Below are 56,465 nucleotides of genomic sequence, written 5' to 3'. Positions count from 1 at the left end.
CGGCTGCCCGGTGCGGTTCGGGGCGGAGCGCACCGGTGCGGGGTTCGACGCGCGGTGGCTGGCGGCGCCCGTGGTGCGGGACGAGACCGCGGTGGCGGAGCTGCTGCGCCGGGCCCCCGCCGAGCTGCTCAGCCGCCGCGAGTACGGCACGACCGTCGCCGAGCAGGTGCGGCGCTCGTTCGTCCGGGCGCTGCGCGAGGGGCGGCCGGCCCGGCTGCCGGAGGTGGCACAGATCGCGGAGCGGCTGGCGGTGAGCCCGGCGACGCTGCGGCGGCGGCTGCAGGCGGAGGGCACCTCGTACCGGCGGCTGGTGGACCAGGTGCGCCGCGAGGCGGCCATCGCCGGGCTCGCGGAGGGGCGGGAGCCGATCGCGCAGCTCGCAGTGCGGCTCGGCTTCTCCGAGGACACCGCCTTCCACCGGGCGTTCCGCCGCTGGACGGGCACCACGCCCGGCGCGTACCGCGGGTACCGGGGTCAGCAAAACTGAGCGTTCCGACCAGCATCGATCCCGCCGTTCGAACATTACGGTCGCCCCAACTCACACCGCGCCACTGGCCAGTTGGGAGAGCCGCATGCCCCTGCACCGCTTGCGCACCACCCTCGCCACCGTCGCCGCACTGGCCGTGTCACTGGCCGTGCCCGCGGCCCTGCCGACGAGAGCAGCCGCCGCCGGCACCGACGGCACGCCCGGCGGCATCGTCACCTCCGCACCCACCTCCTTCCACCCGCTGCCCGGCCAGCCGACCAACACCCGGGCCTGGCACATCACCTACCGCTCGACCACGGCCAAGGGCGCGCCGAACGTCGTGTCGGGCACGGTGATCGTCCCCCAGGACGGCCGCACGGGCCCCCGCCCGCTGGTCACGTACGCCGTCGGCACGGTCGGCATGGCCGACTCCTGCGCACCCTCGGCGGGCTTCCCGTACGGGACGACGGTCGAGGCCAACCTGATCCAGCAACTCACCTGGCGCGGCTGGGCCGTTGCCGTCACCGACTACGAGGGCCTGGGCACCCCCGGCGACCACACCTACACGGTCGGCCCGTCCGAGGGCCACGCCGTCCTGGACGCGGCCCGGGCGGCGCTGCGACTGCCCGGAACCGGGCTCGGTCCGGACACGCCCGTCGGCATCATGGGCTACTCGCAGGGCGGCCAGGCCGGCAGCTGGGCCGCCGAGCTGCACGACTCGTACGCCCCCGAACTGAACGTCAAGGGCACGGCCACCGGCGGCGTCCCGGCCGACCTGCTGAAGACCGCGGACTTCAACAACGGCAACATCGGCGCGGGCCTGATCCTCATGGCCGCCGTGGGCCAGAACGCGGCCTACCCCGAACTCCACCTGGAGCGGTACCTCAACGACCGCGGCCGCTCCTCCGTGGACTTCCTGAAGCACCACTGCGTGGTGATCAACGGGGTGGCGGGGCTCTTCAAGCGCATCTCGGACGTGACGGTCAAGAACCCGCTGTACGAACCGGATTGGCAGCGGGTGCTGCGCCTGTCGCAGCTGGGGACGCACGCGCCGGACCGGCCGGTGTACCTGTACCACGGTGCGATCGACGAACTGATCCCGTACGCGGTGGGCAAGCAGCTGCGCGCCGACTGGTGCGCCAAGGGCGCGACGGTGCGCTGGACGTCCCTGCCGCTGGCCGAACACGTGGTGGGCGCGATCGCGGGGGCGGTGCCGTCTGCCGACTGGCTTGCAGCCCGCTTTGCCGGGGAGCCGGCGGAGGGCAACTGCTGACTGCGGGCTCGTCGTGGCTGGTCGCGCAGTTCCCCGCGCCCCTTCGGGGCACGGGGCAACTCCTCGCGCCCCGAAGGGGCGCGGGGAACTGCGCGACCAGCCACAGCCAGCCGTCAGTTGACGTACAGTGCCTCGATCTCCTCCGCGAAGTCCCTTGCTATAGCGGAGCGTTTCAGCTTCAGCGAGGGCGTGAGGTGCCCCGCCTCCTCCGTGAAATCAACCGGCAGCACGGCAAACCGCCGTATCGATTCGGCACGCGACACGAGCCGGTTGGCCTCATCGACAGCCTCCTGCAAGGAACCCCTCAGGCCGGCATCGCAGACGAGCTCCTCCACCGGCACCCCCTCCATCCCCCGCATCTTCTGCCAGTGCGCCAGCCCGTCCGGCTCCAGCGTCAACAGCGCGGCCACGTAGGGCCGGTCGTCACCGACGACGATCGCCTGGCCCACCAGCGGGTGGGCCCGCAGCCGGTCCTCCAGGGGCGCCGGGGCCACGTTCTTGCCGCCGCTCGTGACGAGCAGCTCCTTCTTCCGGCCCGTGATCGTCAGGTACCCCTCGGCGTCGAGGGCTCCCAGGTCGCCCGTGGCGAACCACTCCCCCGCAGCGGGCGGCACCGCCGCCCCGCGTTCCGCGTCCCAGTAGCCCGGAAAGACGTGGCTCCCGGAGAGCAGCACCTCGCCGTCGTCGGCGATGCGCACCCGGCACCCGGGCAGCGGCCATCCCACCGTGCCCAGTTTGGGCCGCAGCGGCGGGGTGATCGTCGCGGCGGCCGTGGTCTCCGTCAGGCCGTAGCCCTCGAAGACCTCCATGCCCGCGCCCGTGTAGAACGCGCCGAGCCGCCGGCCGAGCGGCGAGCCGCCGGTCAGGACGTAGCGCACGCGCCCGCCCAGGGCGGCGCGCAGCTTCCGGTAGACCAGGGGGTCGTAGAACGCCCGCTCCGCGCGCAGCCGCAGTCCGGGCCCGGGTCCGGTGCCGTGGCGGCCGGCCTCCACGGCCTCGCCGTACTCCCGTGCGACGGCGGCCGCCCGGTCGTACACGGCGGCGCGGCCGAGCCGTTCGGCGGTGGCTCTGCCGTTGTTGTAGATCTTCTCCAGGACGTAGGGGATGGCGGGCAGGAACGTCGGCCTGAACCCCTCCAGATCCGCGCGCAGTTCCTCGGTCCGCAGGGACGGCGCATGGCCCAGCCGGGCGCGGGCACGCAGGCAGCCCACGGCCACCATCCGCCCGAAGACGTGCGAGAGCGGCAGGAAGAGCAGGGTGGCGGCGGGCTCCCTGCTCACGGACTTGAAGATCGGGTGCAGCAGTTCGGTCGTGTTGTCGACCTCGGCGAAGAAGTTGGCGTGGGTGAGGACGCAGCCCTTGGGGCGCCCGGTGGTGCCGGAGGTGTAGATGAGGGTGGCGACGTCCTCGGGGCGCCGGCCGGCGCGCCGCTCGGTGACGGCGGCGTCCGGCAACGGGCGCCCGGCGTCCATGAGTTGCGGGATGCATCCGTCGTCGAACTGCCACACGTGGGCGAGCCGGGGCAGCTGCGCGCGCTCGCCCTCGACGACTGCGGCCTGCTCGGCACCCTCGACGGCGATGGCGGACGCGCCGGAGTCCTGGAGGATCCAGCGCACCTGCAGGCCGGAGGAGGTCGGGTAGACGGGGACGGTGACCAGGCCCGCGGCCCAGCCCGCGCAGTCCAGCAGGGTCCACTCGTACCGGGTGCGGGCCATGATCGCGAGCCGGTCGCCGGGCTGCAGCCCGCCGGCGATCAGGCCCTTGGCCACGCCGGCGACCTCGGCGGCGAAGGCGGCGGCGGTCACGTCGCGCCAGGTGCCGTCGTCCTGCTTGCGGCCGAGGACGACGTCCAGCGGTGCCACGGCGGCGTTGAGGAAGGGCAGGTCGCCGAGCGAACCCTGCCGGACGGGCGGTGCGAGAGGGGGGACGTGCGCCTCGCGGACGGTGCCGTCGACGGCCGTCGTCCGCGGCGGGACGAGCGCGGGCGGTGCGGCGGAGGCGGGGACGGAGGTGATGGCGCTGTGCGGTGCGGACACGTGCGGCTCCTGTTCCAGAGACCCATGTTCCAGAGACCCACATAGAGACCCACAACTTGCCTTACTCAGCGGTAATTTCCCGGTGAATGTACGCCTGAAGGCCCACCTCCTCCACCCCGCCTCTAGTCCTTACGGCCAGCACACGCCTGCCCTTTTTGCCGATCCGTGCGGCATTGCGCCCGAAATAGCGTTGTCCGCGTCACACCCCCCACTCCGTGAGGAGACGCAGAGCCCTATGCACACCAACCTGCGCACCGCCCTCCGCACCGCCATAGCCGCAACCGTCCTCACCGGCGCCGTTGCCGCCCCCACCGCCGCGTTCGCCGCCGGCACGGACTCGTCCCCGAGCAGCTCCGCCACCGCGTCGAAACCGCGCACGGTCGACATCGGCGGCGGCTTGGAGGCCGAGATCAAGGACGGCAAGGCGTATGTGAAGGAGACCGGCAGCGGCAAGGTCGTCGCCGTACTGGAGAAGGGCCAGAGCTACACCGACGGCATCTACGTCCACTTCGACGGCCAGAACGTCACCGCCAAGACCCAGGGCGACGACAAGAGCAAGAAGGACGACAAGAAGGACGACAAGAAGAAGGACGAGGGCAAGACCTCCTCCCGCACCGTCCAGCTCAAGGATGGCAAGTACGCCGTGATCACCAAGCTCGCCGACGGCTCGTACAAGGCCGTCGTCACGGGCCCGGACGGCTTCGTCTTCGGCACCCTCACCGCCTCGTCCCCCTCCCTCGCCCTCGACGGCGGCCTGAAGGTCACCCTGGACCAGAAGACCGGCAAGATCACCCAGTCCACGGCGGGCGGCAAGGACTCCGGCAAGGACTCCGGCAAGAAGGACAACGGCGCCAAGGCGCACGACGCCACCGCCGACAAGAAGCTCCCGAAGGGCGGCGTGGCCGCGGGCGAGGCGCCTGGTCAGGGCTCGGCGGACACCGACCCCGCCCTCATCGGCGGAGCCCTCGCCGCGGCCGGCGTCCTGGGCGGCACCGGCGTCCTGCTGGCCCGCCGCCGCCCCGGCACGGAGCGCTGAGCGGCCCCGGGAGGATCACGGCCGAACGGGCGCCCAGCGCTGCCCGTTCAACAGGTTCTCCAGCCCCGCCCACGTCACGTTCATCAGGGTCGCCGCCGTCTCCTTCGCGGGAGGGGCGGCGTCCGCACGGGTGTTGGCCCATCCGGCCAGCGACTCGGCCGCACCGACGAGGGCGTGCGCGAGGCCGGAGACCTCCTGGGCGTCCAGGGGCGCTCCGGCCCGCTCCTGGTCCCGGCCGGCGGCCGCGATCAGCCGGGCCACGAAGTCGACGATCTCCTGGCGCAGTTCGGCCAGGGCGAGGGCGAACGGCTCGCCGTGGATGCGCGCCTGGCAGCTGAGCATCGCCCAGGCCGAGGGATGCGCGGCGGTGTGCGCGAAGAAGGCCCGCAGTCCGCACCACAGCCGCCGGTCGGCGGAGTCCTCGGGGTCCGCGGCGGACTGCACGGCATCGAGCAGCGCCCGCGACTCGCGCCGGATGCAGGCGCCGTACAGCTCTTCCTTGGAGTTCAGATAGAGGTACACCAAGGGCTTGGAGGCCCCGGCCAGTTCGGCGATCTCGTCCATCGAGGCCGCGCTGTAGCCGCGCCGGGCGAAGACCTCCACGGCGGCGTCGAGCATCTGGCGCTCGCGTACGGCCCGGGGCATGCGCTTGGCCTTGCCCGTGGTCACAGGCCTGGCCTTCTGTGCAGTAGTCACGACAAAACGTCCCTCCGCCCCCGCTACATTACCGACAGGTAATGTCACGGAGCGGAGGGACGTCAAGGGTGGAGATCAAGCCGTAGCGGAACGGCTACGCGGCGACCGGGGCGGGCTCCGCCTCCAGGTTGGCGCCGTCGGCTGCTCCGTACGGCCGTCATCAGCGCCCTGTACGCGACCGAGCCCCATCGCGCCGGACGCGCACCGGCTGCTCCTCGTCAACCCTCAACCGAGGGCCCTCGCTCAAGACCATGACGACATCCACCCGGCCGTCGGAGCGCCGCACCTTGTGGACGTCCTTCACTTCCCGTGCCCCGTGGTCGAGCAGCACGTCCCCACACTCGACCATGTATGCGACCAGTCGCATTACATCCACCCTTCCCCACGAACCGTCAGGACCGCCCAGACCGACTTACCGACCCCGCGCCGGTGGCTCACACCACAGCGGTCTGCCAGACCACGCACCAGGATCAGCCCACGTCCGCCCTCGCCGTGCTGGTCACGTAGTTCTGGCCAGCGTTCGGAGTCCGCATCGTCAACCGCGATCCGTACGCCGTTCCCCTCGCGGCGGAAGCTGGTTTCGATCTCGCGCCCCGGTGACACGTGGGCGTGCCTGACTGCGTTCGTCAGCAGTTCGGAGAGCACGAGGAGAGCGGGGTCTTCCAGGGAGCGCAGCCCCCAGTCGGCCAGCACAGTGCGCAGCTCCGCCCGCGCCAGGCCCACGCAACGGGGGTGTCGCGCCCAACGCCGGGTCAACGCCTGCCTGTTCGCCTCTCCCGGCGGTGTCTCCATGCCGACCAGCATCGAGGGAAGCGGTTCGCGGAACGACACCAGCGTGATTACCCACCGTGGGTAACATCGCTGGATACGCCGCACCATGGCCCAAACGCGTATCCGTCCTTCCCCGGAGCGTTGTTCATGCCCAAGTACGAGCCCCCGGCGGGCTTCCCTGTGCGTCTGCTCGCCAGCGCCGAGATGATCGAGGCGTGCCGGGACCACGACTTCTCCGCGATCTTCCAGTTGGCGAAACGCGCAGGGATGTACCCGGCCCTGATCGGCCGGCGCATTGGCGTGACGCCCAGCGCCGCGACCGAGATCCTCAAAGGCCGCCGTACGGTCAGGGAGTTCCAGCTCGTCCAGCGCATCGCCGATGGCCTGCGCATCCCCGGTCACATGCTGGGGCTGTCACGCCGCGACTGGGAACCGGATACGGGCGAAGACGCGGGCCAGGCCGCATGCCCAGTGCCAAGCCCGGTATGGGCGCCGGACGACGCGGCCGCCGAAGGGCTCTCGCCGACATGGCCGGAGGCCGAGCCGGACGACCCCGAGTTCGCCGCCGAGCTCATCGAGTGCCAGCTCCCGCAGCACTACAAAGACGCAAACTACTTCGGCTCCCGCCACGCCATCCCGGCCGTCACCCAGTACGCGCAGACCGTCACACGCCTGTTGGAGACTGCTTCCGGTACGCCTCGCCAGGCCCTGTTGCGCACTGGCGGCAAGGTCGCCGAGTTCATCGGCTGGCTCCACCAGGATCGCGGCGACTTCAAGTCTGCTGCGTACTGGTCGGATCGCGCGATGGAATGGGCGCAGGAGGCCGCCGCTGAGCACATGCAGGCGTACATCCTGTTCCGCAAGAGCAACCAGGCAACAGCACGCGCCAGCGGTGACCGGGCCATCGGTCTCGCCAAGGCTGCGCAGCGGCTGCCAGGGCTCACTCCCCGGCTCTCTGCCCTGGCTGCGCAGCAGGAAGCCCAGGGCTACGCGCTCATGCGCAACTCGAAGGCAGCCCTGTCCAGATTCGACGAGGCGTACGCGCTCGCCTCCCAGGCCACTGCTGCCGAGCAGCCGACGACCGTCGATGCCTCCTACTGCACTCCGACCTACATCGAGATCCAGCGCGCCACTTGCTGGATCGATCTCGGGCAACCTCAACGAGCCGTCCAGCTCTTCCAAGACCAACTGGCCGCCCTAGACCCGGTGTACCGCAACGACCGGAGCGTCTACCTCGCCCGGCTGGCCCGTGCGCACGTCACTGCCGGGGACCTGGAGCAGGGCGCCGAGGCCGCGACGAAGTCACTCGGCATCGTCACGCATACCGGCTCGGCGCGGACGTTCGCCGAGCTCTCTTCGGTCGCCCGAGCTGTTGACACAAAGCGGACCGTACCCGCCGTGGCAACGTTTTTTGAGCGATTCGAGATCGTCCGAGATCGGTTTGTGGCATGACGGGAGCGGAACTCATGCGTAAAGGTGTGGTCATGGACGATCTGATCACGCATGCCACCTCCGGCGACGAGCGCGAACGCGGCCCAGCCGTCGCCGTCCTGCCTGTCGGCAGCTTCGAGCAGCACGGCGACCACCTGCCACTGATCACCGACACCGCCATCGCCTGCCTGATCGCCCGCCGCATCGCCGACGACCACAACCTGTTCCTGCTGCCACCGATCACCATCACCTGCTCGCACGAGCACGCCCCGATGGCCGGCACGGTCAGCATCAGCGCCGGAACCCTCTACGCGATGATCCACGACATATGGCGATCCCTCGAAGCCTCCGGCGTTCCCGGCCTGCTCATCGTCAACGGCCACGGCGGCAACTACGTCCTCCAGAACGTCGTCCAGGAGATCAACGTCAGCGGCCCCCGCGTCGCCCTCTTCCCGGTCAGCGAGGATCGCGCCCGGGCGCGATCCGACGCGGAGTTGGACAGCAGCAGCGCCGAGGACATGCACGGCGGAGAGTTCGAAGTCTCGCTGCTTCTGCACGGCGCGCCGCATCTCGTCGGCGAGGGAATCGACGGGGACGACCATTCGGCCCCGAGCCGACCACACCTGCTCACCCTGGGCATGGCCGGCTACACCCGCAACGGTGTTATTGGGCGGCCGTCCCTGGCCACGCCCGCCAAGGGCAAGGCAATCCTGGACAGCCTCTCCCGGGCTGCGCGCAAGCACCTGGACGTGATCAAGATCGGGTGACAAGGCCCGTCAACGCAGATGTCCCCGCCTCAAGAAGCCACTTGCGCGAGTTCCTGCAGCGTCTCGCGCCGCACCGGAGGGAGCCCGCAGCCGTGACGTTCGAGACACAACTGCGGGCCACCCTCGGGTGACCGGTCAGCGGATCGATTCGTCCATCAGCACGTACAGCAGACCGACGAGCGACCCACTGCTGACGACCTCGCGCCGGTCGATCATGCCGCGCACCCGGTCCAACGGGATCCACTCGATCCGGTCGGACTCGTTCTTCTCCGTCGGCGGCCCGATGTACGTGGCGTCATCGGCCCGGAAGACGTAGTGCTGCGAGTCCGTGATGCCGTTCGCCGGCTCCGCGTAGATCAACGGCTTCATCGGGCCGGGGCGCCAGCCCGTCTCCTCCTCGACCTCACGAGCGGCGGCCTGTTCGGGAGACTCGCCCTCCTCGATCAGGCCCATGGGCAGTTCCCACGCCCACTTGTCCGTGATGAAGCGGTGCCGCCACATCATCAGCACCTCGCGCCGGTCGTTCACCACGGCCGCCACGGCCAAGTGCCGCAGCCGCACGACGTGATGCTCCCAGCGCCGCCCGTCAGGCTGCTCGACATCCACAAGGCACAGGTTCACCCAGGGATTTGTGTATATCTGCCGCTCGCCGTGGGTCTTCCACTGCATGTGGGTTGCCCCTCTCGCCGTCGGCCTCCAGCATCCCAGAGGGCAGGGGGACGTGGAGGTATGCGATCGACTGCGCTTGCAACGCACCCGGCACGGCAATGACGCGCGACACTCGGTGATCATTTCGAAGGCCTCGGAGCGGGGGCAGCAGCGTCCCGTTGTCAGCTCTCCGGAAGTGCTGGCTGTCGAATCGTTGAGCCAACTGATGGATCAGGCTGCCGACTCGCCGCGGACCTCATATCTGTCGATATCGGCCACTTACCGTGAGTCGGGATGAACCAGGTCAGGTTTCGAGAGCACAGCTGGATGCGGAGCGTACGAGATGCCGAACGCCTCACTCGGGAGCCAGCACCGCCGCCAACACTCGCCTTCATCGGGGTGGCCGTGGCGACTGGAGTCAGCGGCGCTCTCGTGGTGACGTTGGTGTCCATCTACGGAGCTCACACAGCCACGTCACAATTCGCATTCGGCGCCGCCAGCTCGTCATTGATTATCGCGACCGGCTTTTTGGTCAGTGGATACAACCAGCGCCGGCAACGCGTGTTTCTCATGTACTCGGCAGGCCTGAGCCTGATCACTGTTCTTCGGGCGCTGAACGAGCCGCAGGCGCATAAAAGTCTAGAGCGAATTATCGAGACTCAAGACACGCTACATAGCCTTCAGCACAAGCTGGCTGAAGCTGGCGCCTACCGTGAGGCCATGAAGCTCCGCGACGCTTGCACGGAGACGCGGCATGCCTAGCTGGTTGCCGACGAGATGGGGCCGACGACCTCCTCCCGGCTGCTGGACGAAACTTCTCATCGGGGGTTTCTTTACGTTGAGTGCCGCGGGCCTCGGTATTCTTGGGTCCGCCGCGCAAGGCCATGAGCCGCCAACGCCCCCTGACTGCCTTACTCGGCAAACTCAGACAGTAGCTCTCATTGACGCTCACCCAGAACTAAGGAACTTCTTCAAGGGCAATCCAGAGGTCGAACGCGGCTGTCATCTCAGTGACGTCATTAATAACTTGCGGCCTCGCTCCAAGTAGCTGTCGGCGCTTCGCCCCAGCCGACGAACTCCTGACTCACGATCTCGTCGACCGTGTTCCGCTTCACCGGAAGTCTGCTCTGATGCCAGCATCCCTGACAACGCCAACGCCCCCAGCCCAATGACGGGGCCAGGGGCGTTGCTGTTGGGACGGAGCTACGCAGCGGCCAGGACCGGCTGAGGCTCGTCCTCGGTCTCGAGCTTCGAGCCGTCGGCCGTCTTGAACTTCTCGCGGTCCAGGATGTCCTCCCGCGCCGCGACGATGATCGGGATCACCGACTGCCCCGCCACATTGGTGGCCGTGCGCATCATGTCCACGATCGGGTCGATCGCCAGCAGCAGACCCACACCCGCCATCGGCAGGCCCAGCGTCGACAGGGTCAGCGTCAGCATCACCGTGGCACCGGTCAGGCCGGCCGTGGCGGCCGAGCCGATGACCGAGACGAAGGCGATCAGCAGGTAGTCGCGCAGCTGCAGCGGGACGCCGAAGACCTGCGCCACGAAGATCGCGGCGATGGCCGGGTAGATGGAGGCGCAGCCGTCCATCTTGGTCGTTGCGCCGAACGGCACCGCGAAGGAGGTGTACTCCTTCGGCACCCCGAGGCGCTCCGTCACCTTCTGCGTCAGCGGCATGGTGCCCACGGAGGAGCGGGAGACGAAGGCGAGCTGGATGGCGGGCCAGGCACCCTTGAAGAACTGCAGCGGGTTGACCTTGGCGACCGTGGCGAGCAGCAGCGGGTAGACACCGAAGAGCACGATGGCGCAGCCGACGTAGATGTCGGCGGTGAAGGTCGCGTACCTGCCGATCAGGTCCCAGCCGTACTTGTAGACCGCCCGGCCGACCAGGCCCAGGCTGCCCAGCGGGGCGAGCCGGATGACCCACCACAGGACCTTCTGCAGCAGCTCCAGCACGGACTCGGAGAAGGTCAGCAGCGGCTGCGCCTTCTCGCCGATCTGCAGGACGGCGACGCCGGCGACGGCGGCCATGAAGACGATCTGCAGCACGTTCAGCTGCGTGAACGGCGTGATGACGTCGGTGGGGACGATGCCGGTGAGGAAGTCCAGCCAGGAGCCGTGCTTCTTGGGCTCGGCGCCGTCGGCGGCGGTCAGGCCGGTGCCGGAGCCGGGGTGGGTGAGCAGGCCGATCGCCAGGCCGATACTGACCGCGATCAGCGACGTGATCATGAACCACATCAGGGTGCGGGTGGCCAGCCGGGCGGCGTTGGCGACGTTCCGCAGATTGGTGATCGACACCAGGATGGCGAAGAAGACCAGCGGGGCGACCACGACCATCAGCAGCTGGACGAAGAGGCTGCCGATCTTGTCGAGGGTCACCTGGAGCCAGTGGACGTCACCGCTCTTAGCGACCCAGCCGAGCAAGGCGCCCAGCACCAGGGCGAGCAGGATCTGGGCCCAGAACGGGACCTTGGGTATGCGGCCGCGCAGGGCGGACGAGGGCGTCGAGGACAACGGAGAACTCCGGATGCAGACGGGAAGTCAGGGGAAGAGCGACGTCAGCGGCTGCAACAGGCCGCGGAGAGGCAGCGGCAGAGATCGACGTGCAGGCGCGCCACGAGCCGGGGGCCCGTGGGGATGCGGTGCGCTGCTGCTGTCTTCATGTCGAACACGTTAACACCCGTACTTTGAGCACCTCAAAGCATTACTTTGGGATCAGGGGCCACCAGGGGTCACAAAGGGTTCTTGAATCGCCCAAAACGCCGCATGCCGCGCCCGGAGTTGGGGAACTCCGGGCGCGGCATGCGCACCTGTGATGTGACGAGGGTTACACCCCCGTAGCGGGACGGGTCAGGCCCCGTCCTCCTGGCCCGCGTTGGCCTCCAGGCGGGCCTTGGCACGGTCCACCCGCTCGCTGATCTGCACCGACATCGCGTCCCGCTGCTTGCGCAGCAGCACGAAGCTCAGCGGTGCGGAGATCACGAGCGCGAGGAGCACCATCCAGAACACGTTCGAACCGCCCACACCCAGCGGGATCACGTGGAAGTAGCAGAGCACCCACACGACCCCGAAGCAGGCGACGAGCAAGGCCACGCGCAGCGCGGTGTAGCGGAGCGATGCGAACTTGTTGCTGTTCACGGACGGGACCTTCTTCTCGGGCTCATGGGGAACGGTCTGTTCCAGTCAAACACAAGCCGTCTCAGACCCGCATCGGCTGCGGCGACTCGCGCCGCTCCGCGTCGGGGCCCGGGTACTCGCGGATGATCTCGTAGCGCGTGTTGCGCTCGACCGGGCGGAATCCGGCGTCGCGGATCAGCTCCAGCAGGTCGTCCCGGGTCAGCTTGTTGGGCGTGCCGTAGTTGTCCGCGTCGTGCGTGATCTTGTACTCGACGACCGAGCCGTCCATGTCGTCCGCACCGTGCTGCAGCGCGAGCTGGGCGGTCTGGACGCCGTGCATGACCCAGAAGACCTTGACGTGCGGCACGTTGTCGAAGAGCAGCCGGGAGACGGCGAAGGTCTTCAGCGCCTCGGCGCCGGTGGCCATGGTGGTCCGGGCCTGGAGCCGGTTGCGGACCTTGCCGTCCTTCATGTCCACGAAGTCGTGCTGGTAGCGCAGCGGGATGAAGACCTGGAACCCGCCGGTCTCGTCCTGCAGTTCACGCAGCCGCAGCACATGGTCCACACGGTGGCGGGGCTCCTCGATGTGCCCGTAGAGCATCGTGCACGGGGTCTTCAGACCCTTCTCGTGCGCGAGGCGGTGGATGCGCGACCAGTCCTCCCAGTGGGTCTCGTGGTCGACGATGTGCTGCCGGACCTCCCAGTCGAAGATCTCGGCGCCACCGCCGGTCAGCGACTCCAGCCCGGCGTCGATCAGTTCGTCGAGGATCTCGGAGGCGGACAGCCCGGAGATCTTCTCGAAGTGGTGGATCTCCGTCGCGGTGAAGGCCTTCAGGGAGACCTGCGGCAGGGCCTCCTTGAGCGCCTTCAGCGAGCGGGGGTAGTAGCGCCACGGCAGCGTCGGGTGCAGGCCGTTGACGATGTGCAGCTCGGTGAGGTTGTCGTTCTCCATGGCCTTGGCGAGGCGGACGGCCTCCTCGATGCGCATGGTGTACGCGTCCTTCTCGCCCGGCTTGCGCTGGAACGAGCAGTACGCGCACGACGCGGTGCACACGTTGGTCATGTTGAGGTGCCGGTTGACGTTGAAGTGGACGACGTCACCGTTCTTGCGCGTGCGCACCTCGTGGGCGAGGCCGCCCAGCCAGGCCAGGTCGTCGGACGCGTAGAGGGCGATGCCGTCCTCGCGGGTCAGCCGCTCTCCCGCGCGGACCTTCTCCTCCAGCTCGCGCTTGAGCCCCACGTCCATGCGTCCGCCTCTCCGATGTCCTATGCGCAACCCCGTCGAGACTACTCCCCTGTTTTCAGACCTCTTCGGGCAGCTCGCCCACCCGGTTCTCCCACTTGGTGGAGAGCACGATCGTGGTGCGGGTGCGGGCGACGCCCTTGGTGCCCGACAGCCGGCGGATGGTGCGTTCCAGGCCGTCCACGTCCCCGATGCGGACCTTGAGCATGTACGAGTCGTCGCCGGCGATGAACCAGCAGTCCTCGATCTCCTCCAGGTCGCGCAGCCGGCGCGCCACGTCCTCGTGGTCCGCGGCGTCCGAGAGCTGGATGCCGATGAGGGCCGTGACCCCGAGACCGAGCGACGCGGCGTTGACGGTCGCGCGGTAGCCCGTGATGACGCCCGCAGCCTCCAGGCGGTTGATCCGGTCCGTGACGCTCGGCCCGGAGAGGCCGACCAGCCGGCCCAGTTCCGCGTACGAGGCCCGGCCGTTCTCCCGCAGGGCCTGGATGAGCTGCCTGTCCACCGCGTCCATAGCCTGGCACCTTTCAATAATCAGCGAACTTGCCGTCTTGCGTGTAGAATCTAAGGCGTACGGGGCTCAGCACCCCGTAAATCTTTCATCAGCTCAGAGAATCAACGTCGATCCTTCAGGAGTGGAGTCCCCGTGTACTCGATCGAGGTGGCCTACGCCCGCATGCGCGAGCTGCAGGACCTGGCCAACCGCTCGCGTGCCCACAAGTCCGCAACGACCGAGCGCCGCACCGGGTCGAAGTTCCGCACCCTGCGCGCCAAGAAGGGCTAACCCTCCCCGAGGGTCCGTGAGCCACCGAGCTCTCCCTTCCACCTGCGGTACAGCCGGTGCGGCACCCCTGCCGCGTCCAGCACCCGCCCGGCGACGAAATCCACCAGATCCTGGATGTGCGTCGCCCCCGCATAGAACGCCGGAGAGGCGGGCAGCACCACAGCGCCCGCCTCGTCCAGGGCCACCAGCTGCCTGAGCGTCTGACCGCTCAGCGGTGTCTCCCGCACCGCGACGATCAACGGCCGACGCTCCTTCAGGGTCACGCTCGCGGTGCGCTGCAGCAGATCCTTCGACAGTCCCAGCGCCACTCCGGCCACACAGGCCGTGCTCGCCGGGACGATCAGCATCCCCTTGACCGGGTACGAGCCGGACGACGGCCCGGCGGCCAGATCGCCGGCCGCCCAGTGGCGCACGTCCGACAGGTCGCCCTCGAACGGGAACGGCTTGCCGTCGGCCCCCCGCGACAGCCACTCGCGCAGATCGTCCCGCCAGTGCGCATCCCGGAACCCGATCCCGGTCTCGTCCAGCAACGTCAGCCGCGCGGCCCGGCTGACCACCAGGTCCACGGCCTCCCCGGCCTCCAGCAGCCCGCGCACCACGGCCGCCGCGTACGGCGTGCCGGAAGCACCGGACACGCCGACCACCCAGGGCCGGCGTTCCTGACGTCGCGTTGTGTGTTCGTACGGCTCCACGCGATGAGCCTAACCGTCCGGCCGCGCGGGCCACGGCCGGTATTGGTCCGGACCGCTACCAGCCGAGGCCGCGGGCGACCAGGTCGAGCAGGGCGAAGCAGAACAGGCTGATCCCGACGAAACCGTTCACCGTGAAGAACGCCCTGTTCAGCCGCGACAGGTCGTGCGGCCGCACGATCGTGTGCTCGTAGCCGAACGCCGCCCCGACCACCACCAGGCCGACCCACCAGAAGATGCCCGCGTGAATGGCCACGCCGTACCAGATCAGCAGCGCCGTGGTGATGACGTGGCACACCCGCGCACCGTGCAGCGCGGCCGGGATGCCGAAGCGGGCCGGGGTGGACTTCACCCCGTGCGCGCGGTCCGCGGCCACGTCCTGGCACGCGAAGATCAGGTCGAAGCCGCCGATCCAGATGCCCACCGCGAGCCCGAGGACCACCGCCTCCCAGGACCACGACCCCGTCACCGCCAGCCACGCGCCGACCGGGCCCATCGCCTGGGCCAGACCGAGGATCGCGTGCGGGAAGTTGGTGAACCGCTTGCCGTACGGATAGACCACCATCGGGATCACGGCGATCGGCGCCAGCGCCAGGCACAGCGGGTTCAGCAGCCCGGCCGCGCCGATGAAGAACACGACGGCGACCAGCGCGCCCGTCCACGCCGAACGCACCGACACCGCACCCGTGACCAGCTCGCGGTTCGCGGTGCGCGGGTTACGGGCGTCGATCTCGCGGTCGATGATGCGGTTGCACGCCATGGCGAACGTGCGCAGGCCGACCATCGCGACGGTGACGAGGAAGAGCTTCCACCAGTCGACCGTGCCGTTCCTCTGGTACATCGCCGTCAGCGCGGCGATGTACGCGAAGGGCAGCGCGAAGACGGAGTGCTCGATCATCACCAGGCGCAGGAAGGCCCTGGTGCGCCCCGGCTGGGGGACTGCGGCGGCGGGGGCGGTCACAGGCCGTACTCCGGTTCACCTCCGCGAAGGCGGAGAAACTCCGTCTTCGCACTGCAGGCCACCATTGTGGACTCGCGGCTCACAAGCCGTACTCCTTCCAGCGCTTGGTCACGCGCTCGGCGACTTCCGGGTCCGACTCGACCATCCGCGGCCAGCCCCCGTCGCGCGTGTAGCCCTCCTCGGGCCACTTCGCGGTCGCGTCGATGCCCGCCTTGCCGCCCCAGAACTGCTGGTAGGAGGCGTGGTCGAGGTGGTCGACCGGGCCCTCGACGACGGTGAGGTCACGGGCGTAGTCGGTGTTGCCGAGGGCCCGCCAGGACACCTCGTGCAGATCGTGGACGTCGCAGTCCGCGTCGACCACGATGATCAGCTTGGTCAGCGACATCATGTGCGCACCCCAGACGGCGTGCATCACCTTCTGCGCGTGCTTGGGGTACTTCTTGTCGATCGAGACGATCGCGCAGTTGTGGAAGCCGCCCGACTCCGGCAGGTGGTAGTCCACGATGTCCGGCACGATGACCTTCAGCAGCGGCAGGAAGAACCGCTCGGTGGCCCGCCCCAGCGGGCCGTCCTCCGTCGGCGGCCGCCCGACCACGATCGACTGCAGCAGCGGACGCTTCCGCATGGTGACGCAGTCGATGGTCAGCGCGGGGAAGTCCTCCTGCGGCGTGTAAAAGCCGGTGTGGTCGCCGAACGGGCCCTCGGGCAGCATCTCCCCGGGCTCCAGCCAGCCCTCCAGGACGACCTCGGCGTTGGCCGGGACCTGCAGCGGAACGGTCTTGCAGTCGACCATCTCGATCCGCTTGCCCTGGATGAACCCGGCGAACAGGTACTCGTCGATGTCGCCGGGCAGCGGCGCGGTGGACGCGTACGTCACCGCGGGCGGGCAGCCGAAGGCGATGGCGACCGGCAGCCGCTCCCCGCGCCGGGCCGCCACCTGGTAGTGGTTGCGGCTGTCCTTGTGGATCTGCCAGTGCATCCCGATGGTGCGCTTGTCGTGCCGCTGCAGGCGGTACAGACCCAGGTTGCGGACGCCCGACTCGGGGTCCTTGGTGTGCGTGAGGCCGAGGTTGAAGAAGGAGCCGCCGTCCTCGGGCCAGGTGAACAGCGCGGGCAGCCGGTCGAGGTCGACGTCGTCGCCGGTGAGGACGACCTCCTGGACGGGCGCCTCCTTCACCTTCCTCGGCGGGACGTGCGCCATCGCACCGAGCTTGCCGAAGGCCTCGCGGACACCGGTGAAGCCGTGCGGCAGCTCGGGCTTGAGCAGACCGCCGATCTTCTCGGAGATCTCGTCGTAGGACGCCAGCCCGAGCGCCTTGAGCAGCCGCCGGTCGGTACCGAAGACGTTCATCGCGAGCGGCATGGCCGAGCCCTTGACGTTCTCGAAGAGCAGGGCGGGCCCGCCGGCCTTGTTCACCCTGTCGACGATCTCCCCGACTTCCAGGTACGGATCGACTTCGGCCTTGATGCGCTTGAGGTCACCGTCGCGCTCCAGCGCCCTGAGGAACGAACGCAGATCGTCGTAAGCCATGCGTTCCAGTATCGAGCACGCACTACCCTGGACCCGTCACTGGGGCTGCCGCGCGGCCCCGCAGCACCGCACTCCGGGGGCCGCCTCCATGCTCAGGTATCTGCCGTTCCTGCTGATCCTGGCGCTGTGGATCTACGCCTTCGTGGACTGCCTGAACACCCCCGAGAACGAGGTGCGGGGCCTGCCGAAGATCGCCTGGGTGTTTGTGATCCTGCTCTTCGGCGAGGTCCTGGTGGGCCCGGTCGCCTGGCTGACCGCGGGCCGCCCGCGGCGGACGCCCGCGCGGGCGGCGGAGCGGCAGTGGGTCGCGCCGGACGACAACCCGGACTTCCTCAGGTCCTTGGACAAGGACCGCGACAAGGACTGAGGCGCCCCTAGCCCTGGCGGTCCTGCGGGTACCAGCGGAGCTCCACGGTGTTGCCGTCCGGGTCACGGACGTAGAGCGACTCCGCCTGCCCCCGCGCGCCGAAGTTGTTGCTGGGCCCGCGCACGACGTCGAACGTCCCGGCATCGATCACCGTCTGCCAGTCCAGCGGCTCCACGACGAGACACAGGTGGTCCACGTTGGACTCCCCGCGCGGCCCCTCCACCAGGTCGATAATCGTCGTCGGGCTCACCCGCACCGACGGGAACGGCACCTGCCCGGCGCGCCACTCCTCCACCCGCACCGGCTCCAGCCCGAGCGGGCCGCAGTAGAAGGCCAGGGACCTCTCGGCGTCCGAGACGTTGAGGACGAGGTGATCGAAGTCGATGACGCGCATGGCAGGACGGCTCCTCGGTCGTGCGGCCCGGCGTCGGCCCTCAGCCCTCGCGGTGCACCTTGTAGTTGGATGCCTGGGCACGGGGGCGGACGACGAGCAGATCGATGTTCACGTGGGACGGGCGAGTGATCGCCCAGGTGATCGTCTCCGCAACGTCCTCGGCCGTCAACGGCTCGGCGACCCCCGCATAGACCGCGGCCGCCTTCTCCTCGTCCCCGCGGTAGCGGGTCAGGGCGAACTCGCCGGTCTTCACCATCCCGGGCGCGACCTCGACGACCCGCACCGGCTCGCCGCACAGCTCCAGCCGCAGCGTCTCGGCGATCACATGCGCACCGTGCTTCGCGGCGACGTACCCGCCCCCGCCCTCGTAGGTGGAGAGCCCCGCCGTCGAGGAGACGACGAGCACCGTCCCGTCGCCGCTCTCCCGCAGCGCCGGCAGCAGCGCCTGCGTCACGTTCAGCACGCCGAGCACGTTGGTCTCGTACATCGTGCGCCAGTCGGCCGGATCGGCGTCGGCCACCCGGTCCGCACCGATCGCCCCGCCCGCGTTGTTGACCAGCACGTCGACCCGGTCCAGCGAGGCCGCGAAGGCGTCGACGGCGGCCCGGTCGGTCACGTCCAGCACCTGCGCCACGGCATTCGGCAGCTCCGCCGCCAGCGCCCGGATCCGGTCCTCGCGGCGCGCCGTGAGCACGACCCGGTACCCGGCGGAGGCCAGCTGCCGCGCGGTGGCGGCGCCGATGCCGCTGCTGGCGCCGGTGATGACGGCGGTACGGGTGCTCACAACGGGCCTCCTGGGGACGGCGGGACGCATTCGCGCGTGATCGCTCGCAGGATAAGCCGTCAGCGCCCTCTCGGCGCGTACATGATCACGACGACGCCCGCCAGGCAGACCAGGGCGCCGATCACGTCGTAGCGGTCGGGCCGGTACCCGTCGGCGACCATGCCCCAGGCCAGCGAGCCGGCGACGAACACCCCGCCGTACGCGGCGAGGATGCGGCCGAAGTGGGCGTCCGGCTGGAGCGTGGCGACGAATCCGTACGCCCCCAGCGCGACGATCCCGGCCCCGATCCACGCCCATCCGCGGTGCTCGCGGGCACCCTGCCAGACGAGCCAGGCGCCGCCGATCTCGAGGAGGGCGGCGAGGACGAAGAGGGCGATGGAGCGGATGGCGAGCATGCCGGCCAGGCTAATGCCGTGCCCGAACACCGTGCCCCGTCAGGGGCGCGGGGAACTGCGCGAGCAACCACGAACGGCCCGCACAGGGATGTACTCCGGCTGCCAGGCCGGTGGGGGCTGGTCGCGCAGTTCCCCGCGCGGGGCACGAACGGCTACGGCCAGACCAGGCAATACGGCTGATGCCCCGCCTCGTGCAGGCGGTGCGAGAAGTCCTGCCACTCGTGCAGCAGCTTGTAGACGGTGAAGGCGTCACGCGGACCGCCCCGGTCGGGGACGGTGGACCAGATGAAGGCGGCGGCGCCGACCGCCTCCTCGCCGATGCCGCGCAGCGGGTCGACGACGGTCATGGGCAGCTTGACCACCGCGTAGTCGGGGTGGAGGACGACCAGTTCGAGCGGGGGAACCTTGTGCAGGGGTATGCCCTCGATGCCGGTGAGGACCATGGCGGCCACCGTCTCCGGCTTGATCCTGGTGAACATGCCGCCCATGCCCAGCTCGTCACCGCCGAGTTCCTCGGGACGCATGGAGATGGGGACGCGGGCAGCGGTCGCACCGTTGGGGGCCCCGAAGTACTTGTAGGTCACCCCCACCCGGCCACTCCTGCTTTCCGTGCTCTCCGTGCCTGCCGTGCTCCCGGGGACCGGCTCCGGGCTCTGCTCCTCGTGGCCGCCGGCGCGCCGGTGCCGCCCCCTGCGGGTCTGCTCGGCGCGCTCGGGCCCCAGGTCATCGGTGCCCTCGCCCAGTCCGCCACCGCGATGCATATCTCCACCCGACCGCTTTTTCAGCCAGCACAGCCCCCGCCGCGCAACCCGATCATCGTCTCAGAGACCTCCCCCATGGACGACGTGCGAAACGCCCGGACGCAACCGCTCGTACCGCTCTGAGACCATGGCTGGTGTGAGCTACCCGTACCCATACCAAGCCCCAGTCTCGCAGACGCTCTTCGACCGTGCGGCGGCCGTCACGCCCGGTGGCGTGAACTCTCCCGTGCGCGCGTTCCGCGCCGTGGGCGGTACGCCCCGGTTCATGGTGTCCGGCAGCGGCCCGTACCTGACCGACGCGGACGGCCGGGAATACGTGGACCTCGTGTGTTCGTGGGGACCGATGATTCTCGGCCATTCCCACCCCGAGGTGCTCTCGGCCGTGCAGCAGGCCGTCTCCCGCGGCACCTCCTTCGGCACGCCCGGCGAGGGCGAGGTGGCCCTGGCGGAGGAGATCGTCGCCCGGATCGCGCCCGTCGAGCAGGTGCGCCTGGTGTCCTCCGGCACCGAGGCGACCATGTCGGCGATCCGGCTCGCGCGCGGCTTCACCGGCCGGGCCAAGGTCGTCAAGTTCGCCGGCTGCTACCACGGCCACGTGGACGCCCTGCTGGCCGCGGCCGGCTCGGGCCTGGCCACCTTCGCGCTCCCCGACACCCCCGGCGTCACCGGCGCCCAGGCCGGGGACACCATCGTGCTCCCGTACAACGACCTCGACGCGGTGCGCGCGGCCTTCCGTGCGCACCCGGGCGAGATCGCCTGTGTGATCACCGAGGCGTCGCCGGGCAACATGGGCGTGGTCCCGCCGCTGCCGGGCTTCAACGCGGGCCTGAAGGCGGCCTGTGCGGAGAACGGTGCGCTGTTCATCTCCGACGAGGTGATGACCGGCTTCCGCGTCTCGAAGGCGGGCTGGTACGGGATCGACGGGGTCGCGCCGGACCTGATGACCTTCGGCAAGGTCATGGGCGGCGGCTTCCCGGCGGCGGCCTTCGGCGGCCGTGCGGACGTGATGGCCCACCTGGCCCCGGCGGGCCCGGTCTACCAGGCGGGCACGCTCTCCGGGAACCCGGTCGCCACGGCCGCGGGCCTGGCGCAGCTGCGGCTGCTGGACGACGCCGCGTACGACAAGGTCGACGCGGTCTCGGCGGAGATCAGTGGCCTGGTCACCGAGGCGCTCACGAAGGCGGGCGTGGCCCACCGGCTGCAGACCGCGGGAAACATGTTCTCGGTCTTCTTCACCGAGGCCGGGGTGACGAACTACGCCGAGGCCCGGGAGCAGGAGTCCTTCCGCTTCACCGCCTTCTTCCACGCGATGCTGGCGAACGGCGTGTACCTGCCGCCGTCGGCCTTCGAGTCCTGGTTCGTCTCGACGTCCCACGACAGCGCGGCGGTCGAGCGGATCGCGGCGGCACTGCCGGCCGCCGCCCGGGCGGCGGCCGAGGCGACGGAGGAGGCGAAGTGAGCAACGACGACATCACCGTCGTGCACCTGATGCGGCACGGCGAGGTCCACAACCCCGAGGGCGTGCTCTACGGCCGCCGGTCCGGCTACCACCTGTCCGAGCTGGGCCGGCAGATGGCCGACCGGGTCGCCGAGCACCTGGCCGACCGGGACGTCACGCACGTGGTGGCGTCCCCGCTGGAGCGCGCCCAGGAGACGGCCACGCCGATCGCCAAGGCGCACGGCCTGGACCTGGCCACGGACGAGCGGCTGATCGAGGCGGCGAACGTCTTCGAGGGCAAGACCTTCGGCGTGGGCGACGGCGCGCTGCGCAAGCCCGCCAACTGGCGGCACCTGACGAACCCGTTCCGCCCGTCCTGGGGCGAGCCGTACGTCGAGCAGGTCGTGCGGATGATGGCCGCGCTGGACCGGGCGCGCGACGCGGCCCGCGGTCACGAGGCGGTGTGCGTGAGCCACCAGCTGCCGATCTGGATCGTGCGCAGCTTCGTGGAGAAGCGGCGGCTGTGGCACGACCCGCGCAAGCGGCAGTGCACGCTGGCGAGCCTGACGACCTTCACCTACCGCGGCGACAAGATCGTTTCGGTGGGCTACAGCGAGCCGGCCCGCGATCTGGTGCCCGCTCATCTCCTCGCCGGCGCCAAGCCGGTGAAGGGCGGGGCCAAGGCATTCGGCGCCTGAGCCGTTTTCACCGGCAGACGCCGGACGGTCTGCAATAGCAGACTGTCCGGCGTTTGCCGTATTCCGACGCGCCCTCTCACCCGAAGTCGTCTTGTATGGGCGACACAGGGAGCAATGAGGGAGAGCGACATGGGCGGGATCAGCCGGCGGGATCTCCTCGGATGGGGAGCGGTCGCGGCCGTTGCACCGGCGGTCGCCGGATGTGCGGCGGGTCTGTCGGACGGCCCCGCCGCGAAACCGAGCATCCGCGCGAAGCCCCGGCGGATCGGCGACGGCTCCGCGGCCGTCGTCGCCGAACAGCCCAATCAGCCGCCCCCGCCCGAACAGCTGGAACCGGGCGAGAAACCGCCGCAGTTCGTCGTCTTCTCCTGGGACGGCGCCGGAGAAGTGGGCAACGGCCTTTTCCCGCGCTTCCGGGAACTGGCCCGGAATCACGGCGCCCGGATGACCTTCTTCCTCTCCGGAATCTACTGTCTGCCCGAGGACAGACGACACGCCTATCGCCCCCCGAACAATCCGCGCGGCGCCTCCGACATCGGCTATCTCTCCGACGAGCACGTCAAGGAGACCCTGCGCAACATCCGTGCGGCCTGGCTGGAGGGGCACGAGATCGGCACCCACTTCAACGGCCACTTCTGCTCCGGCCGCGGCTCGGTCGCCCACTGGGAACCCGAGGACTGGGAATGGGAGATCGAACAGGCGGTCTCCTTCGTCACCGAATGGCGCACCCACACCGGATTCACCGACGTCGAACCGCTGCCCTTCGACTATCGCGAGGAACTCGTCGGCGGCCGCACCCCCTGCCTGCTCAACCAGGAGAGCCTGCTGCCGGTCGCCCGGAAGCTCGGCTGGCGCTACGACGCGAGCAACCCCGGCGGCGAACAGATCTGGCCGCGGAAACGACACGGGATCTGGGACCTGCCGCTGCAGCAGATCCCCTTCCCGGGTCACTCCTTCGAGGTGCTTTCCATGGACTACAACATCCTCGCCAACCAGTCGAAGAACGCCCTGCACGGCCGCACCGACCACTATCCGAACTGGCGGCAGCAGGCCACGGATTCCTTCATCTCCGGTTTCGAGCGGGCGTACGAAACGAATCGGGCGCCCTATTTCATCGGCAACCACTTCGAGGACTGGAACGGCGGAATCTACATGGACGCCGTGGAAGAAGCGCTCAAACACATCGCCGACGAACGGCACAAGGACGTGCGGCTGGTCTCCTTCCGGCAGTTCGTCGACTGGCTCGACGTCCAGGACCCGAAGGTCATGAAGCACCTGCGCACGCTGGAGGTCGGCGAGAAGTGGAGTCCCGCAGGCCGCTGAAGAGCGGGTGAGAGCGGGTGAGGGGGGCGCGGAAGATCCCCGAATCGCCCATGCGAAACTTTTCACATGAGTGCCTGCCGCGCCCTTCGACGCCACCCTTCCCGCCGTCGTACCACCCTGCTGGCCGCCGGCTCCGCCCTCGCCGCCCTCGTGCTCACCGCCTGCGGGTCGGGCGGCCCCAAGAGCGGCGGACAGACGCAGTTCGTGCAGGGCTCGGGCGGCGTCGAACTGGTCAAGGACAAGGACGGCAGGCAGGACGCCCCCGACCTGTCCGGCAAGACCCTCGACGGCAAGGACCTCGACGTCGCCAAGGACCCCGAGTTCAAGGGCAAGATCGTCGTCCTCAACGTCTGGGGCTCCTGGTGCTCGCCCTGCCGGGCCGAGGCCAAGAACCTCGTGAAGGTCGCCAACGACTACAAGGACAAGGGCGTGCAGTTCGTCGGGCTCGACACCCGCGACCCCGACCCCTCCAACGCGATCGCCTTCGAGAAGCAGTTCGCGGTCCCGTACCCGAGCCTGCACGACTCCTCCGGCAAGCTGCTGCTGCGCTTCCCCAAGGGCAGCCTCAACCCGCAGGCCATCCCCTCCACGATCTTCATCGACCGGAACGGCAAGATCGCCGCCCGGGCGCTCAAGGGCCTCGGCGAGGACGAGCTGCGCGAAACCCTCGACCCGCTGATCGCGGAGAAGTGACCCGGTGACCTCCGTGGCTCCCGTGATCACCCTCGCCGCCTCCGACGGGTACAACCACACCGTCCTGTCCGGCGCCCTGCTGCTGGCCCTGCCGGTCGCGGTGCTCGGCGGCCTCATCTCCTTCTTCTCCCCGTGCGTGCTGCCGCTCGTGCCGGGCTACCTCTCCTACGTCACCGGCGTCAGCGGCACCGACCTCGCCGAGGCCCGGCGCGGCCGGATGGTCGCCGGGGCCTCGCTCTTCGTGCTCGGCTTCACGGCCGTCTTCGTCTCCTCCGGCGCCGCCTTCGGCTACTTCGGCCAGACGCTGCTGGAGTACAAGGAGACGATCAGCACGGTGCTCGGCGCGCTGACCATCGTGCTGGGCCTCGCCTTCATGGGCGTCCTCAACCGCTTCGGACAGCGCGAGTTCCGCTTCCACACCAGGCCCACGATGGGCCTCGCCGGCGCACCGCTGCTGGGCGTGCTCTTCGGCGTCGGCTGGACACCGTGCATCGGCCCGACGCTCGCCGCCGTGCTCTCCCTCTCCTCCAACCAGGCCAGCGCCGGACGGGGAGCCCTGCTCACCGTCGCCTACTGCGCCGGACTCGGCGTGCCCTTCGTGCTCGCCGCAGTGGCCTTCCGCCGCGCACTCGGCACCTTCGGCTGGGTCAAGCGGCACTACGCCTGGGTCATGCGGCTGGGCGGCGGGATGCTCGTCGCGGTCGGCGTGCTCCTCGTGACAGGGGTGTGGGACAGCATGGTCCAGGAGCTGCAGACGTGGACCGCGAACTTCACCCCGGGAATCTGACAATGGCCAGGAGCGACAGCACCATGGATGCCGCAGGCACCGACGACCCGGCGAACGCCGCGCCCGAAGCGGCCCCGGGCACCGAGAACACGGCGGCAACCGCAGTCGGCACGGCCACGGATCCGGGCGGCACCGCGGCGGACGAGACCGCCGCACGCGCCGCCCTGTCCACGGCCCCGGCCGAGGACACCGCCGACACCGCCGGAGGCACCGGCACCGCCGTGCCCGGCTCCTTCGGCGGCGTCCGCAAGCCCGGCGCCCTCGGCGCCCTGGCCTGGACCGCCCGCGAAGGCCTCGGCTGGGCCCGCTGGTTCTGGCGGCAGCTCACCTCCATGCGGGTCGCCCTGATCCTGCTCTTCCTGCTCTCCCTCGCCACCGTCCCCGGCTCCCTCGTCCCGCAGAGCAGTGTCGACGAGGTCAAGGCCCAGGCGTGGAAGGACAGCCACAAGACGCTGACGCCGGTCTACGAGAAGCTCCAGCTCTTCCACGTCTACAGCTCGGTGTGGTTCTCCGCGATCTACATCCTGCTGTTCATCTCGCTCATCGGCTGCATCATCCCGCGCACCTGGCAGTTCGTCGGCCAGCTCCGCGGCCGCCCCCCGGCCGCCCCCCGCCTGCTCACCCGCATGCCCGCGCACGCCACCTGGCGCACCGACGCCGCACCCGAGCAGGTGCTGGCCGCGGCCGAGAAGGTGCTGCGCCGCCGCCGCTTCCGCGTCGAGCGCTCCGGGACCGCGGTCGCCTCCGAGAAGGGCTACCTGCGCGAGGCCGGCAACCTCCTCTTCCACATCTCCCTCATCGTCCTGCTGCTCGCCTTCGCCGCCGGACAGCTGTGGAAGTCCGAGGGCGGCAAGCTCGTCGTCGAGGGCGACGGCTTCGCCAACACCCTCACCCAGTACGACGACTTCAAGTCCGGCTCGCTCTTCCGCGCCGACGACCTCGACCCCTTCAGCTTCAGCCTCGACAGCTTCTCCGGGAGCTACGAGCGCACCGGCCCGCAGAAGGGCACCCCGCGCGACTACGCCGCCCACATCACGTACTCGGACGGCTCCGACGGCAGCACCCGCAAGGCCACCATCAAGGTCAACGAACCGCTGGAGACCGCCGGTTCCAAGGTCTACCTGATCGGCCACGGCTACGCGCCGATGGTGACCTTCCGCGACGGCCAGGGCAACGTCGCCTTCAAGGGCCCCATGCCCGCGCTGCCCCTCGACAGCAACGTCACCGAGACCACCGTCGCCAAGGTCCCCGACATGCGGGACAAGGACGGCAACAAGGTCCAGGTCGGCTTCAAGGGCAACTTCGTCCCCACCCTGGACCTGAAGACCGGCACGATGCTGTCCCGGTTCCCCGCCCTGGACAACCCGGCCCTGGTGCTCACCGCCTACAAGGGCAGCCTCGGCGTCGACTCCGGCGTCCCGCAGAGCGTCTACCAGCTCGACGTGTCGAAGATGAAGCAGTACACGGAGCAGGACGGCTCGCCCTTCGCCAAGCTGCTCAAGGTCGGCGACACCATGACGCTGCCCGACGGCGCAGGCACGCTGCACTTCGACGGCATCAAGCAGTGGGCCACCTTCCAGGTCTCCCAGAAGCCCGGCGACGAATGGGCCCTCGCGGGCGCCGTGGCCGCGGTCGCCGGCCTCGCCGGCTCGCTGTTCATCCAGCGCCGCCGCGTCTGGATCCGGGCCCTGCCCGGCACCGGCGGCCGCACCGTCGTGGAGCTCGCCGGCCTCGGCCGCAGCGAGTCCACGAAGCTCCCCGAGGAACTCGCCGACATCGCCGCCGCCCTGCAGCCCGACGCCCCGCCCGCTGCCGACGACTCCGCCGACGACTCCCCGGAGCCCACCGACTCCGCAGACCCCGCCGAACCGTCCGAAGGAGCGCGCGCGTGATCCTCGCCGCCGCGGCCAACGAGAACCTGGCCCATATCAGCAACTACCTGATCTACTCGGCCATGGCCGTCTACACCCTGGCCTTCCTCGCGCACATCACCGAGTGGGTCTTCGGCAGCCGCAGCGCCGTCGGCCGCACGGCAGCCGCCCTCACCACCGAGGCGCAGGAGACCACCGCGGTCACCGTCACCACGCGCAGCGCCGAACAGGGCGGCGGCACCGCCGTCCTGGAGCGCCCCAAGATCGTCACCCGCTCCGCCCCCGGCAGCCGGGACGTCCCCGACGGCCCCGGCGCCGCCGGCACCAGCGAGAAGGGCGACCTCTACGGCCGCATCGCCATCTCGCTGACCGTCCTCGCCTGGGCCCTCCACGCGGGCGGCGTGCTCAGCCGGGCCCTGTCCGTCCAGCGTGCCCCCTGGGGCAACATGTACGAGTTCTCGACCACGTTCGGCTCGGTCGCCGTCGCGGTCTACCTCGGGCTGCTCGTCGCGAAGAAGAACGTCCGCTGGCTCGGCCTGCCGCTGGTCACCTCGATCCTGCTCGACCTCGGCCTCGCCGTCTCCGTGCTCTACACCGCCAGCGACCAGCTGGTGCCGGCCCTGCACTCGTACTGGCTGTGGATCCACGTCTCCTGTGCGATCTTCTGCGGTGCCGCGATGTGGGTCGCCTCGGTCTCGACGCTCTTCTACCTCTTCCGCGACAGCTACGAGGCCAAGCTCGCCGAGAGCCGCGACGCCGGCGGCGCCTGGGGCAACGTCATGTCCCGCCTGCCCTCGGCCGCGACGCTCGACAAGTTCGCCTACCGCATCAACGCCACGGTCTTCCCGCTGTGGACGTTCACGATCATCGCGGGCGCCATCTGGGCCGAGGCCGCCTGGGGCCGCTACTGGGGCTGGGACCCCAAGGAGGTCTGGGCCTTCATCACCTGGGTCGCCTACGCCTGCTACCTGCACGCCCGGGCCACCGCCGGCTGGAAGGGCCGCAAGGCCGCCTACCTCGCCCTGCTGGCCTTCGCCTGCTACCTCTTCAACTACTACGGCGTGAACATCTTCCTCGGCGGCAAGCACTCCTACGCCGGAGTCTGAGCGGCGCGGTCCAGGCCTGCATGGTAGGTCTGGACCATGGAGATCCCCTCCCCGTACGGCACGTCCGAGACGGAGGGCGACAGCCACACCCTGCGGTACGAACTGTCGCTCCCGTACCCCCTGGACCAGGTCTGGCAGGCCATCGCCACACCCGAGGGCCTGCCCGCCTGGCTGGCCGCCGCCGAGCCCTTCGAACAGCGCGAAGGCGGCGCCATCACGCTGCGCTGGCAGAACACCGGCACCGAGGGCCGGGCCACGGTCGCCCCCGGCCACGTCACCGCCTGGGACCCGCCGCGGCGCGTCGAATACACCGTCGCCGTCCACGGCCGCATCCGCTTCGACCTCGAACACGCCCCCGCCAGCGTCGGCGGCACTCTGCTGCACTTCACCAACGAGCGCACCGGCACCACCGACGACCGCCTCGACTGCCTCGCCGGCTGGCACCACCACTTCGAGTACCTGCTCATGGCCCTGGCCGGACACCCCGCCGACTGGTCCCGCTGGACCCTCAACCGCTGGCGCGAACTCCGCCACGAGTACGAACAGCGGGACCGGACGGACTGAACGAGGTCCTCACCGCCGGGGCCGGGTCCCCGGCTCCTGCCGCGGCTCGTGCTGATCGGCACCCGGCAGCTTCGGCTTCGGCAGGTGGGAGACCTCCCACTCCGCCTGCCGCAGCTGCTCCGCGGTGTCACCCGGAACGCCCGGCGCCTTCCCGGCCGGCGCCCCGAACCCGAACGCCGACGTCAGGTCCCCGAACGCCCGCCGCCGCCAGGCGCTGATGTTCGGCTCCCGCACCCCCGTCACCCGCTCCACGAAACGCAGCGTCGACGTGTGGTCGAAGGCCTCCCCCGCCGCCCAGCCGCCCACCGTCCACGGCGAGACGATCAGACACGGCACCCGGAACCCGCCGCCGATCGGCAGCCCCCTCACGTACTCGTCCTTCGTCCCCTTCGGCGGCACCGGCGGCGGCACATGATCGAACAGGCCGTCGTTCTCGTCGTAGTTGAGGATGAAGACCGTCTTCCGCCACACCTCCGGATTGTCGGCGATGGCCTCGATCTTCTTCGCCACGAAGTCCGCACCCGCCGCCGGCAGATAGTCCGGGTGCTCGGACTGGCGCCCCGTCGGCAGGATCCAGGAGACCGCCGGCAGCCGGTCGTTGCGGGCGTCCTCCTCGAACGTCCCCTCCGGCGTCTTGCGCACCCCCCGCTCGTACAGCGGATTGCCCGGCTTGAGGTGCTTGAACTGCCGGAACTCCTCCAGCATGTTCGTACCGTAGTTGTCCTCCTGCTGGTACACGCGCCAGCTGACCCCCGCCGCCTGCAGCCGCTCCGCGTACGTGGTCCAGCGGTACGGCGACGGCGCGGTGTTGTCGACGACGGGCCCGCCCCGGGTCCCGCCCGGATCGATCGTGCCCGTCATCCAGTACAGCCGGTTCGGCCAGGTCGGCCCGAAGACCGAACAGAAGTAGTTGTCGCAGACGGTGAACGTCTCGGCGAGCGCGAACTGGAAGGGAATGTCCTCGCGCGTGTGGTACCCCATCACGTACGGGGCGTCCTTCCCGTCCGCGTCGGGTCTGCGGTGCGCCGGCAGCCACCGGTCCATCCTCCCGCCGTTCCACGCCTCGTGCTGCACACCCCACTCGTGGCTCGTGGACGGGATCGCCTGCGCACTCGTCTTGCGCGTGTCCAGGTGGAAGGGCAGCAGATAGCCCTTCGGATTCTCCTTGTCGGGCTGGTGGAACACACTGCGCCCGTTCGGCAGCTTCAGCGCATGGGGATCGGCGAAGCCGCGGACACCCTTGAGGGTGCCGAAGTAGTGGTCGAACGACCGGTTCTCCTGCATCAGCAGGACCACGTGCTTGACGTCCTCGAGCGAACCGCCCCCGGCGGCCCCGGCCGCCACGGCCCGCTGCACACTGGGCGGCAACAACGCCAACGCCGCACCGCCACCGGCCACGCCCGCCGCCGTACCGAGAAGTCTGCGCCGTGTCAGATCAGGCATGGATGTCCCTCCCTGGAGTCGGGTGAAGCCACAGAGTGACCATTCCGACTCTCGGGGCGCGTATGCGTCGGGGGGAGGGGGGATGGAGTGAACGTTGTGTCAACTGGCCGTGACGGTACCGGCGTTGACCGGCCGGGCGGCCGGGCGGCCGCCCGTGCCCGTCAACCCTTCACGCACACAACCTGCTTGAGCTTCGCCACGACCTCGACGAGGTCCCGCTGCTGCTCCATGACCTGCTCGATGGGCTTGTACGCGGCCGGGATCTCGTCGACCACGCCACGGTCCTTGCGGCACTCGACGCCCCGCGTCTGCTCCGCCAGGTCCTGCTCGGAGAATCGCTTCTTCGCCGCATTGCGGCTCATCCGCCGACCGGCGCCGTGCGACGCGGAGTTGAACGACGCCTCGTTGCCCAGGCCGCGCACGATGTACGAGCCGGTGCCCATCGAGCCCGGGATGATGCCGTACTCGCCGCCGCCCGCGCGGATCGCGCCCTTGCGGGTCACGAGCAGGTCGACACCCTCGTATGTCTCCTCGGCCACGTAGTTGTGGTGGCAGGAGATGACCGGCTCGAAGGTAACGTTCGCCTTCGCGAACTCCCTGCGGACAACATCCTTGTACAGGGCCATCATGATCTCGCGGTTGTGCCGCGCGTACTCCTGCGCCCAGAACAGGTCGTGCCGGTAGGCCGCCATCTCCGGGGTGCCCGCCAGGAAGACGGCGAGGTCACGATCAACCAGATTCTGGTTGTGCGACAGCTTCCGAGCCCGCCCAATGTGATACTCGGCCAACTCCTTGCCGATGTTCCGGGAGCCGGAGTGCAGCATGAGCCAGACCGACCCCTGGCCATCGATGCAAAATTCGCAGAAGTGATTTCCTCCGCCAAGCGTCCCCATCTGGCGAAGCGCCCGACCCTGACGGAATTTGACCGCCTCCGCCACCCCGTCGAACCGCCCCCAGAAGTCGTCCCACCCCGCCGTCGGCAGCCCGTGCAGCCGGCGCGGGTCGACCGGGTCGTCGTGCATCGCGAAGCCGACCGGGATCGCCGCCTCGACCCGCGAGCGGAGTCGCGACAGGTCGCCCGGCAGGTCGTTCGCCGTCAGCGACGTCTTCACCGCGGACATGCCGCAGCCGATGTCCACGCCGACCGCAGCCGGGCACACAGCTCCGCGCATGGCGATCACGGAACCGACCGTCGCCCCCTTGCCGAAGTGGACGTCGGGCATGACGGCCAGGCCCTCGATCCACGGCAGGGTGGAGACGTTGCGCAGCTGCTGCATGGCGACCGGCTCGACCGCGGCGGGATCCGCCCACATGCGGATGGGCACGCGGGCGCCGGGCACCTCGGTGTAGGACATACCTTCCTCATTCCCCCGAAAAATGTCGATAAAGCAAAAAGCCGGACCAACCGCTCATCCGCGACAGCGAACCGGCGGGCGCGGCGGCCCGTGCGGTAGACATTGTTCCCGGCCACCGCCGTGCGGGGGCAACCAGTTTTCGGGCGAAGGGAGCCACGGACAGTGCAGCACAGGGCGTACGCACCGGCAGCCGCACTGGCCGCGGTCGTGCTCGCGGCCGGGCTCGCGGGGTGCAGCTCGGGGTCCGGCGCAACGGGCGGGACCGACGATGCCAGGCCGGGACGCGCGGGGGCCTCGGCGCCCGCCGCGCAGCCGGGGAAGTACCACAGCCTCCCCGAGCCGTGCAGCTATGTCGACCGGGACACGCTGCGCCGGATGCTGCCGGGCGGCACGGCCGCGACCGACGACGACGATGCCGGCGCCGACAAGGTCTACAAGGGCCAGCCCACGATCACCTATGACACCGACCGCCGCGTCGGCTGCAGCTGGAAGGTCGAGTCGCCGGACGGCGCCCGGCACCTGTCGGTCGACTTCGAGCGCGTGGTGTCGTACCAGCCGGGCGTGAGCGACGAGGCCCGCGCCCAGCAGCTCTACGGGCGCCAGTCGACCGCCGCGCACATCCCCGTGGCCTCTGGTACGCCCTCTCCGAGCGCCTCCGCGCCCTCCCCGAGTGCGAGCAGCGGCAACGCGCCGGGCCCGCAGCTGTCGGCCTCCCCCGCCGCGTCCCCCTCAACCTCCGCCTCCCCCTCCGCCGACCCGGCCCTCGCGCCCCGGACGCTCGACGACCTCGGCGACGACGCGTTCATCGACGACCGGCTGGCCACGGCGGCCTCGGGCGTGCACCGTGACGTGACGGTCGTCTTCCGGTCGTCCAACGTGCTGGTGACGATCGCGTACGACCAGTGGTCGACGGACAAGCAGCACGTGCCCTCCGCTCAGGACCTGCAGGGCAAGGCGCACGGCCTGGCCCGTGAGCTCGATGCGGGGCACTTCGGCAATTAGCGCACTTCGGCGCACCGCCCCGGCGAGTACCGCCCCGATCGGGCCTGCACCGGGCGCGGGCCGCGTACCGTGCCGCCTAACGCGACATCTCCCACGCGACAACTCCCACGCCACATCTCCCATCGAATGAGCGAAGGACCCATGCACCGACGTACAGCCCCGCGACTCGCCCGAATCCTCGCCTGCGCCGCAGTACCGGTGATGCTCGTCGCCACCGGCTGCTCGTCGGGCGGGGGTGGCGGCGAGAAGAAGGAATCGGGCAAGCCGTCGCAGTCGGCGACGCCCAATGCCACACCGACGGTGAAGGCGGCGGCGTTCTCCAAGCTGCCGGAGGTCTGCAAGACCCTCGACGAGAAGGCCATCGACAACCTGGTGCCGAAGGCCGACAAGAAGGAGGGCAAGGCGCTGCCCTCCAGCGACGTCAACGACTCGGCGAGCTGCTTCTGGAGCGGTCTGAACTCCGAGGACGTCAAGAACCAGCAGTTCCGCTCGCTGACGGTCTCGCTGAAGCGATTCGCCTCGGACCCGACCCTCGGCACGGGCGAGAAGCGTGCCGCGGACTTCGCCGCGAAGCAGGCGACCGCGGCGACCACGGCGGACGGCGCCAAGGACGCGAAGTCGGAGAAGACGTCCGGCATCGGCGACGAGGCCACCACCGTCTCGTCGCAGACGAAGAAGGACGACAACGACTTCCAGAACGAGACGGTCGTGGCCCGCACGGCCAATGTCGTCATCACCGTGAAGTACAGCGGCGCGGGCTACGAGGGCGCGAAGACGCCCGACGCCGGTGACATGACGAAGAACGCCCAGGACGCGGCCAAGCAGGTCGTGACGGCGGTGGGCAACGCCAACAAGAAGTAGCCGGCAGGACAGCCGAAAGGGCCGCCCCGAAGGGCGGCCCTTTCGTGTTGCTCAGGTTCGTGCTGCTCAGACTGCGAGCAGCTTGCGCACGCGGTCGGCGCCCACGGCGAGCAGCAGGGTGGGCAGGCGCGGGCCGGTGTCCCGGCTCACCAGCAGGTGGTAGAGCAGGGCGAAGAAGGACCGCTGGGCGACCTTGAGCTCGGGGGTGGGCTTGGCGTCCGGCTCCAGACCGGCCTGGACCTTGGGCACGCCGTAGACGAGCGTGGTGAGCCCGTCGAGGGACCAGTGGTCGTCGAGGCCTTCGAGGAGCAGGCGCAGGGAGTCCCTGGCCTGGTCGTCGAGGGAGGCGAGGAGCTCGGTGTCGGGCTCGTCGCGGACGATGGTGCGGGACTCGGCCGGGACCTGGGTGTTGATCCAGTGCTCGGCGCGGTCGAGCCGGGGGCGGACCTCGTCGAGGCCGGTGACCGGGTTCTCGGGGTCGAGGTCGCTGAGGATGCGCAGCGTCTGCTCGTCGTGGCCGGCGGTGATGTCGGCGACGGAGGCGAGCGTGCGGTACGGGAGCGGGCGCGGGGTGCGCGGCAGCTCGCCGGCGGCGGTGCGCACGGCGCGGCTGTGGGCGGCGGCGTCGGCGGGGAGCACGGTGCCGTCGGCGACCTTGCTCTCCAGCTTGTCCCACTCGTCGTAGAGCCGCTGGATCTCCTGGTCGAAGGCGATCTTGAAGGACTGGTTGGGCTTGCGGCGGGCGTAGAGCCAGCGCAGCAGCGGCGCTTCCATGATCTTCAGTGCGTCGCCGGGGGTGGGGACGCCGCCCTTGGAGGAGGACATCTTGGCCATGCCGCTGATGCCGACGAAGGCGTACATCGGGCCGATGGGCTGCTCGCCGCCGAAGACCTTGCGGACGATCTGGCCGCCGACGACGAAGGAGGAGCCGGGCGAGGAGTGGTCGACGCCGGAGGGCTCGAAGACGACGCCCTCGTAGGCCCAGCGCATGGGCCAGTCGACCTTCCAGACCAGCTTGCCGCGGTTGAACTCGCTGAGCAGGACGGTCTCGGAGTGGCCGCACACGCAGGTGTAGGCGAGCTCGGTGGTCGCGTCGTCGTAGCCGGTGACGGTGGTGAGGTCGCGCTCGCAGGCACCGCAGTAGGGCTTGTACGGGAAGTAGCCGGCGGCGCCCGCGCTGCCGTCGTCCTCGGCGGCGGCGCCGGAGCCCTCGGCGGCCTCCAGCTCGGCCTCGTCGACGGGCTTCTGCTGCTTCTGCTGCGGCTTGGCCTTGGGCTGGCCGGTGGCCTTGTCCTTCGTCCGGTACTGGTCGAGGATCGCGTCGATGTCGCCGCGGTGCTTCATCGCGTGCAGGATCTGCTCGCGGTAGACACCGGAGGTGTACTGCTCGGTCTGGCTGATCGGGTCGTACTCGATGCCGAGCTCGGCGAGCGAGGCGACCATGGCGGCCTTGAAGTGCTCGGCCCAGTTGGGGTACTCGGAGCCGGCCGGGGCGGGCACGGAGGTGAGCGGCTTGCCGATGTGGGCGGCCCAGGACTCGTCGATGCCGGGGACGCCGGCCGGGACCTTGCGGTAGCGGTCGTAGTCGTCCCAGGAGATCAGGTGACGGACCTGGTGGCCGCGGCGGCGGATCTCGTCGGCGACCAGGTGCGGGGTCATGACCTCGCGCAGGTTGCCCAGGTGGATCGGGCCGGAGGGCGACAGGCCGGAGGCGACGACGATCGGTTTGCCGGGGGCACGGCGCTCCGCTTCGGCGATGACCTCGTCGGCGAATCGGGAGACCCAGTCGGCCTCATTGCTCTGCACCTGAGCCACGGCACTTCCTTCCTGACGGTCCTGGCATGACCATTGTCCCAGACGGCGGCACGGGTTCCGGGGTTGCCCGGGGGGCCGGGAATTCCCGGGGTGCCGTGGTGGGCGCGTGGGATACTCGGTGCCATCACCAGACTGCCGTCTACCGGAATGGCACCCATCCCATGGCTTCGGTTCCCTCTCTCGCTTCCACGCTCCAGCAGCGCATCTCGGACGCCCTTTCGGCCGCCCTGCCGGAGGCCGGTTCCGCCGACCCGCTGCTGCGACGAAGCGACCGGGCGGACTTCCAGGCCAACGGCATGCTGGCGCTGGCGAAGAAGCTCAAGGGCAATCCGCGGGAGCTGGCGGCCAAGGTCGTCGAGGGCCTGCCTGCGGGTGATCTGATCCAGGAGATCGAGGTCTCGGGTCCGGGCTTCCTGAACATCACGGTCTCGGACCGGGCGATCATCGGGACGCTGGCGGCGCGGGTCGCGGACGACCGCCTGGGCGTGCCGGTGAAGGAGAAGCCGGGCACGACCGTCATCGACTGGGCCCAGCCGAACGTGGCCAAGGAGATGCACGTCGGTCACCTGCGGTCGGCGGTGATCGGCGATGCGGTCGTGAAGATCCTGGAGTTCGCGGGCGAGAAGGTGGTCAGCCGCCACCACATCGGCGACTGGGGCACCCAGTTCGGCATGCTCATCCAGTACTTGCTGGAGCACCCGCACGAGCTGGACCACGAGAGCGCCGAGGACGCCGAGGCCGCGGGCGAGGAGGCGATGTCCAACCTCAACCGCCTGTACAAGGCCTCGCGTGCGCTGTTCGACGCGGATGCGGACTTCAAGGAGCGTGCGCGCCGCCGCGTGGTGGACCTGCAGGCGGGCGACGAGGAGACCCTCGCGCTGTGGCAGCGGTTCGTCGACGAGTCGAAGATCTACTTCTACTCGGTCTTCGACAAGCTGGACATGACGATCGAGGACGCGGACGTGGTCGGCGAGTCCGGCTACAACCACATGCTCGCCGAGACGTGCCGGCTGCTGGAGGAGTCCGGCGTCGCGGTGCGCTCGGAGGGCGCGCTGTGCGTGTTCTTCGAGGACGTCAAGGGTCCCGACGGCAACCCGGTGCCGCTGATCGTGCAGAAGTCGGACGGCGGTTACGGCTATGCGGCGACGGACCTGTCGGCGATCCGCAACCGGGTGCAGGAGCTGGGTGCGGACACCCTGATCTACGTGGTGGACGCGCGGCAGTCGCTGCACTTCAAGATGGTCTTCGAGACGGCCCGCCGGGCGGGCTGGCTGAACGGTGATGTGAAGGCCGTGCAGCTGGCGTTCGGCACGGTGCTGGGCAAGGACGGCAAGCCGTTCAAGACCCGTGAGGGCGAGACGGTGCGTCTGGTGGACCTGCTGGACGAGGCCGTGGAGCGCGCGGCGACGGTGGTGCGCGAGAAGGCCCAGGACCTCTCCGAGGAGGAGATCGCCGAGCGTGCCGCGCAGGTGGGCATCGGCGCGGTGAAGTACGCGGACCTGTCGACGTCGGCGATCCGCGACTACAAGTTCGACCTGGACCAGATGGTCTCGCTCAACGGCGACACCAGCGTCTACCTCCAGTACGCGTACGCGCGCATCCAGTCGATCCTGCGCAAGGCGGGCGAGGTCGCCCCGAAGGCGCACCCGGAGCTGGCGCTGGCCCCGGCGGAGCGGGCGCTGGCGCTGCACCTGGACGAGTTCGCGGAGACCCTGGCGGGCGTGGCGGAGACGTACGAGCCGCACAAGCTGGCCGCGTACCTGTACCAGTTGGCGTCGGCGTACACGACGTTCTACGACCAGTGCCCGGTGCTGAAGGCGGAGTCGGCGGAGCTCGTGGAGAACCGCCTGTTCCTGTGCGACCTGACGGCGCGCACCCTGCGGCAGGGTATGGCGCTGCTGGGCCTGCGGACGCCCGAGCGCCTGTAGGGGCCGTCTGCTCAACCGCCTTATGCGACAGGGCCCTTCCCGGATCGGGAAGGGCCCTGTCGCACACCGGCGCTTGCTCCGGCACCGAGTTCGAACCAGATGAGCTTGCCGACGAGTCCTTGGGGCTGGTCGCGCAGGGCGAATCCGCCCCAGCTGTCGGCGCACCACTGCACCAGCCCGAGCCCGCGCCCCTGTTCGGCCTCGGTCTCGGCGTCGGGGAGCGAGACGGTGTCGAGGGCGGGGAGGCGGGGGTTGGTGTCCCAGACGGCGACGCGCACGCGGTCGCCCTCACGTTTGACGCGGACGGAGGCGGGACCGTCGGAGTAGCGGTAGGCGTTGGTGACGAGCTCGGAGGTCAGCAGCTCGGCGGTGTCGGCCAGTTCGAGGAATCCGTGTTCCTCGAAGATGGTGCGCAAGGTGCGCCGTGCGATGCACGGCGCCATGGGGTCGGGAGGGACCTGGAGCGTGTACTCCCAGTCATCCGTGAGTTCGGGATCATGACTCATGCACGCCTCCGTAGCGTAAGCATCCTGACACGCACAGTAGTCATGTTGGTTTGCGAACGCCGGATCAAGCCCGATTCCCGGAGACTCAACCTGTGTGGGTGACGGGCACTTTCGGCCCGCCATCCCCCACAGCCCCTGCTACAGCCCCTGCTTCAGCCCCTGGGCGACCTCGGTCGCCCAGTACGTCAGGATCATGTTCGCGCCGGCCCGCTTGATGCCGGTGAGGGTCTCCAGGATGGCGCGGTCGCGCTCGATCCACCCGTTGGCGGCCGCCGCCTCGATCATCGCGTACTCGCCGGAGATCTGGTACGCCGCCACCGGCACGTCCACGGAGTCCGCGACCCGCTGCAGCACGTCCAGGTACGGCAGCGCCGGCTTGACCATCACCATGTCGGCGCCCTCGGCGAGGTCCAGCTCCAGCTCGCGCAGCGACTCGCGCGCGTTCGCCGGGTCCTGCTGGTAGGTCTTGCGGTCGCCCTGGAGGGACGAGCCGACGGCCTCGCGGAAGGGCCCGTAGAACGCGGACGCGTACTTGGCGGTGTAGGCGAGGACCGACACGTCCTCGTGCCCGGTCTGGTCGAGGGCGTCGCGGATGACGCCGACCTGGCCGTCCATCATGCCGCTGGGGCCCACCACATGGACCCCGGCGTCGGCCTGGACCTGCGCCATCTCGGCGTAGCGCTCGAGCGTCGCGTCGTTGTCCACGCGGCCCTGCTCGTCGAGCACGCCGCAGTGGCCGTGGTCGGTGTACTCGTCCAGGCAGAGGTCGGACATGATGACGAGCTCGTCGCCGACCTCGGCCTTCACGTCGCGGATGGCGACCTGGAGGATGCCGTCGGGGTCCGTCCCGGCGGTGCCCAGGGCGTCCTTCTTGGCGTCCTCGGGCACGCCGAAGAGCATGATCCCGGCGACGCCCGCCTCCAGCGCCTCGACCGCGGCCTTGCGCAGCGTGTCGCGGGTGTGCTGGACGACCCCCGGCATGGCCGAGATCGGCACCGGCTCGGCGATGCCCTCCCGCACGAAGGCGGGCAGGATCAGGTCGGCCGGGTGCAGCCGGTGCTCCGCGACCATGCGCCGCATGGCGGGCGTGGTGCGCAGCCGGCGCGGCCGCGATCCGGGGAAGGTTCCGTACGAGGTGCTCAACTCCGTGCCCTTCTGCGCGATCCGGGCCGCCGCTCGCTCGGGCGGGTGACCGGATCGCCGGCCTCCAGGGCCGCGTCGCGCCGGGCCGCGCCGAACTCCGCGAGCGCCTCGGCGAGTTTGTGCACCGAGGGCTCGGGCGACAGCACGTCCACCCGCAGGCCGTGTTCCTCCGCGGTCTTCGCGGTGGCGGGGCCGATGCAGGCGATGACGGTGACATTGTGCGGCTTGCCGGCGATGCCGACCAGGTTCCGCACGGTGGAGGACGAGGTGAACAGCACGGCGTCGAAGCCGCCGCCCTTGATCGCCTCGCGGGTCTCGGCCGGCGGCGGCGAGGCGCGCACGGTCCGGTAGGCCGTGACGTCGTCGACCTCCCAGCCCAGCTCGATCAGGCCGGCCACCAGGGTCTCGGTGGCGATGTCGGCGCGGGGCAGGAAGACGCGGTCGATCGGGTCGAAGACCGGGTCGTAGGGCGGCCAGTCCTCCAGCAGGCCGGCGGCCGACTGCTCGCCGCTGGGCACCAGGTCCGGCTTGACGCCGAACTCGATCAGCGACCTGGCGGTCTGCTCGCCGACGGCCGCGACCTTGATGCCGGCGAAGGCGCGCGCGTCGAGCCCGTACTCCTCGAACTTCTCGCGCACCGCCTTGACGGCGTTGACGGACGTGAAGGCGATCCACTCGTAGCGGCCGGTGACCAGGCCCTTGACCGCGCGCTCCATCTGCTGCGGGGTGCGCGGCGGTTCGACGGCGATGGTCGGCACCTCGTGCGGCACGGCGCCGTACGAGCGGAGCTGGTCGGAGAGCGAGGCGGCCTGCTCCTTGGTGCGCGGGACGAGCACGTTCCAGCCGAAGAGCGGCTTGGACTCGAACCACGAGAGCCGGTCGCGCTGTTCTGCAGCGCTGCGCTCGCCGACCACGGCTATGACGGGCTGCCCGCCGTCGGGCGAGGGCAGCACCTTGGCGGCCTTGAGCACCTGGGCGACCGTGCCGAGGGTGGCGGTCCAGGTGCGCTGGCGGGTGGTGGTGCCCGCGACGGTGATACTCATCGGCGTCTCGGGCTTGCGTCCGGCGGAGACCAGTTCGCCGGCTGCGGAGACGACCGTGTCGAGCGTGGTGGAGACGACCGCGGTCGTCTCGCTCGCGCCGACCTCGCTCCAGCAGGTGGCGGTGGCGGTGCGGGCGTCGACGAAACGGACGTCACCGCCCCGGCCGTCGTGCAGCGGCACACCGGCGTACGCGGGCACGCCGACGGCCGTGGCGACGCCCGGCACCACCTCGAAGGTGATGCCGCCGTCGGCGCAGGCCAGCATCTCGTCGGCGGCGTTGCCGTCGAGCCCGGGGTCGCCGAGCACGGCACGGACGACCCGCTTGCCGCCGCGCGCGGCCGACATGACAAGATTGGCCGTGTCCCTGAGTACGGGGATGTCCGCGGTTTTTGATGCCTCGTCAGTAACCGTCTGCGCAGGCATGTCCACATGGGCGCGCGCATGCGTGCGCACCACGTCGAGCACCTGCGGATCGGCGATCAGGACGTCCGCGGCCGCCAATGCCTCCACGGCGCGCAGCGTCAGCAGTCCCGGGTCTCCGGGTCCGGCACCGAGGAAGGTGACGTGCCCGTGCGTGGGGTGGTTCGGGGCGGTGGGGTTCAAAGTGCTCGCTCCCCCATAAGACCGGCCGCACCCTTGTCGAGCATCTCGGCGGCGAGCAACTGCCCCAGGGCAACTGCCTCTTCGCTGGACGCCGGCACGGGACCGGTGGTGGACAGCTGCACCAGCGTGGAGCCGTCGGTGGTGCCGACGACGCCGCGCAGGCGCATTTCGGTGACAACCTGCCCGACGGCCAGCAGGTCGGCCAGTGCACCCACGGGTGCACTGCAGCCGGCCTCCAGGGCGGCGAGCAGGGAACGCTCGGCGGTCACGGCGGCCCGCGTGTACGGGTCGTCGAGCTCGGCGAGCGTCGCGGCGAGGGGTGCGTTGGTCACTGCGCACTCGATCGCCAGGGCCCCCTGGCCGGGGGCGGGCAAAACTGCGTCGGTCTCCAGGAACTCGGTGACTTCCCCGATCCTGCCGAGCCGGGTGAGCCCGGCGGCGGCGAGCACGACGGCGTCCAGCTCGCCCTTGGCGACGTAGCCGAGCCGGGTGTCGATGTTGCCGCGGATCGGCACGGTCTCGATGCGCCGGCCGAGCGTGCGGGCCCAGGCGTTGAGCTGCGCCATGCGGCGCGGCGAACCGGTGCCGATGCGGGCAACGGTCGACGAGGCTGCGAGTTCCTCGAAGGTGAGCCCGTCGCGGGCCACCAGCACGTCGCGCGGGTCCTCGCGGGCCGGGATCGCGGCGAGCGCGAGGTCGTCGGGCTGCTGGGTCGGCAGGTCCTTCAGCGAGTGCACGGCGAAGTCGATCTCGTCCGCGAGGAGCGCGTCGCGCAGCGCGGAGACGAAGACGCCGGTGCCGCCGATCTGCGCGAGGTGCTCGCGCGAGACGTCGCCGTACGTGGTGATCTCGACCAGCTCGACGGGGCGGCCGGTGAGCTGCTGCACGGCCTCGGCGACCTGCCCGGACTGGGCCATGGCCAGCTTGCTGCGGCGGGTGCCGAGGCGCAGCGGTGTGGTGGTGTCGTTCATGACGGCTCCCGTGAGGTCCGCGAGTCGGCACGGCTGACGGCAGCCACGGCCTGCGGATCGAGGTCGAAGAGTTCCCGCAGCGCATCGGCGTAGCCGGCGCCGCCGGGGGTGGAGGCGAGCTCCTTGACCCGCACGGTGGGCGCGTGGAGGAGCTTGTCGACGACGCGGCGCACGGTCTGCGTGATCTCCGCGCGCTCCTTGTCGTCCAGGCCGGGCAGCCGCCCGTCGAGCCGGGCCATCTCGCCGGCCACGACACCGGCGGCCATGGTGCGCAGGGCGACCACGGTCGGCGTGATGTGCGCGGCCCGCTGCGCGGCGCCGAAGGCGGCGACCTCGTCGGAGACGATGCTGCGCACCTGGTCGACGTCGGCGGCCATGGGTGCGTCGGCGGAGGCCTCGGCCAGGGTCTCGATGTCGACGAGCCGGGCGCCGCCGATGCGGTGCACGGCGGCGTCGACGTCGCGCGGCATGGCGAGGTCGAGGAGGGTGAGTTCGGCGCCGTCGCGGCCGGCCAGGGCCTCGCTCACCTCATCCGCCGTGAGCACCAGGCCCGTTGCACCGGTGCAGGACACCACGATGTCTGCCTGCGCCAGCTCGGCCGGGACGGCCGGCATCTCCACCGCGGACGCGGTGACCACGGTCCCGGTGCCCGGCTCGGTGAGGATCGCCGCCAGGCGCTCCGCCCGCTCCAGCGTGCGGTTGGCGACGGCCACGTGCGCCACCCCCGCGCGCGCGAGTGTGGCGGCGGCGAGCGAGGACATCGAACCGGCGCCGATGACCAGGGCACGCTTGCCCGCGACCCAGTCGGCCACCGGCACGCCGCCGGCGAGCCGCTCCAGGCCGAAGGTGACCAGGGACTGGCCCGCCTTGTCGATGCCCGTCTCGCTGTGGGCGCGCTTGCCCACCCGCAGCGCCTGCTGGAACAGGTCGTTCAGCAGCCGCCCGGCGGTGTGCAGCTCCTGGCCGAGGGCGAGCGCGTCCTTGATCTGGCCGAGGATCTGGCCCTCGCCGACGACCATCGAGTCCAGCCCGCAGGCCACCGAGAAGAGGTGGTGGACGGCCCGGTCCTCGTAGTGCACGTACAGGTACGGGGTGAGCTCCTCCAGGCCGACGCCCGAGTGCCGGGCGAGCAGCGTGGACAGCTCGGCCACACCGGCGTGGAACTTGTCCACGTCGGCGTAGAGCTCGATGCGGTTGCAGGTGGCGAGCACGGCCGCCTCGGTGGCGGGCTCGGCGGCCAGCGTGTCGTGCACCAGGCGCGCCTGCGTCTCGCGCGCGAGGGCGGCCCGCTCCAGCACGCTCACGGGCGCGCTGCGGTGGCTCAGTCCGACGACCAGAAGGCTCATGCCGGCATCACGGCGGGGACGTCCCCCTCCGGTCCCTTCCTGCCGCCCGTGGCCGGGCGCGCGGCCACGGCCGCCGCGGCGGCGGCACCGGCGCCGGACGGCGCGGTGGTCTCCTCGCCGGCCTTGCGCTGCTCGTGGAAGGCGAGGATCTGCAGCTCGATCGACAGGTCGACCTTGCGGACGTCCACGCCGTCCGGGACGACGAGCACGGTGGGCGCAAAGTTGAGGATCGAGGTGACCCCGGCCGCCACGAGCCGGTCGCAGACCTGCTGCGCGGCACCGGCGGGGGTCGCGATGACGCCGATGGAGACGCCGTTGTCCGTGATGATCGACTCGAGTTCGTCGGTGTGCCGCACGGGCAGCCCGGCGACCGGGCGGCCGGTCATGGCGGGGTCGGCGTCGATCAGGGCCGCGACGCGGAAGCCGCGGGAGGCGAAGCCGCCGTAGTTGGCCAGGGCGGCGCCGAGGTTGCCGATACCGACGATCACGACCGGCCAGTCCTGGGTGAGGCCGAGCTCGCGGGAGATCTGGTAGACGAGGTACTCGACGTCGTAGCCGACGCCGCGGGTGCCGTAGGAGCCGAGGTAGCTGAAGTCCTTGCGGAGCTTGGCGGAATTGACGCCCGCCGCGGCCGCGAGCTCCTCGGAGGAGACCGTGGGGACCGAGCGCTCGGAGAGCGCGGTCAGCGCGCGCAGATACAGCGGTAGCCGGGCGACGGTGGCCTCGGGAATCCCTCGGCTTCGGGTCGCCGGTCGGTGAGTTCGGCCAGTTGCCACGGTGCTCCTGCGGGTAGAGCGGGGCTGCAGGCGGCGCCTCGTCCCAGGACCGCCCCGTCGAACGCAGGCTATGCCTTTGTGAACGCGTGCACAAAGATGGTGTCCGCTTTGTCCGGGCAAAGTGACCGGGCTCACGCGGCCTTTAGGTCCGATCCGGGAACCAATGCCCGCGCCGTTGCGACCGCCACACGGGCCGCACGCGCACCACAGGTGCGTCGACGGGGACACGGGCGTCCACTCCTCACCGCGCTGCTTCTTCTCCGGACAAAACGCCCACGATGATAGTCGACTCAGGCATCCGGATTCGCCGTCCCGGACGCCGGCGGGAGCCCCCACGAGGCACCGGCGCGACAGCCGCCCCACGGCAGCACCCGGCACAATGACGGACATGAGCCCGCTGCTGCGCCGTAGCGCCCGCAAGAACCCCGCCGACTCCATCGTCACTCTGATCGGCAAGCCCGGCTGCCACCTGTGCGACGACGCCGAGGCCGTCATCGAGCGGGTCTGCGGCGAGCTGGGCGCACGCTGGGAGAAGAAGGACATCGAGCAGGACGCGGAACTGCACCGTAAGTACTGGGAACAGATTCCGGTCGTCCTCGTCGACGGTGAACAGCACGACTTCTGGCGGGTGAATCCGGACAGGCTGCGCAAGGCACTGGGGGGATAGCCGCCGGGTAGCCCCACGGATACGCAGTGTTCACGCCATCGCATCGTCCCGGCTCCGGGCACCCCGAACAAACTGGCTATGCTCACGGCATGGCCGCACTCGGATGGCTCCTTTCCCGCAAGCGCTCCGCCACCGCCCGCAGCGTGCTGGCGGGCGAGGCCTCGGCGGAGGCAGCGCGCAAGTCCGCCCAGGAGAGCGACGAGACGTCCGCCCCGGTCGAGCCGGAGACCCCCGAGCAGCCCGAGCCGGAATTCCCGGTCGCGGGCGACGAAAAGGCCGCCGCCTTCTTCGACCTCGACAACACCGTGATGCAGGGCGCCGCCATGTTCCACTTCGGACGCGGCCTCTACAAGCGGCACTTCTTCGGCAAGCGCGATCTGCTCCGCTTCGCCTGGCAGCAGGCCTATTTCCGGCTCGCGGGCACCGAGGACCCCGAACACATCCAGGACGCCCGCGACAGCGTGCTGTCCATCGTGAAGGGCCACCGCGTCTCCGAGCTGATGAGCATCGGCGAGGAGATCTACGACGAGTACATGGCCGAGCGCATCTGGCCCGGCACCCGCGCCCTCGCCCAGGCCCACCTGGACGCCGGGCAGAAGGTCTGGCTCGTCACCGCCGCCCCCGTGGAGACCGCCACGATCATCGCCCGCCGCCTCGGCCTGACCGGCGCGCTGGGCACGGTCGCCGAGTCCGTCGGCGGCGTCTACACCGGCAAGCTCGTCGGCGAGCTGCTGCACGGCCCGGCCAAGGCCGAGGCCGTCCGCGCGCTGGCCTCCGCCGAGGGCCTGGACCTGTCCCGCTGCGCCGCCTACAGCGACTCCCACAACGACATCCCGATGCTGTCGATCGTCGGGCACCCCTATGCGGTGAATCCCGACGGCCGGCTGCACAAGCACGCGCGCGAACACGGCTGGCGGCTGCGCGACTACCGGACCGGCCGCAAGGCCGCGAAGGTCGGCATCCCCGCGGCGGCTGCCGTGGGCGCCCTCGCGGGCGGCGCCGCGGCGGCCGTCGCCCTGCACCGGCGCCGCCGCTGACCCCCGGCGGGGGCAACTCCGGCCCGTCCCCCCGGCGTTGCCCCGCCGTCACCACATCGGGCGACAGCCCCGGCGCGCCTCCTCGCCACGGGCCGTAACCGATTTCACCCCGCAGGCAATCCTGTTGTCATACCCCCACATGGCCCACGACAGTCCTGGCGTGTCCGGATTGCCACAACACGCTGCCGAATCGGCCACACCATCGGCAAATCCGGTCAACTTCCGTTCAGAGTTCGATATTTGATCGAGCAGCAATCGGGCTCAGAACGCATGGAAACGATGATTTGAGCAACTCGGTGTAGCGCTGCCTGTACGAAGGGTTATTCTCCTCAGACGCAAACCGGTACCCACTTGTCCCCACGGCGAGTGAACGGTCCCGCACTGCACGTGATGGAAGCTCTGCCTCTGGGAGTCCCGTGTACCCACACGTCGGGGTTGACGCCTCGGGCCTGGCTACGCTGCGCGCAGCGGTCGTCGACCGTCTGCGCGGCTTCGTCCCCACCGCGTATGCCGTCCCCGCCCTCGCCACACCCGGCCCGGCCGTAGGGAACGGCGGCCCGGCCGGTCCCCTCTACGCCCTCGCCGAGAGCAGCGCGGCCGTCGGCAGACGAGCCCGCCGTGGCGCCGCCGCCACGACCACGACCACCCGCCGCCCCAGCGCCGACAGCGACAGCGCACGCATGCTGGACCTGGTCGAGCGCGCCCAGGCCGGCGAGGCCGAGGCCTTCGGCCGCCTCTACGACCAGTACGCCGACACCGTCTACCGCTACATCTACTACCGCGTGGGCGGCCGGGCCACGGCCGAGGACCTCACGAGCGAGACGTTCCTGCGCGCCCTCCGCCGCATCGGCACCTTCACCTGGCAGGGCCGGGACTTCGGCGCCTGGCTCGTGACCATCGCCCGCAACCTCGTCGCCGACCACTTCAAGTCGTCAAGGTTCCGGCTCGAAGTGACCACGGGAGAGATGCTCGACGCCAACGAGGTCGAGCGCAGCCCGGAGGACTCCGTCCTCGAATCCCTTTCCAACGCAGCCCTGTTGGAGGCGGTGCGCAAACTCAATCCGCAGCAGCAGGAGTGCGTCACCCTCCGCTTCCTGCAGGGCCTCTCGGTCGCCGAGACCGCCCGGGTGATGGGCAAGAACGAGGGTGCCATCAAGACGCTCCAGTACCGGGCCGTGCGCACCCTGGCCAGACTCCTGCCGGACGACGCCCGCTGATCCCGTGCGCCGCTTCCCCCGACCCCGACCGCTTCCCCGAGGTCCCCGCGTCCGCGTAACCCGACTGCCGCGCCACTCGTTGTCCGGGATGCAGGCTTCCCGAGGTCGCGCCCAACCCCTGTCTACTCACTCGTTCGAGTGGACGCCCTCAAGGCGTGCAACCCTACTGATGTCCAGGGGAGTCGACCGTCATGACGAGAGGAGGTGCCGCCCGTGATCGCGAATGTTTCGGCGCACCGGCGGGCGAACGCCTTCGCCCAGGCCCTGGAGGACCAGGACCTCCAGGGCGCTGCGGCCGCACGGCCCGGACCACCGGCTGAGGATGCCGGGCAGGCCCGGCTGCTGGCCCTGGCGAGCGGGCTCGGTGAGCTGCCCGCCCCCGAGCTGGATCCCGAGGTGAAAACCGTTCAGCGGGCTCAGCTGATCGCCGCCATGGAGAGCCAGTTCGCGGGCGGCGGCACCACGGTCCCCCAGCCGCGCAAGGGTGCGGGCCAGGGTGCCCACCGGGCGCTGGGCCGGCTCCGGCCGCGCTCCCGCTGGTCCAAGGGGCTCGCCGCCGGCGGGCTCACGGTGGGCGTGGCGGCGGGCGCGTTCGGCGGTGTGGCGTCGGCGAGTTCCAACGCCCTGCCGGGCGACACCCTCTACGGGCTCAAGCGCGGCATCGAGGACCTCAAGCTCGGCATGGCCGACAGCGACGCCGACCGCGGCGGCCTCTTCCTCGACCAGGCGTCGACGCGCCTGGCCGAGGCCCGCCGCCTCATGGAGCGCGGCCGCTCGGGCCACCTCGACCACGAGTCGCTCAACGAGATCCGCCGCACCCTCTTCGGCATGCAGCAGGACGCGGCCGAGGGCCACCGCCTGCTCCACGCCGCCTACCGGCGCGACGGCTCCCTGGGTCCCATCCGGCGGCTGTCCTCGTTCGCCGCCTCGCACCGCGAGGGCTGGAGCCAGCTGCGCGAGCGGCTGCCCCTCCCGCTCACCGACGTGGGGGACAAGGTCAGTTCGGTCTTCACCGCCATAGACGATGAGGTCGAACCGCTGCAGGGCCTGCTGCACCAGCCCAAGGGCAGGCATGCCGCTCCCGACCGGGGCAGCGCCTCGCCGCACGCCGGAGGCAGCGCGGGCCGTTCCGCGCCCGCCCCGCAGTCCCCGTCCGCGGCCGACGGCAAGCACCCCAGCAGCAGCCCCCGTTCGTCCGCCCCGAGCAGTCACGAGGAGGGCGAGGGGCTCCTCGGCGGTACGGGCCTGCTGCAGCCCGCGCCCGACAGCTCGAGCACGTCCGGCTCCCCGGGCAAGGACGGCAAGCAGTCCGGCAAGCCGCCCATCGTCATCCCGCCGCTGCTGCCCCCGGACGTCCTGCCGGGTCTGGGCATCCACGGCCAGGAGGACAAGTAGCACAGCAGGTACGGACAGACGGCGGTCGGTGTTCTTCCCTCGGACTCAGAAGAACACCGACCGCCGCTGCACGAGCAGTTTGGCCCCTCCTTTTCGTCGCCCTCGCAGTGCTCCGCACGCTTCGGACGACTGCGCCGGACTCCGTCCGTCGGTCCTGGGTACCCCGAGTCAGAAAAACACCGAACGGCGCTGCACTAGCAGCTTGTACAGCGTGTGCTGAATCGTTTCCCGCACCTGGTCCGTGAGGTTGAACATCAGCATCGGGTCGTCCGCGGCCTCCGCCGGGTGGCCGTCCGTGGGGATGGGCTCGCCGAACTGGATCGTCCACTTCGTCGGCAGCGGCATCAGCCCCAGCGGGCCGAGCCACGGCCAGGTCGGCGTCAGCGGGAAGTAGGGGAAGCCGAACAGCCGCGCCACCGTCTTCGCGTTGCCGACCATGGGGTAGATCTCCTCCGCCCCCACGATCGAGCACGGCACGATCGGCGCCCCGGCACGCAGTGCCGTCGAGACGAACCCGCCCCGGCCGAAGCGCTGCAGCTTGTACCGCTCGGAGAAGGGCTTCCCGATCCCCTTGAAGCCCTCCGGCATCACGCCCACCAACTCGCCGCGCTCCAGCAGCACTTGGGCGTCCTCCGCGCAGGCGAGGGTGTGCCCGAGCTTGCGGGAGATCTCGTTGACGCCGGGCAGCCGGAAGACCAGGTCCGCGGCGAGCATCCGCAGGTGCCGCGCGGCCGGGTGGTGGTCGTGGACCGCGACCTGGAGCATCAGGCCGTCCCACGGGAGCGTCCCGGAGTGGTTGGCGACGATCAGCGCCGCGCCCTTGTCGGGGATGTTCTCCAGGCCCTTCACCTCGACCCGGAAGTACTTGTCGTAGACCGGCCGCAGCGCGGACATCACGACCTGCTCGGTGAGCTCCTCGTCGAAGCCGAAGTCGTCGACCTCGTACTCGCCGGTGATCCGCCGCCGCAGAAAGCTCAGCCCGTGCGCCAGCCGCCGGTCCCAGCCGCCCTCCTCCGGGGCCTGCACCGCGCCGGACGGCGCCGGCTGCGCGTCGGCGGACTCCTGCGGCTCGTCCCGCTGCGCCGGTACGGGGGCGAGCGGCGCGGCCGCCCGGCCGGGCCGGGCCCGCACGGGCCGCTTGGGCCTCCGCTTGGCGCGTGGATCGTCGCCGAACGGGATGACCTTCGCATCCGCCATGGTGGGTGCGCTCCTCAGTTCTGGCCGCGGCCGGCTGGCACCAGCGCCGCGATCCGGTCGACGGTACGGGCGAGGGTCTCGGGCGGCAGCAGCCCCGGGCCGCGGCTGCGGGCGAAGTCCGCGAAGGCCTCCGCAGTGGAGTAGCGGGGGTGGAAGCCCAGCGTCTCGCGCATCTGCGCGGTGTCGACGACCCGCCCGTGGGTGAGCAGCCGGACCTGCTCGGGCGAGAAGTCCAGGACTCCGACGGAGCGCAGCACCGAGCCCACCCAGGTGACGCTGGGCAGGAAGAAGGGGAGGGTGGGGCGCCCGAGCCGCCGGGCGGCCTGGGAGAGCAGCAGAACGCCGTCTCCCGCGATGTTGAAGGTGCCGCTGTTGAGCGTGGAGCGGGCCGGCTCGCCGGTGGCGATGCGCAGCACCTCGATCGCGTCGTCCTCGTGGACGAACTGCAGCCGGGGGTCGAAGCCGAGGACCGTGGGCAGTACGGGCAGGGAGAAGTACTCCGCGAGCGGCGAGTCGGCACAGGGCCCGAGGATGTTCGCGAACCGCAGGACGCACACGGCCACATCGGGCCGGCGGCGCGCGAAGCCGCGCACATAGCCCTCGACCTCGACGGTGTCCTTGGCGAAGCCGCCGCTGGGCAGGGACTTGGGCGGGGTGGTCTCGGTGAAGACGGCGGGGTCGCGGGGGGCGGAGCCGTAGACGTTGGTGCTCGACTTGACCACGAGCCGCTTGACGGAGGGGGTCTTCTGGCAGGCTCCGAGCAGCTGCATGGTGCCGATGACGTTGGTCTCCTTGACCGCGGCCCGGCTGCCCCGCTTGGCCAGCGAGGTGCCGCTGACGTCCATATGGACGACGGTGTCCACGGCGTGCTCGGCCAGGAGCTTGCCGATCGTCGGGTGGCGGATGTCCGCCCGTATGAATTCGGCCCCGCCCAGGCGGTGCTCGGGTGGCACCGCGTCCACCCCGATGACCCGGTCGACGTCGGGCTCGCGCAGGATGCGGCGGACGAACCGGCCGCCCAGTTGCCGCGCGACTCCGGTTACGAGCACGACCTTGCCCAAGATCAGCGCCTTCCTTCCACCCTCACCCGACCAGAAGTGCCCTGCCGCGGCCACGGTAGCGGGTCGTTGTTGCACTGTGATGACCGCCCGCTGCACCGAGCGACATTTCAAGCCGTAGCGAAGGCATCACTCACTGCAACGCACCGCAGCCCTCCCACCGGGAACGGTGGAAGGGCTGCGGGACGAGCACAGCGGCGAGCCGCTTACTTCTTGTTGCGACGCTGAACGCGCGTGCGCTTGAGCAGCTTGCGGTGCTTCTTCTTGGCCATCCGCTTGCGCCGCTTCTTGATAACAGAGCCCACGACTACCCTCGCTTACATCGATTCACTCGGTGCGGGGCGTCCGAGCCCACACGACCTACATCGGGCCAGCCTACCCGGCACCGGGCGAACAGCGTAATCCGAGGCCCCCGTCAGGCTGTTTCCACCCCCACGTAGGACTCCCGGAGGTACTCGTGCACCGCTTGCTCTGGGACCCGGAAGGACCTGCCCACCCGGATCGCCGGCAGATGACCGCTGTGCACCAAGCGGTACACGGTCATCTTGGACACTCGCATCACCGCGGCGACTTCCGCCACGGTCAGGAACACGACCTCGTTGAGAGGCCTTTCGCCAGCAGCCATGACACACCTGAACCTTCCGCACATGACGCGCACCGGCTTCCCCTCCGGTGACTCCTCGTCGCTGCGCGCTCACTCCCCAGAGTAGGGGCGGGTGATGCGAGTGGGGAAGAGGAGCAGCCATCGGCCGCCTACTGTGACAGACACGCTCGATTGAGTACATAGCGAGTAAGCGGTCGGTAGTAATCAGACCGCACAGTGTCATCAAGCGGAACGACGACGGACACCCTCCCCTCGGCCTCCCCGACGAACGGAGCAGGGTCGTCCGCGTCGGCCGGACCGATGGCCTCAATGCCCAGCTGACCTGCCCCGCAGAGCCACCCGTGGTCCCCGATGACCAGGTCGGGCAGGGGTCCGCCGGCCTCGGCCGCAGCGGCCAGGGCGATCCGAACCGGGAGTGGTGAATGCGTATGCGCGCCCGGCTCACTCCCCGACGCCCGCGCGCCGGGTTCACGCATCAGCGCGACTCCTCGGACGTAGTCAAGGTGGTAAGTGCGTACCCCGAACCGGGTCGTTATGTCGACACTTCGACCCTGCGCCGGGGTGAGGACTTCGCATCCCGCCGCCGAGAGGCCGACGGCCAACCCGGCGTAGAAGTCCAGGAGCCGGTGCGGGTGACCGGTCCCGAGCAGCACCGCGCCGCGCCGTTCGGCCACCGCGCCGAGCCGCTCGGCGAAGGCACCGAGTGCCACGATCGTCCGCTCGGGGTCGATCACATCCTGCCCGGAAGTGTGCTGGGGATCGGCTGAAACCCCGCACCTGTTGCTCATCAGACGCAACAAGTCCTCGAAGCGCCAGTCACATTCAGGCTCAAGACCGATCAGCACCCGCGGGTCCCCCGCAGCGAACGCCCGGTAGCGGTGGAGACTCCCTTCCCGCGAGGTCGCCACGACCCCGGCGAGCCGCGCGGAGAGGAGGTGCGCGCGGAGGGCGTCGCTGCTCACCATGGGGTGGATCCCTCCCCTGCCTACGGCAACAGTCCGTGCGCCGGAAACACCGCTCGGCGCGTGGCGAGCACGGCCTGGTCCAGGCGGTCGGCGGGGTCGTACCCCGACTCCCCGAAGTCCCGCCACACGGGCGTCCGCCCGTCCGTCATCCGCAACGGCCCCAACTCCCGTGTCCGGCGGAACGCTTCACCCCGCCACTCCTCCGGCACCACGGTCTCAGGATCCACCGGCCGCCCGGCCGCGATCCCCACCAGATGCGTCCACGACCGCGGCACCACCTCCACCACCGCGTATCCGCCCCCGCCCAGCGCGACCCAGCGCCCCTCCGCATGTTCATGGGCCAGCGCATGGCACGCCTCCGCCGCCATCCGCTGCGCGTCCAGCGACACGGCCAGGTGCGCCAGCGGGTCGTCGAAGTGTGTATCGGCGCCGTGCTGGCTCACCACCACCTGCGGCCGGAAGGCGGCCAGCAGCTCGGGCACCACGGCGTGGAACGCCCGCAGCCACCCGGCGTCCCCCGTCCCCGCCGGCAGCGCCAGGTTCACCGCGCTGCCCTCCGCACCCGGGGCACCCGTCTCCTCGGGCCAACCGGTCTGCGGGAAAAGGGTCCTGGGGTGCTCGTGCAGCGAGATCGTCAGCACCCGCGGGTCCTCCCAGAAGGCCGCCTGCACCCCGTCGCCGTGGTGCACGTCCACATCGACGTACGCGACCCGCTCGGCCCCCAGCTCGAGCAGCCGGGCCACCGCCAGGGCCGCGTCGTTGTAGACGCAGAAGCCCGAGGCGCCGCCCGGCATGGCGTGGTGCAACCCGCCCGCGAAATTCACCGCATGGGCGGCCTCCCCGCTCCACACCGCCTCGGCCGCGGCCACCGACTGACCGGCGATCAGGGCCGAGGCCTCGTGCATTCCCGCAAAGGCCGGCACGTCGGTGGTCCCGATCCCGTAAGGGAGAAAGGCCGCGGGGTCGGCATGGGGCACGGCCCCGGGATCCGCCGAAGCCGCCCGCACGGCATCGATGTAGTCCTCGCGGTGCACCAGCCGCAGCGTCGACTCCCCCGCCGGCGGGGCCGCCACCACCCGCACCGCCTTGTCCAGCCCGAAGGCCTCCACCAGACGCATGGTCAACGCGAGCCGCACCGGGTCCATCGGATGCCCGGGACCGAAGTCGTAGCCCGTTACTGCCTCATCCCACATCAGCTGTGCGCGGCCGCTCATGACCGTCACCGTATCGGTCGGACAACACCCCGAACGAGCGGACGTACAACAACGTCGCAAGAACAAGTGTCATCGGCACACACATCGCCCCGCGATAACTCCACGCCTCGCCCAGAACACCCACGAGAGGCGAACCGACCAGAAATCCCACGTAGTTGAAGACATTGAGCCGGGCCACGGAGGCGTCGTCCTCGGCGGCGGCGAAGATCTGCGGCACGATGACGCACAGTCCGATCCCCAGAAGAGTGAACCCGCCTATCCCCACCCACGCCCCGGGCGCCATCGCCACCACGGCAAAACCGCCCGCCGCGACCACGGCCCCGGCCCGGACGACGGCAACCGCACCGAAACGCCGCACCGTCAGATCCCCGAGCGAACGGCCGATGAGAGTGGTCGCCATGTAGACGTTGTAGGGAACGGTCGCGAGCTGTTCGGAACCGTGCAGCACCGAATGCAGGTATGTGGCACTCCAGTTGGAGACCGTCGAATCACCGATATAGGCGAAGGTCATGACGAGGCAGAGGGGCAACAGCCCGCGGGCGGCCCCGGCCCCCGGCGCGGACGACCCGTGCCCCGAGCCCGGCTCCTCGGCGGTACGGACGACGTACCACCGGCTCGCGATGAACGCGGCCGGCAGGACGACGGCCACGACGGGCACGTCCAGCCGGGCCAACGACCACCCCTGGTGCGCACCCAGCCACGCGAGCGACGCCCCGGCGATCCCTCCCAGGCTGAACGCGGCATGAAAGCCGAGCATGATGCTGCGCCCGTACGCGCGCTGCAGGCCCACCCCGAGCATGTTCATCGACGCGTCCAGCGCTCCCACTGCGAGCCCGAACGCCCCGAGCCCGCAGGCCGCTTGCCACAGCCGGTCCCCCGCGGCCACCGCCGGCAGGGCGAGGCAGACGACGGGCTGCACCCAGCGCAGTACGTACGCGGGCGGCACTCTCCGCACCAGGCGCCCGGTGACCACACTGCCGACCCCGGCCAGGACCGGCACGGCAGCGAGGAAGACGGGTAACAGCCCGTCGGGCATCCCGTACTGGTCCTTGAGCGCCGGGATCCGGGTGACGAGGAGGGCGAAGACGACCCCCTGGACACAGAAGCTGACGGTGAGGGCGAGCCGGCCGTGCCGTATGTGGGATGCCATAACGCAAAAATGCCGTAGGCCCCGGTCAAAGACCAGGGCCTACGGCATTCTCTAAAATGAGTTCGGCGGCGTCCTACTCTCCCACACGGTCCCCCATGCAGTACCATCGGCGCTGAAAGGCTTAGCTTCCGGGTTCGGAATGTAACCGGGCGTTTCCCTAACGCTATGACCACCGAAACACTATGAAGATATCGACTCCGGGCAATTTCACGGGTCGTTACTTCAGAACCTACACAGTGGACGCGAGCAACTGAGGACAAGCCCTCGGCCTATTAGTACCAGTCAGCTCCAACCGTTACCGGTCTTCCACACCTGGCCTATCAACCCAGTCGTCTACTGGGAGCCTTACCCCATCAAGTGGGTGGGAGTCCTCATCTCGAAGCAGGCTTCCCGCTTAGATGCTTTCAGCGGTTATCCCTCCCGAACGTAGCCAACCAGCCATGCCCTTGGCAGAACAACTGGCACACCAGAGGTTCGTCCGTCCCGGTCCTCTCGTACTAGGGACAGCCCTTCTCAAGACTCCTACGCGCGCAGCGGATAGGGACCGAACTGTCTCACGACGTTCTAAACCCAGCTCGCGTACCGCTTTAATGGGCGAACAGCCCAACCCTTGGGACCGACTCCAGCCCCAGGATGCGACGAGCCGACATCGAGGTGCCAAACCATCCCGTCGATATGGACTCTTGGGGAAGATCAGCCTGTTATCCCCGGGGTACCTTTTATCCGTTGAGCGACGGCGCTTCCACAAGCCACCGCCGGATCACTAGTCCCGACTTTCGTCCCTGCTCGACCCGTCGGTCTCACAGTCAAGCTCCCTTGTGCACTTACACTCAACACCTGATTGCCAACCAGGCTGAGGGAACCTTTGGGCGCCTCCGTTACCCTTTAGGAGGCAACCGCCCCAGTTAAACTACCCACCAGACACTGTCCCTGATCCGGATCACGGACCCAGGTTAGACATCCAGCACGACCAGAGTGGTATTTCAACAACGACTCCACACACACTGGCGTGCATGCTTCACAGTCTCCCACCTATCCTACACAAGCCGAACCGAACACCAATATCAAGCTATAGTAAAGGTCCCGGGGTCTTTCCGTCCTGCTGCGCGAAACGAGCATCTTTACTCGTAGTGCAATTTCACCGGGCCTATGGTTGAGACAGTCGAGAAGTCGTTACGCCATTCGTGCAGGTCGGAACTTACCCGACAAGGAATTTCGCTACCTTAGGATGGTTATAGTTACCACCGCCGTTTACTGGCGCTTAAGTTCTCAGCTTCGCACACCCGAAGATGCGCTAACCGGTCCCCTTAACGTTCCAGCACCGGGCAGGCGTCAGTCCGTATACATCGCCTTACGGCTTCGCACGGACCTGTGTTTTTAGTAAACAGTCGCTTCTCGCTGGTCTCTGCGGCCACACCCAGCTCAGGAAGTAAATCCCATCACCAGACATGGCCCCCCTTCTCCCGAAGTTACGGGGGCATTTTGCCGAGTTCCTTAACCATAGTTCACCCGAACGCCTCGGTATTCTCTACCTGACCACCTGAGTCGGTTTAGGGTACGGGCCGCCATGAAACTCGCTAGAGGCTTTTCTCGACAGCATAGGATCATCCACTTCACCACAATCGGCTCGGCATCAGGTCTCAGCCTCAACGTGTGACGGATTTGCCTATCACACGGCCTACACCCTTACCCCGGGACTACCACCGCCCGGGCTGGACTACCTTCCTGCGTCACCCCATCGCTTACCTACTACAAGTCTGGGTCGTCGGCTCCACCACTTTCCTTCACCCGAAGGATCCAGAACGGCTTCACGGACTTAGCATCGCCTGATTCGATACTGGGCGTTTCAAAGCGGGTACCGGAATATCAACCGGTTGTCCATCGACTACGCCTGTCGGCCTCGCCTTAGGTCCCGACTTACCCTGGGCAGATCAGCTTGACCCAGGAACCCTTAGTCAATCGGCGCACACGTTTCCCACGTGTGTATCGCTACTCATGCCTGCATTCTCACTCGTGAACCGTCCACAACTCGTTTCCACGGCTGCTTCACCCGGCACACGACGCTCCCCTACCCATCACAGCAGACGTTGGTCCTTATGCTGCAATGACACGACTTCGGCGGTACGCTTGAGCCCCGCTACATTGTCGGCGCGGAATCACTTGACCAGTGAGCTATTACGCACTCTTTCAAGGGTGGCTGCTTCTAAGCCAACCTCCTGGTTGTCTCTGCGACTCCACATCCTTTCCCACTTAGCGTACGCTTAGGGGCCTTAGTCGATGCTCTGGGCTGTTTCCCTCTCGACCATGGAGCTTATCCCCCACAGTCTCACTGCCGCGCTCTCACTTACCGGCATTCGGAGTTTGGCTAAGGTCAGTAACCCGGTAGGGCCCATCGCCTATCCAGTGCTCTACCTCCGGCAAGAAACACACGACGCTGCACCTAAATGCATTTCGGGGAGAACCAGCTATCACGGAGTTTGATTGGCCTTTCACCCCTAACCACAGGTCATCCCCCAGGTTTTCAACCCTGGTGGGT

The 56,465-nt window shown here is 69.7% G+C and carries 54 protein-coding genes and 2 rRNA genes (2 of these 56 running past the window's edge); 23 read left to right on the top strand and 33 right to left on the bottom strand.

Going from position 1 to position 56,465, the window contains the following annotated elements; genetic code table 11:
* Together ACMATS_RS20905 and ACMATS_RS20900 are read left to right on the top strand one after the other, a co-directional pair.
* Positions 1 to 487, top strand: the 3' portion of a protein-coding gene (locus ACMATS_RS20905) for an AraC family transcriptional regulator (protein ID WP_391155628.1). It extends 539 nt beyond the left edge of the window; the window shows 487 of its 1,026 coding nt (coding positions 540-1,026); the start codon falls outside the window, past its left edge; it ends in the stop codon at positions 485 to 487.
* Positions 488 to 572: 85 nt separating this feature from the next.
* Positions 573 to 1,739, top strand: a complete 1,167-nt coding sequence (locus ACMATS_RS20900) for a lipase family protein (protein ID WP_414168695.1) — start codon at positions 573 to 575, stop codon at positions 1,737 to 1,739.
* A gap of 113 nt (positions 1,740 to 1,852) precedes the next feature.
* Here the strand turns inward: ACMATS_RS20900 and ACMATS_RS20895 are convergent, their stop codons facing one another.
* Positions 1,853 to 3,775: an AMP-dependent synthetase/ligase gene (locus tag ACMATS_RS20895; RefSeq protein WP_414168694.1), complete on the bottom strand. Its 1,923-nt coding sequence runs from the start codon at positions 3,773 to 3,775 to the stop codon at positions 1,853 to 1,855.
* A 235-nt stretch (positions 3,776 to 4,010) separates the two neighbouring features.
* Here ACMATS_RS20895 and ACMATS_RS20890 point away from each other — a divergent pair, with 235 nt between their 5' ends.
* The gene (locus ACMATS_RS20890) at positions 4,011 to 4,811 is read left to right on the top strand and encodes a hypothetical protein (RefSeq protein WP_414168693.1); all 801 of its coding nucleotides are present in this window, start codon (positions 4,011 to 4,013) and stop codon (positions 4,809 to 4,811) included.
* 15 nt (positions 4,812 to 4,826) lie between these two features.
* Here the strand turns inward: ACMATS_RS20890 and ACMATS_RS20885 are convergent, their stop codons facing one another.
* Positions 4,827 to 5,456: a TetR/AcrR family transcriptional regulator gene (locus ACMATS_RS20885; RefSeq protein WP_336413207.1), complete on the bottom strand. Its 630-nt coding sequence runs from the start codon at positions 5,454 to 5,456 to the stop codon at positions 4,827 to 4,829.
* A gap of 417 nt (positions 5,457 to 5,873) precedes the next feature.
* A complete protein-coding gene (locus tag ACMATS_RS20880; RefSeq protein ID WP_414168692.1) occupies positions 5,874 to 6,386 on the bottom strand; it encodes an ATP-binding protein in 513 nt (170 codons plus the stop codon).
* Between the two features lie 39 nt (positions 6,387 to 6,425).
* On the opposite strand from ACMATS_RS20880, the gene ACMATS_RS20875 reads away from it, so the two are divergent.
* Positions 6,426 to 7,730, top strand: coding sequence for a hypothetical protein (locus tag ACMATS_RS20875; protein WP_414168691.1), 1,305 nt, complete (start codon positions 6,426 to 6,428; stop codon positions 7,728 to 7,730).
* Positions 7,731 to 7,762: 32 nt separating this feature from the next.
* A complete protein-coding gene (locus ACMATS_RS20870; protein WP_390780716.1) occupies positions 7,763 to 8,476 on the top strand; it encodes a creatininase family protein in 714 nt (237 codons plus the stop codon).
* A 135-nt stretch (positions 8,477 to 8,611) separates the two neighbouring features.
* Here the strand turns inward: ACMATS_RS20870 and ACMATS_RS20865 are convergent, their stop codons facing one another.
* Entirely contained in the window at positions 8,612 to 9,145 is a 534-nt protein-coding gene (locus tag ACMATS_RS20865) for an NUDIX hydrolase (RefSeq protein ID WP_390780715.1), read from the bottom strand.
* Positions 9,146 to 9,418: 273 nt separating this feature from the next.
* Here ACMATS_RS20865 and ACMATS_RS20860 point away from each other — a divergent pair, with 273 nt between their 5' ends.
* Entirely contained in the window at positions 9,419 to 9,886 is a 468-nt protein-coding gene (locus ACMATS_RS20860; RefSeq protein WP_414168690.1) for a hypothetical protein, read from the top strand.
* Between the two features lie 441 nt (positions 9,887 to 10,327).
* On the opposite strand, the gene ACMATS_RS20855 is transcribed toward ACMATS_RS20860, so the two are convergent.
* The 4 genes from ACMATS_RS20855 to ACMATS_RS20840 form a co-directional block, all read right to left on the bottom strand.
* Positions 10,328 to 11,641: a dicarboxylate/amino acid:cation symporter gene (locus tag ACMATS_RS20855; protein WP_390780714.1), complete on the bottom strand. Its 1,314-nt coding sequence runs from the start codon at positions 11,639 to 11,641 to the stop codon at positions 10,328 to 10,330.
* Between the two features lie 336 nt (positions 11,642 to 11,977).
* The gene (locus ACMATS_RS20850) at positions 11,978 to 12,265 is read right to left on the bottom strand and encodes a DUF4229 domain-containing protein (RefSeq protein ID WP_336413152.1); all 288 of its coding nucleotides are present in this window, start codon (positions 12,263 to 12,265) and stop codon (positions 11,978 to 11,980) included.
* Positions 12,266 to 12,326: 61 nt separating this feature from the next.
* Positions 12,327 to 13,490, bottom strand: coding sequence for an aminofutalosine synthase MqnE (mqnE, locus tag ACMATS_RS20845; RefSeq protein WP_336413153.1), 1,164 nt, complete (start codon positions 13,488 to 13,490; stop codon positions 12,327 to 12,329).
* A 55-nt stretch (positions 13,491 to 13,545) separates the two neighbouring features.
* Positions 13,546 to 14,001, bottom strand: a complete 456-nt coding sequence (locus ACMATS_RS20840; protein ID WP_336413154.1) for an Lrp/AsnC family transcriptional regulator — start codon at positions 13,999 to 14,001, stop codon at positions 13,546 to 13,548.
* A gap of 132 nt (positions 14,002 to 14,133) precedes the next feature.
* Here ACMATS_RS20840 and ACMATS_RS20835 point away from each other — a divergent pair, with 132 nt between their 5' ends.
* A complete protein-coding gene (locus tag ACMATS_RS20835) occupies positions 14,134 to 14,271 on the top strand; it encodes a hypothetical protein (RefSeq protein ID WP_171085614.1) in 138 nt (45 codons plus the stop codon).
* Here ACMATS_RS20835 and ACMATS_RS20830 read toward each other — a convergent pair.
* From ACMATS_RS20830 to ACMATS_RS20820, 3 genes are all read right to left on the bottom strand, one after another.
* Positions 14,268 to 14,906, bottom strand: a complete 639-nt coding sequence (locus ACMATS_RS20830) for a UbiX family flavin prenyltransferase (RefSeq protein ID WP_390780713.1) — start codon at positions 14,904 to 14,906, stop codon at positions 14,268 to 14,270. The genes ACMATS_RS20835 and ACMATS_RS20830 overlap by 4 nt on opposite strands.
* 112 nt (positions 14,907 to 15,018) lie before the next feature.
* Positions 15,019 to 15,921 (bottom strand): menaquinone biosynthesis prenyltransferase MqnP, encoded by a 903-nt coding sequence (gene mqnP, locus ACMATS_RS20825; RefSeq protein ID WP_390780712.1) that lies wholly within the window; start codon positions 15,919 to 15,921, stop codon positions 15,019 to 15,021.
* A gap of 79 nt (positions 15,922 to 16,000) precedes the next feature.
* Positions 16,001 to 17,452: a menaquinone biosynthesis decarboxylase gene (locus tag ACMATS_RS20820; RefSeq protein WP_390780711.1), complete on the bottom strand. Its 1,452-nt coding sequence runs from the start codon at positions 17,450 to 17,452 to the stop codon at positions 16,001 to 16,003.
* On the opposite strand from ACMATS_RS20820, the gene ACMATS_RS20815 reads away from it, so the two are divergent.
* Positions 17,451 to 17,819, top strand: a complete 369-nt coding sequence (locus tag ACMATS_RS20815) for a PLD nuclease N-terminal domain-containing protein (protein ID WP_391155611.1) — start codon at positions 17,451 to 17,453, stop codon at positions 17,817 to 17,819. The two genes, ACMATS_RS20820 and ACMATS_RS20815, sit on opposite strands and share 2 nt — an antisense overlap.
* Before the next feature lie 7 nt (positions 17,820 to 17,826).
* On the opposite strand, the gene ACMATS_RS20810 is transcribed toward ACMATS_RS20815, so the two are convergent.
* From ACMATS_RS20810 to ACMATS_RS20795, 4 genes are all read right to left on the bottom strand, one after another.
* Positions 17,827 to 18,213, bottom strand: a complete 387-nt coding sequence (locus ACMATS_RS20810; RefSeq protein WP_414168689.1) for a VOC family protein — start codon at positions 18,211 to 18,213, stop codon at positions 17,827 to 17,829.
* A 40-nt stretch (positions 18,214 to 18,253) separates the two neighbouring features.
* Positions 18,254 to 18,997: an SDR family NAD(P)-dependent oxidoreductase gene (locus ACMATS_RS20805; protein WP_390780708.1), complete on the bottom strand. Its 744-nt coding sequence runs from the start codon at positions 18,995 to 18,997 to the stop codon at positions 18,254 to 18,256.
* A 59-nt stretch (positions 18,998 to 19,056) separates the two neighbouring features.
* Positions 19,057 to 19,392: a YnfA family protein gene (locus tag ACMATS_RS20800; RefSeq protein WP_414168688.1), complete on the bottom strand. Its 336-nt coding sequence runs from the start codon at positions 19,390 to 19,392 to the stop codon at positions 19,057 to 19,059.
* A 152-nt stretch (positions 19,393 to 19,544) separates the two neighbouring features.
* Positions 19,545 to 20,153, bottom strand: a complete 609-nt coding sequence (locus ACMATS_RS20795; RefSeq protein ID WP_390780706.1) for a hypothetical protein — start codon at positions 20,151 to 20,153, stop codon at positions 19,545 to 19,547.
* Between the two features lie 127 nt (positions 20,154 to 20,280).
* Here ACMATS_RS20795 and hemL point away from each other — a divergent pair, with 127 nt between their 5' ends.
* From hemL to ACMATS_RS20755, 8 genes are all read left to right on the top strand, one after another.
* On the top strand, positions 20,281 to 21,612 hold the full coding sequence (hemL, locus tag ACMATS_RS20790; RefSeq protein WP_390780705.1) for a glutamate-1-semialdehyde 2,1-aminomutase: 1,332 nt from the start codon (positions 20,281 to 20,283) through the stop codon (positions 21,610 to 21,612).
* 29 nt (positions 21,613 to 21,641) lie between these two features.
* Positions 21,642 to 22,289 (top strand): histidine phosphatase family protein, encoded by a 648-nt coding sequence (locus tag ACMATS_RS20785; RefSeq protein WP_336413209.1) that lies wholly within the window; start codon positions 21,642 to 21,644, stop codon positions 22,287 to 22,289.
* A 129-nt stretch (positions 22,290 to 22,418) separates the two neighbouring features.
* Positions 22,419 to 23,612, top strand: coding sequence for a hypothetical protein (locus ACMATS_RS20780; RefSeq protein WP_390780704.1), 1,194 nt, complete (start codon positions 22,419 to 22,421; stop codon positions 23,610 to 23,612).
* 66 nt (positions 23,613 to 23,678) lie between these two features.
* On the top strand, positions 23,679 to 24,305 hold the full coding sequence (locus ACMATS_RS20775) for a TlpA family protein disulfide reductase (RefSeq protein ID WP_414168687.1): 627 nt from the start codon (positions 23,679 to 23,681) through the stop codon (positions 24,303 to 24,305).
* Positions 24,306 to 24,318: 13 nt separating this feature from the next.
* Complete coding sequence (locus ACMATS_RS20770) at positions 24,319 to 25,092, top strand: cytochrome c biogenesis CcdA family protein (protein ID WP_390780827.1); 774 nt, start codon at positions 24,319 to 24,321, stop codon at positions 25,090 to 25,092.
* 23 nt (positions 25,093 to 25,115) lie between these two features.
* Complete coding sequence (locus ACMATS_RS20765; RefSeq protein WP_414168686.1) at positions 25,116 to 26,984, top strand: cytochrome c biogenesis protein ResB; 1,869 nt, start codon at positions 25,116 to 25,118, stop codon at positions 26,982 to 26,984.
* Positions 26,981 to 28,069, top strand: a complete 1,089-nt coding sequence (ccsB, locus tag ACMATS_RS20760; RefSeq protein ID WP_390780701.1) for a c-type cytochrome biogenesis protein CcsB — start codon at positions 26,981 to 26,983, stop codon at positions 28,067 to 28,069. Before ACMATS_RS20765 ends, ccsB begins: the two co-directional genes overlap by 4 nt.
* A gap of 36 nt (positions 28,070 to 28,105) precedes the next feature.
* Positions 28,106 to 28,633, top strand: coding sequence for an SRPBCC domain-containing protein (locus ACMATS_RS20755; protein WP_414168685.1), 528 nt, complete (start codon positions 28,106 to 28,108; stop codon positions 28,631 to 28,633).
* A 9-nt stretch (positions 28,634 to 28,642) separates the two neighbouring features.
* Here ACMATS_RS20755 and ACMATS_RS20750 read toward each other — a convergent pair whose 3' ends face one another.
* Positions 28,643 to 30,076 carry an alkaline phosphatase family protein gene (locus ACMATS_RS20750; protein WP_414168684.1) on the bottom strand — a complete coding sequence of 478 codons (1,434 nt, stop codon included), beginning with the start codon at positions 30,074 to 30,076 and terminating at the stop codon, positions 28,643 to 28,645.
* Between the two features lie 161 nt (positions 30,077 to 30,237).
* Complete coding sequence (locus tag ACMATS_RS20745) at positions 30,238 to 31,431, bottom strand: RtcB family protein (RefSeq protein ID WP_414168683.1); 1,194 nt, start codon at positions 31,429 to 31,431, stop codon at positions 30,238 to 30,240.
* A 162-nt stretch (positions 31,432 to 31,593) separates the two neighbouring features.
* On the opposite strand from ACMATS_RS20745, the gene ACMATS_RS20740 reads away from it, so the two are divergent.
* Both ACMATS_RS20740 and ACMATS_RS20735 read left to right on the top strand, forming a co-directional pair.
* Positions 31,594 to 32,433: a hypothetical protein gene (locus ACMATS_RS20740; protein ID WP_414168682.1), complete on the top strand. Its 840-nt coding sequence runs from the start codon at positions 31,594 to 31,596 to the stop codon at positions 32,431 to 32,433.
* Positions 32,434 to 32,574: 141 nt separating this feature from the next.
* The gene (locus ACMATS_RS20735; RefSeq protein ID WP_390780696.1) at positions 32,575 to 33,294 is read left to right on the top strand and encodes a hypothetical protein; all 720 of its coding nucleotides are present in this window, start codon (positions 32,575 to 32,577) and stop codon (positions 33,292 to 33,294) included.
* Between the two features lie 66 nt (positions 33,295 to 33,360).
* On the opposite strand, the gene lysS is transcribed toward ACMATS_RS20735, so the two are convergent.
* The gene (gene lysS, locus ACMATS_RS20730; protein ID WP_414168681.1) at positions 33,361 to 35,109 is read right to left on the bottom strand and encodes a lysine--tRNA ligase; all 1,749 of its coding nucleotides are present in this window, start codon (positions 35,107 to 35,109) and stop codon (positions 33,361 to 33,363) included.
* A gap of 161 nt (positions 35,110 to 35,270) precedes the next feature.
* Here lysS and argS point away from each other — a divergent pair, with 161 nt between their 5' ends.
* Complete coding sequence (gene argS, locus ACMATS_RS20725) at positions 35,271 to 37,037, top strand: arginine--tRNA ligase (protein ID WP_414168680.1); 1,767 nt, start codon at positions 35,271 to 35,273, stop codon at positions 37,035 to 37,037.
* 20 nt (positions 37,038 to 37,057) lie between these two features.
* On the opposite strand, the gene ACMATS_RS20720 is transcribed toward argS, so the two are convergent.
* The 6 genes from ACMATS_RS20720 to ACMATS_RS20695 form a co-directional block, all read right to left on the bottom strand.
* Positions 37,058 to 37,543 carry an ATP-binding protein gene (locus ACMATS_RS20720; RefSeq protein ID WP_414168679.1) on the bottom strand — a complete coding sequence of 162 codons (486 nt, stop codon included), beginning with the start codon at positions 37,541 to 37,543 and terminating at the stop codon, positions 37,058 to 37,060.
* Positions 37,544 to 37,681: 138 nt separating this feature from the next.
* Positions 37,682 to 38,686, bottom strand: coding sequence for a porphobilinogen synthase (hemB, locus tag ACMATS_RS20715; RefSeq protein ID WP_414168678.1), 1,005 nt, complete (start codon positions 38,684 to 38,686; stop codon positions 37,682 to 37,684).
* The gene (locus tag ACMATS_RS20710; protein ID WP_391155593.1) at positions 38,683 to 40,332 is read right to left on the bottom strand and encodes a uroporphyrinogen-III synthase; all 1,650 of its coding nucleotides are present in this window, start codon (positions 40,330 to 40,332) and stop codon (positions 38,683 to 38,685) included. Before ACMATS_RS20710 ends, hemB begins: the two co-directional genes overlap by 4 nt.
* Positions 40,329 to 41,303: a hydroxymethylbilane synthase gene (hemC, locus tag ACMATS_RS20705; RefSeq protein WP_391155592.1), complete on the bottom strand. Its 975-nt coding sequence runs from the start codon at positions 41,301 to 41,303 to the stop codon at positions 40,329 to 40,331. The genes ACMATS_RS20710 and hemC overlap by 4 nt, the downstream gene beginning before the upstream one ends.
* Entirely contained in the window at positions 41,300 to 42,649 is a 1,350-nt protein-coding gene (locus ACMATS_RS20700; protein ID WP_414168677.1) for a glutamyl-tRNA reductase, read from the bottom strand. Before ACMATS_RS20700 ends, hemC begins: the two co-directional genes overlap by 4 nt.
* Entirely contained in the window at positions 42,646 to 43,425 is a 780-nt protein-coding gene (locus tag ACMATS_RS20695) for a redox-sensing transcriptional repressor Rex (RefSeq protein WP_390780689.1), read from the bottom strand. The genes ACMATS_RS20700 and ACMATS_RS20695 overlap by 4 nt, the downstream gene beginning before the upstream one ends.
* Positions 43,426 to 43,813: 388 nt before the next feature.
* On the opposite strand from ACMATS_RS20695, the gene ACMATS_RS20690 reads away from it, so the two are divergent.
* The 4 genes from ACMATS_RS20690 (at position 43,814) to ACMATS_RS20675 (ending at position 47,741) form a co-directional block, all read left to right on the top strand.
* Entirely contained in the window at positions 43,814 to 44,092 is a 279-nt protein-coding gene (locus tag ACMATS_RS20690) for a glutaredoxin family protein (protein WP_171085663.1), read from the top strand.
* 89 nt (positions 44,093 to 44,181) lie between these two features.
* Entirely contained in the window at positions 44,182 to 45,129 is a 948-nt protein-coding gene (locus ACMATS_RS20685; protein ID WP_390780688.1) for an HAD family hydrolase, read from the top strand.
* Positions 45,130 to 45,545: 416 nt separating this feature from the next.
* Positions 45,546 to 46,346, top strand: coding sequence for an ECF subfamily RNA polymerase sigma factor, BldN family (locus ACMATS_RS20680; protein WP_390780687.1), 801 nt, complete (start codon positions 45,546 to 45,548; stop codon positions 46,344 to 46,346).
* Between the two features lie 213 nt (positions 46,347 to 46,559).
* The gene (locus ACMATS_RS20675) at positions 46,560 to 47,741 is read left to right on the top strand and encodes a DUF5667 domain-containing protein (RefSeq protein ID WP_390780686.1); all 1,182 of its coding nucleotides are present in this window, start codon (positions 46,560 to 46,562) and stop codon (positions 47,739 to 47,741) included.
* A 168-nt stretch (positions 47,742 to 47,909) separates the two neighbouring features.
* Here the strand turns inward: ACMATS_RS20675 and ACMATS_RS20670 are convergent, their stop codons facing one another.
* The 9 genes from ACMATS_RS20670 to ACMATS_RS20630 form a co-directional block, all read right to left on the bottom strand.
* Positions 47,910 to 48,938 carry a lysophospholipid acyltransferase family protein gene (locus tag ACMATS_RS20670; RefSeq protein WP_414168676.1) on the bottom strand — a complete coding sequence of 343 codons (1,029 nt, stop codon included), beginning with the start codon at positions 48,936 to 48,938 and terminating at the stop codon, positions 47,910 to 47,912.
* Positions 48,939 to 48,952: 14 nt separating this feature from the next.
* Entirely contained in the window at positions 48,953 to 49,999 is a 1,047-nt protein-coding gene (locus ACMATS_RS20665; protein ID WP_390780685.1) for an NAD-dependent epimerase/dehydratase family protein, read from the bottom strand.
* A gap of 203 nt (positions 50,000 to 50,202) precedes the next feature.
* Complete coding sequence (locus ACMATS_RS20660) at positions 50,203 to 50,301, bottom strand: 30S ribosomal protein bS22 (protein WP_003948845.1); 99 nt, start codon at positions 50,299 to 50,301, stop codon at positions 50,203 to 50,205.
* 110 nt (positions 50,302 to 50,411) lie between these two features.
* Entirely contained in the window at positions 50,412 to 50,621 is a 210-nt protein-coding gene (locus ACMATS_RS20655) for a helix-turn-helix domain-containing protein (protein WP_067299677.1), read from the bottom strand.
* Between the two features lie 128 nt (positions 50,622 to 50,749).
* Positions 50,750 to 51,565, bottom strand: a complete 816-nt coding sequence (locus ACMATS_RS20650) for a phosphatase (protein ID WP_414168675.1) — start codon at positions 51,563 to 51,565, stop codon at positions 50,750 to 50,752.
* A 20-nt stretch (positions 51,566 to 51,585) separates the two neighbouring features.
* Complete coding sequence (locus tag ACMATS_RS20645; RefSeq protein ID WP_390780683.1) at positions 51,586 to 52,779, bottom strand: acetoin utilization protein AcuC; 1,194 nt, start codon at positions 52,777 to 52,779, stop codon at positions 51,586 to 51,588.
* Positions 52,748 to 53,929: an MFS transporter gene (locus ACMATS_RS20640; RefSeq protein WP_414168674.1), complete on the bottom strand. Its 1,182-nt coding sequence runs from the start codon at positions 53,927 to 53,929 to the stop codon at positions 52,748 to 52,750. Before ACMATS_RS20640 ends, ACMATS_RS20645 begins: the two co-directional genes overlap by 32 nt.
* Before the next feature lie 60 nt (positions 53,930 to 53,989).
* A 5S ribosomal RNA gene (gene rrf, locus ACMATS_RS20635) occupies positions 53,990 to 54,106 on the bottom strand.
* A gap of 75 nt (positions 54,107 to 54,181) precedes the next feature.
* Positions 54,182 to 56,465 (bottom strand): 23S ribosomal RNA (locus ACMATS_RS20630); it runs 838 nt beyond the window's last position.

This window comes from Streptoverticillium reticulum, assembly GCF_047456005.1.
Classification (GTDB): domain Bacteria; phylum Actinomycetota; class Actinomycetes; order Streptomycetales; family Streptomycetaceae; genus Streptomyces; species Streptomyces reticulum.
The sequence above is the reverse complement of the archived record's forward strand: the minus strand, read 5'-3'. Positions and strand labels throughout refer to the sequence as shown.

Coding starts and splice junctions, on each gene's coding strand:
- argS (WP_414168680.1), top strand. CDS start 35,271: ATGGCTTCGGTTCCCTCTCTCGCTTCCACGCTCCAGCAGCGCATCTCG.
- ACMATS_RS20670 (WP_414168676.1), bottom strand. CDS start 48,938: ATGGCGGATGCGAAGGTCATCCCGTTCGGCGACGATCCACGCGCCAAG.
- hemC (WP_391155592.1), bottom strand. CDS start 41,303: ATGAACGACACCACCACACCGCTGCGCCTCGGCACCCGCCGCAGCAAG.
- ACMATS_RS20815 (WP_391155611.1), top strand. CDS start 17,451: ATGCGTTCCAGTATCGAGCACGCACTACCCTGGACCCGTCACTGGGGC.
- hemL (WP_390780705.1), top strand. CDS start 20,281: ATGGCTGGTGTGAGCTACCCGTACCCATACCAAGCCCCAGTCTCGCAG.
- ACMATS_RS20890 (WP_414168693.1), top strand. CDS start 4,011: ATGCACACCAACCTGCGCACCGCCCTCCGCACCGCCATAGCCGCAACC.
- ACMATS_RS20640 (WP_414168674.1), bottom strand. CDS start 53,929: ATGGCATCCCACATACGGCACGGCCGGCTCGCCCTCACCGTCAGCTTC.
- ACMATS_RS20860 (WP_414168690.1), top strand. CDS start 9,419: ATGAACCAGGTCAGGTTTCGAGAGCACAGCTGGATGCGGAGCGTACGA.
- ACMATS_RS20800 (WP_414168688.1), bottom strand. CDS start 19,392: ATGCTCGCCATCCGCTCCATCGCCCTCTTCGTCCTCGCCGCCCTCCTC.
- ACMATS_RS20735 (WP_390780696.1), top strand. CDS start 32,575: ATGCACCGACGTACAGCCCCGCGACTCGCCCGAATCCTCGCCTGCGCC.
- ACMATS_RS20775 (WP_414168687.1), top strand. CDS start 23,679: ATGAGTGCCTGCCGCGCCCTTCGACGCCACCCTTCCCGCCGTCGTACC.
- ACMATS_RS20720 (WP_414168679.1), bottom strand. CDS start 37,543: ATGAGTCATGATCCCGAACTCACGGATGACTGGGAGTACACGCTCCAG.
- ACMATS_RS20885 (WP_336413207.1), bottom strand. CDS start 5,456: ATGCCCCGGGCCGTACGCGAGCGCCAGATGCTCGACGCCGCCGTGGAG.
- ACMATS_RS20755 (WP_414168685.1), top strand. CDS start 28,106: ATGGAGATCCCCTCCCCGTACGGCACGTCCGAGACGGAGGGCGACAGC.
- ACMATS_RS20865 (WP_390780715.1), bottom strand. CDS start 9,145: ATGCAGTGGAAGACCCACGGCGAGCGGCAGATATACACAAATCCCTGG.
- ACMATS_RS20810 (WP_414168689.1), bottom strand. CDS start 18,213: ATGCGCGTCATCGACTTCGATCACCTCGTCCTCAACGTCTCGGACGCC.
- ACMATS_RS20795 (WP_390780706.1), bottom strand. CDS start 20,153: ATGCATCGCGGTGGCGGACTGGGCGAGGGCACCGATGACCTGGGGCCC.
- ACMATS_RS20840 (WP_336413154.1), bottom strand. CDS start 14,001: ATGGACGCGGTGGACAGGCAGCTCATCCAGGCCCTGCGGGAGAACGGC.
- ACMATS_RS20700 (WP_414168677.1), bottom strand. CDS start 42,649: ATGAGCCTTCTGGTCGTCGGACTGAGCCACCGCAGCGCGCCCGTGAGC.
- ACMATS_RS20690 (WP_171085663.1), top strand. CDS start 43,814: ATGAGCCCGCTGCTGCGCCGTAGCGCCCGCAAGAACCCCGCCGACTCC.
- ACMATS_RS20870 (WP_390780716.1), top strand. CDS start 7,763: ATGGACGATCTGATCACGCATGCCACCTCCGGCGACGAGCGCGAACGC.
- ACMATS_RS20765 (WP_414168686.1), top strand. CDS start 25,116: ATGGATGCCGCAGGCACCGACGACCCGGCGAACGCCGCGCCCGAAGCG.
- mqnE (WP_336413153.1), bottom strand. CDS start 13,490: ATGGACGTGGGGCTCAAGCGCGAGCTGGAGGAGAAGGTCCGCGCGGGA.
- ACMATS_RS20785 (WP_336413209.1), top strand. CDS start 21,642: ATGCGGCACGGCGAGGTCCACAACCCCGAGGGCGTGCTCTACGGCCGC.
- ACMATS_RS20685 (WP_390780688.1), top strand. CDS start 44,182: ATGGCCGCACTCGGATGGCTCCTTTCCCGCAAGCGCTCCGCCACCGCC.
- ACMATS_RS20655 (WP_067299677.1), bottom strand. CDS start 50,621: ATGGCTGCTGGCGAAAGGCCTCTCAACGAGGTCGTGTTCCTGACCGTG.
- ACMATS_RS20900 (WP_414168695.1), top strand. CDS start 573: ATGCCCCTGCACCGCTTGCGCACCACCCTCGCCACCGTCGCCGCACTG.
- ACMATS_RS20820 (WP_390780711.1), bottom strand. CDS start 17,452: ATGGCTTACGACGATCTGCGTTCGTTCCTCAGGGCGCTGGAGCGCGAC.
- ACMATS_RS20745 (WP_414168683.1), bottom strand. CDS start 31,431: ATGTCCTACACCGAGGTGCCCGGCGCCCGCGTGCCCATCCGCATGTGG.
- ACMATS_RS20650 (WP_414168675.1), bottom strand. CDS start 51,565: ATGGTGAGCAGCGACGCCCTCCGCGCGCACCTCCTCTCCGCGCGGCTC.
- ACMATS_RS20875 (WP_414168691.1), top strand. CDS start 6,426: ATGCCCAAGTACGAGCCCCCGGCGGGCTTCCCTGTGCGTCTGCTCGCC.
- ACMATS_RS20645 (WP_390780683.1), bottom strand. CDS start 52,779: ATGAGCGGCCGCGCACAGCTGATGTGGGATGAGGCAGTAACGGGCTAC.
- ACMATS_RS20750 (WP_414168684.1), bottom strand. CDS start 30,076: ATGCCTGATCTGACACGGCGCAGACTTCTCGGTACGGCGGCGGGCGTG.
- ACMATS_RS20880 (WP_414168692.1), bottom strand. CDS start 6,386: ATGGTGCGGCGTATCCAGCGATGTTACCCACGGTGGGTAATCACGCTG.
- ACMATS_RS20780 (WP_390780704.1), top strand. CDS start 22,419: ATGGGCGGGATCAGCCGGCGGGATCTCCTCGGATGGGGAGCGGTCGCG.